Source organism: Borreliella yangtzensis, assembly GCF_014201775.1.
GTDB classification, from domain to species: domain Bacteria; phylum Spirochaetota; class Spirochaetia; order Borreliales; family Borreliaceae; genus Borreliella; species Borreliella yangtzensis.
In genome coordinates this window covers 347,227-404,897 of record NZ_JACHFG010000001.1, presented here as the reverse complement: position 1 = coordinate 404,897, position 57,671 = coordinate 347,227, and the positions used below count along the sequence as shown (strand labels likewise).

The 57,671-nt window shown below is 27.3% G+C and carries 55 protein-coding genes, 4 tRNA genes and 2 pseudogenes (2 of these 61 only partly in view); 29 read left to right on the top strand and 32 right to left on the bottom strand.

Annotated elements, in window-relative coordinates; genetic code table 11:
* From infB to HNP68_RS01930, 8 genes are all read right to left on the bottom strand, one after another.
* On the bottom strand, window positions 1-1,391 hold the 5' portion of the coding sequence (gene infB, locus HNP68_RS01965) for a translation initiation factor IF-2 (RefSeq protein WP_183219883.1). The gene continues 1,126 nt to the left of window position 1, outside the view; the window shows 1,391 of its 2,517 coding nt (coding positions 1-1,391); the start codon lies at window positions 1,389-1,391; its stop codon lies off the left edge, out of view.
* A 2-nt stretch (window positions 1,392-1,393) separates the two neighbouring features.
* On the bottom strand, window positions 1,394-2,842 hold the full coding sequence (gene nusA, locus HNP68_RS01960; protein ID WP_183219881.1) for a transcription termination factor NusA: 1,449 nt from the start codon (window positions 2,840-2,842) through the stop codon (window positions 1,394-1,396).
* Window positions 2,843-2,855: 13 nt separating this feature from the next.
* Complete coding sequence (rimP, locus tag HNP68_RS01955; protein ID WP_183219879.1) at window positions 2,856-3,293, bottom strand: ribosome maturation factor RimP; 438 nt, start codon at window positions 3,291-3,293, stop codon at window positions 2,856-2,858.
* Between the two features lie 101 nt (window positions 3,294-3,394).
* The gene (locus HNP68_RS01950; RefSeq protein WP_183219877.1) at window positions 3,395-4,009 is read right to left on the bottom strand and encodes a type I phosphoribosyltransferase; all 615 of its coding nucleotides are present in this window, start codon (window positions 4,007-4,009) and stop codon (window positions 3,395-3,397) included.
* A 1-nt stretch (window position 4,010) separates the two neighbouring features.
* Window positions 4,011-6,599 (bottom strand): DNA mismatch repair protein MutS, encoded by a 2,589-nt coding sequence (gene mutS / locus HNP68_RS01945; RefSeq protein WP_183219875.1) that lies wholly within the window; start codon window positions 6,597-6,599, stop codon window positions 4,011-4,013.
* A gap of 270 nt (window positions 6,600-6,869) precedes the next feature.
* Window positions 6,870-7,403 (bottom strand): OmpH family outer membrane protein, encoded by a 534-nt coding sequence (locus tag HNP68_RS01940; RefSeq protein ID WP_183219873.1) that lies wholly within the window; start codon window positions 7,401-7,403, stop codon window positions 6,870-6,872.
* 21 nt (window positions 7,404-7,424) lie between these two features.
* Window positions 7,425-9,890: an outer membrane protein assembly factor BamA gene (gene bamA, locus HNP68_RS01935; protein WP_183219871.1), complete on the bottom strand. Its 2,466-nt coding sequence runs from the start codon at window positions 9,888-9,890 to the stop codon at window positions 7,425-7,427.
* Window positions 9,891-9,907: 17 nt separating this feature from the next.
* Window positions 9,908-14,317, bottom strand: a complete 4,410-nt coding sequence (locus HNP68_RS01930; RefSeq protein WP_183219869.1) for a translocation/assembly module TamB domain-containing protein — start codon at window positions 14,315-14,317, stop codon at window positions 9,908-9,910.
* A gap of 78 nt (window positions 14,318-14,395) precedes the next feature.
* Between HNP68_RS01930 and tmk the strand changes: the two genes are divergently transcribed.
* Window positions 14,396-15,004: a dTMP kinase gene (gene tmk, locus HNP68_RS01925; protein WP_183219859.1), complete on the top strand. Its 609-nt coding sequence runs from the start codon at window positions 14,396-14,398 to the stop codon at window positions 15,002-15,004.
* A gap of 13 nt (window positions 15,005-15,017) precedes the next feature.
* A complete protein-coding gene (locus HNP68_RS01920) occupies window positions 15,018-15,647 on the top strand; it encodes a hypothetical protein (RefSeq protein ID WP_183219857.1) in 630 nt (209 codons plus the stop codon).
* On the opposite strand, the gene HNP68_RS01915 is transcribed toward HNP68_RS01920, so the two are convergent.
* From HNP68_RS01915 to HNP68_RS01835, 17 genes are all read right to left on the bottom strand, one after another.
* Window positions 15,644-16,747 carry a thymidine kinase gene (locus tag HNP68_RS01915; protein WP_183219855.1) on the bottom strand — a complete coding sequence of 368 codons (1,104 nt, stop codon included), beginning with the start codon at window positions 16,745-16,747 and terminating at the stop codon, window positions 15,644-15,646. The two genes, HNP68_RS01920 and HNP68_RS01915, sit on opposite strands and share 4 nt — an antisense overlap.
* Window positions 16,748-16,855: 108 nt before the next feature.
* Complete coding sequence (locus tag HNP68_RS01910) at window positions 16,856-18,337, bottom strand: hypothetical protein (protein ID WP_183219853.1); 1,482 nt, start codon at window positions 18,335-18,337, stop codon at window positions 16,856-16,858.
* Between the two features lie 11 nt (window positions 18,338-18,348).
* A complete protein-coding gene (gene ftsH / locus HNP68_RS01905) occupies window positions 18,349-20,268 on the bottom strand; it encodes an ATP-dependent zinc metalloprotease FtsH (protein WP_183219851.1) in 1,920 nt (639 codons plus the stop codon).
* A complete protein-coding gene (gene tilS, locus HNP68_RS01900) occupies window positions 20,265-21,587 on the bottom strand; it encodes a tRNA lysidine(34) synthetase TilS (RefSeq protein ID WP_183219849.1) in 1,323 nt (440 codons plus the stop codon). Before tilS ends, ftsH begins: the two co-directional genes overlap by 4 nt.
* Entirely contained in the window at window positions 21,587-22,153 is a 567-nt protein-coding gene (pth, locus tag HNP68_RS01895; RefSeq protein ID WP_183219847.1) for an aminoacyl-tRNA hydrolase, read from the bottom strand. The genes tilS and pth overlap by 1 nt, the downstream gene beginning before the upstream one ends.
* A gap of 4 nt (window positions 22,154-22,157) precedes the next feature.
* A complete protein-coding gene (locus tag HNP68_RS01890) occupies window positions 22,158-22,706 on the bottom strand; it encodes a 50S ribosomal protein L25/general stress protein Ctc (protein ID WP_183219845.1) in 549 nt (182 codons plus the stop codon).
* 23 nt (window positions 22,707-22,729) lie between these two features.
* A tRNA-Gln gene (locus HNP68_RS01885) sits at window positions 22,730-22,801 on the bottom strand.
* Window positions 22,802-22,862: 61 nt separating this feature from the next.
* The gene (gene spoVG / locus HNP68_RS01880; protein WP_091971594.1) at window positions 22,863-23,156 is read right to left on the bottom strand and encodes a DNA-binding protein SpoVG; all 294 of its coding nucleotides are present in this window, start codon (window positions 23,154-23,156) and stop codon (window positions 22,863-22,865) included.
* A 103-nt stretch (window positions 23,157-23,259) separates the two neighbouring features.
* Window positions 23,260-23,610: a ribosome silencing factor gene (gene rsfS / locus HNP68_RS01875; RefSeq protein WP_183219843.1), complete on the bottom strand. Its 351-nt coding sequence runs from the start codon at window positions 23,608-23,610 to the stop codon at window positions 23,260-23,262.
* A complete protein-coding gene (locus HNP68_RS01870; RefSeq protein ID WP_183219834.1) occupies window positions 23,585-24,769 on the bottom strand; it encodes an LCP family protein in 1,185 nt (394 codons plus the stop codon). Before HNP68_RS01870 ends, rsfS begins: the two co-directional genes overlap by 26 nt.
* The gene (nadD, locus tag HNP68_RS01865; protein ID WP_183219832.1) at window positions 24,766-25,347 is read right to left on the bottom strand and encodes a nicotinate (nicotinamide) nucleotide adenylyltransferase; all 582 of its coding nucleotides are present in this window, start codon (window positions 25,345-25,347) and stop codon (window positions 24,766-24,768) included. Before nadD ends, HNP68_RS01870 begins: the two co-directional genes overlap by 4 nt.
* Before the next feature lie 69 nt (window positions 25,348-25,416).
* A complete protein-coding gene (obgE, locus tag HNP68_RS01860) occupies window positions 25,417-26,403 on the bottom strand; it encodes a GTPase ObgE (RefSeq protein ID WP_183219830.1) in 987 nt (328 codons plus the stop codon).
* Window positions 26,404-26,446: 43 nt separating this feature from the next.
* Entirely contained in the window at window positions 26,447-26,692 is a 246-nt protein-coding gene (gene rpmA / locus HNP68_RS01855; RefSeq protein WP_183219820.1) for a 50S ribosomal protein L27, read from the bottom strand.
* Entirely contained in the window at window positions 26,692-27,012 is a 321-nt protein-coding gene (locus tag HNP68_RS01850) for a ribosomal-processing cysteine protease Prp (protein ID WP_183219818.1), read from the bottom strand. The genes rpmA and HNP68_RS01850 overlap by 1 nt, the downstream gene beginning before the upstream one ends.
* A gap of 5 nt (window positions 27,013-27,017) precedes the next feature.
* Window positions 27,018-27,332 carry a 50S ribosomal protein L21 gene (gene rplU, locus HNP68_RS01845; protein WP_183219816.1) on the bottom strand — a complete coding sequence of 105 codons (315 nt, stop codon included), beginning with the start codon at window positions 27,330-27,332 and terminating at the stop codon, window positions 27,018-27,020.
* Window positions 27,333-27,377: 45 nt separating this feature from the next.
* Window positions 27,378-27,920 (bottom strand): adenine phosphoribosyltransferase, encoded by a 543-nt coding sequence (locus tag HNP68_RS01840; protein WP_183219814.1) that lies wholly within the window; start codon window positions 27,918-27,920, stop codon window positions 27,378-27,380.
* A gap of 64 nt (window positions 27,921-27,984) precedes the next feature.
* On the bottom strand, window positions 27,985-28,545 hold the full coding sequence (locus tag HNP68_RS01835; protein ID WP_183219812.1) for a DUF2147 domain-containing protein: 561 nt from the start codon (window positions 28,543-28,545) through the stop codon (window positions 27,985-27,987).
* A gap of 244 nt (window positions 28,546-28,789) precedes the next feature.
* Here HNP68_RS01835 and flgF point away from each other — a divergent pair, with 244 nt between their 5' ends.
* The 14 genes and pseudogenes from flgF to HNP68_RS01765 all read left to right on the top strand — a co-directional run bounded on the left by flgF (window position 28,790) and on the right by HNP68_RS01765 (window position 41,070).
* Entirely contained in the window at window positions 28,790-29,638 is an 849-nt protein-coding gene (gene flgF / locus HNP68_RS01830) for a flagellar basal-body rod protein FlgF (protein ID WP_183219810.1), read from the top strand.
* Window positions 29,639-29,650: 12 nt separating this feature from the next.
* Window positions 29,651-30,448 carry a flagellar basal-body rod protein FlgG gene (flgG, locus tag HNP68_RS01825; RefSeq protein WP_183219808.1) on the top strand — a complete coding sequence of 266 codons (798 nt, stop codon included), beginning with the start codon at window positions 29,651-29,653 and terminating at the stop codon, window positions 30,446-30,448.
* Window positions 30,449-30,647: 199 nt separating this feature from the next.
* The gene (locus HNP68_RS01820) at window positions 30,648-31,082 is read left to right on the top strand and encodes a hypothetical protein (RefSeq protein WP_183219806.1); all 435 of its coding nucleotides are present in this window, start codon (window positions 30,648-30,650) and stop codon (window positions 31,080-31,082) included.
* Between the two features lie 113 nt (window positions 31,083-31,195).
* Window positions 31,196-31,791: pseudogene (locus HNP68_RS01815) on the top strand (flagellar basal body P-ring protein FlgI).
* Entirely contained in the window at window positions 31,781-32,101 is a 321-nt protein-coding gene (locus HNP68_RS01810; RefSeq protein WP_006068591.1) for a rod-binding protein, read from the top strand. Before HNP68_RS01815 ends, HNP68_RS01810 begins: the two are co-directional and overlap by 11 nt.
* A 149-nt stretch (window positions 32,102-32,250) precedes the next feature.
* The gene (gene rpoS / locus HNP68_RS01805) at window positions 32,251-33,051 is read left to right on the top strand and encodes an RNA polymerase sigma factor RpoS (RefSeq protein ID WP_183219804.1); all 801 of its coding nucleotides are present in this window, start codon (window positions 32,251-32,253) and stop codon (window positions 33,049-33,051) included.
* Between the two features lie 50 nt (window positions 33,052-33,101).
* Window positions 33,102-33,983, top strand: a complete 882-nt coding sequence (locus HNP68_RS01800) for a divergent polysaccharide deacetylase family protein (RefSeq protein WP_183219796.1) — start codon at window positions 33,102-33,104, stop codon at window positions 33,981-33,983.
* A pseudogene (tsaD, locus tag HNP68_RS01795) lies at window positions 33,980-35,021 on the top strand (tRNA (adenosine(37)-N6)-threonylcarbamoyltransferase complex transferase subunit TsaD). The gene HNP68_RS01800 and the pseudogene tsaD overlap by 4 nt, the downstream one beginning before the upstream one ends.
* On the top strand, window positions 34,996-35,796 hold the full coding sequence (locus HNP68_RS01790) for a PfkB family carbohydrate kinase (protein WP_183219791.1): 801 nt from the start codon (window positions 34,996-34,998) through the stop codon (window positions 35,794-35,796). The pseudogene tsaD and the gene HNP68_RS01790 overlap by 26 nt, the downstream one beginning before the upstream one ends.
* Window positions 35,797-35,930: 134 nt before the next feature.
* On the top strand, window positions 35,931-37,022 hold the full coding sequence (gene murG / locus HNP68_RS01785) for an undecaprenyldiphospho-muramoylpentapeptide beta-N-acetylglucosaminyltransferase (RefSeq protein WP_183219789.1): 1,092 nt from the start codon (window positions 35,931-35,933) through the stop codon (window positions 37,020-37,022).
* A complete protein-coding gene (locus HNP68_RS01780) occupies window positions 37,019-37,507 on the top strand; it encodes a CvpA family protein (protein WP_183219787.1) in 489 nt (162 codons plus the stop codon). The genes murG and HNP68_RS01780 overlap by 4 nt, the downstream gene beginning before the upstream one ends.
* 10 nt (window positions 37,508-37,517) lie before the next feature.
* Entirely contained in the window at window positions 37,518-38,564 is a 1,047-nt protein-coding gene (locus HNP68_RS01775) for a hypothetical protein (protein WP_183219785.1), read from the top strand.
* Window positions 38,561-39,709, top strand: coding sequence for a two-component system sensor histidine kinase NtrB (locus HNP68_RS01770; protein ID WP_183219782.1), 1,149 nt, complete (start codon window positions 38,561-38,563; stop codon window positions 39,707-39,709). The genes HNP68_RS01775 and HNP68_RS01770 overlap by 4 nt, the downstream gene beginning before the upstream one ends.
* A gap of 2 nt (window positions 39,710-39,711) precedes the next feature.
* Window positions 39,712-41,070 (top strand): sigma-54-dependent transcriptional regulator, encoded by a 1,359-nt coding sequence (locus tag HNP68_RS01765; RefSeq protein WP_183219780.1) that lies wholly within the window; start codon window positions 39,712-39,714, stop codon window positions 41,068-41,070.
* A 245-nt stretch (window positions 41,071-41,315) separates the two neighbouring features.
* Here the strand turns inward: HNP68_RS01765 and HNP68_RS01760 are convergent, their stop codons facing one another.
* On the bottom strand, window positions 41,316-42,203 hold the full coding sequence (locus HNP68_RS01760; RefSeq protein ID WP_183219778.1) for a LysM peptidoglycan-binding domain-containing M23 family metallopeptidase: 888 nt from the start codon (window positions 42,201-42,203) through the stop codon (window positions 41,316-41,318).
* 111 nt (window positions 42,204-42,314) lie between these two features.
* Between HNP68_RS01760 and HNP68_RS01755 the strand changes: the two genes are divergently transcribed.
* A complete protein-coding gene (locus HNP68_RS01755) occupies window positions 42,315-42,653 on the top strand; it encodes a nucleoside triphosphate pyrophosphohydrolase family protein (RefSeq protein WP_183219776.1) in 339 nt (112 codons plus the stop codon).
* Window positions 42,654-42,683: 30 nt separating this feature from the next.
* The gene (locus HNP68_RS01750; RefSeq protein ID WP_183219774.1) at window positions 42,684-43,541 is read left to right on the top strand and encodes an undecaprenyl phosphate translocase family protein; all 858 of its coding nucleotides are present in this window, start codon (window positions 42,684-42,686) and stop codon (window positions 43,539-43,541) included.
* A gap of 12 nt (window positions 43,542-43,553) precedes the next feature.
* On the opposite strand, the gene HNP68_RS01745 is transcribed toward HNP68_RS01750, so the two are convergent.
* The 3 genes from HNP68_RS01745 to HNP68_RS01735 all read right to left on the bottom strand — a co-directional run bounded on the left by HNP68_RS01745 (window position 43,554) and on the right by HNP68_RS01735 (window position 45,007).
* Window positions 43,554-43,637 (bottom strand) — tRNA-Leu (locus tag HNP68_RS01745).
* A 67-nt stretch (window positions 43,638-43,704) separates the two neighbouring features.
* The gene (locus tag HNP68_RS01740; protein ID WP_183220001.1) at window positions 43,705-44,364 is read right to left on the bottom strand and encodes a hypothetical protein; all 660 of its coding nucleotides are present in this window, start codon (window positions 44,362-44,364) and stop codon (window positions 43,705-43,707) included.
* Between the two features lie 46 nt (window positions 44,365-44,410).
* Complete coding sequence (locus tag HNP68_RS01735; RefSeq protein WP_183219771.1) at window positions 44,411-45,007, bottom strand: ATP-dependent Clp protease proteolytic subunit; 597 nt, start codon at window positions 45,005-45,007, stop codon at window positions 44,411-44,413.
* Between the two features lie 197 nt (window positions 45,008-45,204).
* Here HNP68_RS01735 and HNP68_RS01730 point away from each other — a divergent pair, with 197 nt between their 5' ends.
* The 6 genes from HNP68_RS01730 to HNP68_RS01705 all read left to right on the top strand — a co-directional run bounded on the left by HNP68_RS01730 (window position 45,205) and on the right by HNP68_RS01705 (window position 51,619).
* Window positions 45,205-46,272 (top strand): NAD(P)/FAD-dependent oxidoreductase, encoded by a 1,068-nt coding sequence (locus tag HNP68_RS01730; RefSeq protein WP_183219769.1) that lies wholly within the window; start codon window positions 45,205-45,207, stop codon window positions 46,270-46,272.
* Window positions 46,273-46,462: 190 nt separating this feature from the next.
* Complete coding sequence (locus HNP68_RS01725) at window positions 46,463-47,422, top strand: ribonuclease Z (RefSeq protein ID WP_183219767.1); 960 nt, start codon at window positions 46,463-46,465, stop codon at window positions 47,420-47,422.
* Between the two features lie 8 nt (window positions 47,423-47,430).
* A complete protein-coding gene (locus HNP68_RS01720) occupies window positions 47,431-48,360 on the top strand; it encodes an ABC transporter ATP-binding protein (RefSeq protein ID WP_183219765.1) in 930 nt (309 codons plus the stop codon).
* Window positions 48,357-49,091, top strand: a complete 735-nt coding sequence (locus HNP68_RS01715; protein WP_183219764.1) for an ABC transporter permease — start codon at window positions 48,357-48,359, stop codon at window positions 49,089-49,091. Before HNP68_RS01720 ends, HNP68_RS01715 begins: the two co-directional genes overlap by 4 nt.
* A 4-nt stretch (window positions 49,092-49,095) precedes the next feature.
* Window positions 49,096-50,604, top strand: a complete 1,509-nt coding sequence (locus HNP68_RS01710; RefSeq protein ID WP_183219762.1) for a GldG family protein — start codon at window positions 49,096-49,098, stop codon at window positions 50,602-50,604.
* 16 nt (window positions 50,605-50,620) lie between these two features.
* On the top strand, window positions 50,621-51,619 hold the full coding sequence (locus HNP68_RS01705) for a DUF4340 domain-containing protein (protein WP_183219760.1): 999 nt from the start codon (window positions 50,621-50,623) through the stop codon (window positions 51,617-51,619).
* 250 nt (window positions 51,620-51,869) lie between these two features.
* Here HNP68_RS01705 and HNP68_RS01700 read toward each other — a convergent pair whose 3' ends face one another.
* Window positions 51,870-53,015, bottom strand: coding sequence for a hypothetical protein (locus HNP68_RS01700; RefSeq protein WP_183219758.1), 1,146 nt, complete (start codon window positions 53,013-53,015; stop codon window positions 51,870-51,872).
* A 98-nt stretch (window positions 53,016-53,113) separates the two neighbouring features.
* Between HNP68_RS01700 and HNP68_RS01695 the strand changes: the two genes are divergently transcribed.
* Genes HNP68_RS01695 through HNP68_RS01685 form a run of 3 tightly spaced genes read left to right on the top strand, consistent with a single transcriptional unit; the run spans window position 53,114 to window position 55,419 of the window.
* Window positions 53,114-53,572, top strand: a complete 459-nt coding sequence (locus tag HNP68_RS01695; protein ID WP_183219756.1) for a septum formation initiator family protein — start codon at window positions 53,114-53,116, stop codon at window positions 53,570-53,572.
* Between the two features lie 6 nt (window positions 53,573-53,578).
* Window positions 53,579-54,559 (top strand): ABC transporter permease subunit, encoded by a 981-nt coding sequence (locus HNP68_RS01690; protein ID WP_183219754.1) that lies wholly within the window; start codon window positions 53,579-53,581, stop codon window positions 54,557-54,559.
* A complete protein-coding gene (locus tag HNP68_RS01685; RefSeq protein ID WP_183219751.1) occupies window positions 54,559-55,419 on the top strand; it encodes an ABC transporter permease subunit in 861 nt (286 codons plus the stop codon). Before HNP68_RS01690 ends, HNP68_RS01685 begins: the two co-directional genes overlap by 1 nt.
* Window positions 55,420-55,427: 8 nt before the next feature.
* Here the strand turns inward: HNP68_RS01685 and HNP68_RS01680 are convergent, their stop codons facing one another.
* Window positions 55,428-56,063: an endonuclease III domain-containing protein gene (locus tag HNP68_RS01680; RefSeq protein ID WP_183219749.1), complete on the bottom strand. Its 636-nt coding sequence runs from the start codon at window positions 56,061-56,063 to the stop codon at window positions 55,428-55,430.
* A gap of 103 nt (window positions 56,064-56,166) precedes the next feature.
* On the opposite strand from HNP68_RS01680, the gene HNP68_RS01675 reads away from it, so the two are divergent.
* Both HNP68_RS01675 and HNP68_RS01670 read left to right on the top strand, forming a co-directional pair.
* Window positions 56,167-56,240, top strand: a tRNA-Arg gene (locus HNP68_RS01675).
* Between the two features lie 6 nt (window positions 56,241-56,246).
* Window positions 56,247-56,319: transfer RNA gene (locus tag HNP68_RS01670), tRNA-Pro, on the top strand.
* Window positions 56,320-56,392: 73 nt separating this feature from the next.
* Here the strand turns inward: HNP68_RS01670 and HNP68_RS01665 are convergent.
* On the bottom strand, window positions 56,393-57,671 hold the 3' portion of the coding sequence (locus HNP68_RS01665; protein WP_183219747.1) for a P83/100 family protein. The gene runs 806 nt beyond the window's last position; 1,279 of the gene's 2,085 nt are visible here — the last part of the coding sequence; its start codon lies off the right edge, out of view; the stop codon is at window positions 56,393-56,395.

The following is a 57,671-nucleotide window of genomic DNA, read 5'->3' as shown; positions in this document are numbered from 1 at the left end:
TATTCTGAAAGCTGATGTTTAATTTTATCGGGATTTGAATCTGGTAAATCAATTTTATTTATAGCAACAATAATCGGAACATTTGCTTCTTTTGCATGATTAATAGCCTCAATAGTTTGCGGCATAACACCATCAATTGCTGACACAACAAGAACAACAATATCTGTAACTTGAGCTCCACGACTTCTCATCATAGTAAAAGCTTCATGGCCAGGAGTATCTAAAAATGTTATTTCTCGGTCATTATAAACAATAGTATAAGCCCCAATATGCTGAGTAATGCCACCGGACTCTGTTTGATTTATATCTATGTTTTGAAGCACAGAAAGTAGCCTGGTTTTACCATGATCAACATGACCCATTATTGTAATAACAGGGGGCTTTTCAATGCTTTTACTATGATCTTCTACTTCTTCTTCTATAACCGTTTCATCATAAATAGAAACAACATTAACCTTTGATCCATATTCTTCAACTAAAATAGTTGCCGTATCAGAATCTATCTTTTCATTAATAGTCACCATTACACCTAAAGCCATTAATTTAGCAATTAAATCGGAAGATTTTAAATTCATCTTTCTTGCAAGATCAGAAACAGTGATGCTACCCATAATGTCAATTGATTTTGGAATTGGGTTAGCTAAATTTTCTCTTTTCTTTTTTTGAAGTTGATCAAAAACCTTTTGTTCAATTGTTTTGCTCTCAGTTTCTGCTTTTTTTCTCTTATAACTTTTTTGACTTTCTTGTTGTTGTTTTTTCTTCTCACCAAGCTTACGATTTAACTCTTTGCTATTCTCAGAATCTGCTGAAGGAGCACTGCTAACAATAGAAGGAACCTTGGTTTTTATAAGTCTTCTAAAAGATACAGGGGTGGTATATTTACTTTGAGAGTTATTTTTGGCAACATATGCCTTCTTTGTTGAATCTTGATATTGCGAACCCAAATTGTCTCTGTTTTGAAAATGCCCACCAGTTCTGTTATCTCTATTTTGTGAATATCCACCAATTCTGCTACCTCTATTTTGTAAATATCCACCAGTTCTGTTATCTCTGTTTTGAAAATGCCCACCAGCTCTACTGTCTCTATTTTGTGAATATCCACCAGCTCTATTGTCTCTATTTTGTGAATATCCACCAGCTCTACTGTCTCTATTTTGTGAATATCCACCAGTCCTGTTATCTCTATTTTGCGAATACCCACCAGTTCTACTATCTCTGTTTTGTGAATATTCAGACTTGTTGCTGTGCTTATGTAAATCAATAGAATTATTTGAATTATTTTTACCGCCTGAATCGTTATGCGTTACAATCTTTACTACCTTCTTTCTTAACTTAATAATCTTAATTTTTTTACCATCGTCATTTTTAATATCATCAATATTTGTCGACAAACTTACTCCTCCTCAAACTCAAAACTAAGCCCTATTTTACAACCCGGACAGGAGGTCATATTTTCATTAATAACAACACCACATTCGGGACAAAGAAGTTCTTCATCTTCTTCAACCTTTCCTATAGACTCATCATTATCATTAGCAATTATTATCATTCCCTCTTTTAATATTTTGTTAATTTCTTCTTGTTTTTCATAACTTACCCCAAGATTAAAAAGCACTCCCTCATCTGCTTGTAAAAAATTGTTAATATCATTAAGCCCTTCTTTTGATAAATTAGAAATTACAGAAGAATCAAGTAATTTAAGATCACTTATTTTGCTAATCTCTTCAAATTGTTCCTCTTCAACAACATCTTGCATAACTTTATCAAACATTTCAAGAGTTTCTTGCTTAAACTCCGAATTAGCTTTCATTGCTGCAAATTGACTACTAGTTTTAACATCAATAGCCCAATCAAGAAGTCTATTAGCAAGTCTAACATTTTGACCCATTTTACCTATAGCAAGGGAAAGTTGATCATCGCTAACAACTACTAAAGCCTTATGCAAATCCTCGTCAAGAATATAAACATGCTCTATCTTTGAAGGGGTCAAAGAATCCTTTATGAATTCCTTAATATCTTTACTATAAGGGATAATATCGATTTTTTCTCCTTCAAGCTCCTTAATTATAGATTGAATTCTGACTCCTTTTTGCCCTATACAAGGCCCAACAGGATCAATTTCTTCTTTTTCAGAATAAACAGCAACTTTAATTCTGTAACCCGGATCACGAACTATTTTATGAATCTTAATAATACCTTCTTCAATTTCAGGAATTTCAAGTGCTAAAAGCTCTTCAATAAATTTTGGATGGGTTCTAGAAAGAATAACTTCAATACCATTTTTACCCTTTTTGACATTATAAACTAAAACTCTAATCTTATCATTAAGATTGTAAACTTCTCTTGGTGATTGATACTTCTTGGGAATTATACCATCCGTATTGCCAAGATTAACATAAAGATCCCCATTTCTATTTTGCTGAACATAGCCAATAACAACTTTATTTAACTTGCTTTTAAATTCTGATAAAATTTCATTATCCTCAATTCCTTGCAAATCATTTTTAGTTCTTTGCTTTGCAACCTGAATAGAAAGTCTATCAAAAACCTTGGGATTAATTTCAATATAAGCATAACCATCTTCTACAAAATTTTCTTTTGAGATATCTTTTTCTAATACTTCAAGCAAAGAATCTTTTACATCTTCCACAATTTTCTTTTTTGCATAAACTATCAAATCTCCCGTATCATCATCAAATTTAACAAAAGCATTCTCATTACTTCCAAAATACTTTTTATAAGCTATCAATACTGATTCTTTAATTGTTTTTCTAATAGAATCTATGCTCATACTGCGATCATTTGCAATGCTTACAATCATATGTCCCGTGCCCTTTATCATCCAAACTTCCTCCTTAAACTAATTTAGCCTTTTTAACATCACTATAAAAAACATTTAATTCTTTGCTATCTGTTTTAAAAATAAAACTTTTTGATTTAGATTTTAATATTAAACCTTCTTCAAATTCATTATCTAGCATCAACTTAATCTTTCTACCTTCAAAAATTTGAAACTCCCTGCCACTTTTTATTTTTCTATTTATTCCTGGAGTAGAAAGTTCTAAGGTAAAACTATATTTAAGATTTGCTTCCAAAATTAATAAAATTATTTTGTGCAAATCAGTAAGCAAATCAACGCCTAAAGAAAAACTTTTACTATAAAGAACTATTTGAATTTTTCCAATACTTTTGTTTTTAAAAATATTAATTTCTAATATTTCAATATTTGCACATTCTGTTAAATTTTTTATCAAATTATAAACTTCATTATTTTTGTCAAAACGCTCAATCAACTACATTCCTAAAAATAATAAGGTTCTTTTAAAAAGAACCTTATTAAATACATAACTAAACCTTAAATCAAGGTTAACACTTAGAAAAAATAATGTCAATATTAAACTAAATTATAAGATTTGGCCAATGAAAACCTCATCACCTTATAAGCTCCAAATTCTACAATAAGATTTTCACAAATACACATAGATGTTCCTGTAGTAACAATATCATCAAGCAAAACAATCTTTTTAAATTTAAAATTTTTGTACTTTGATTTTAATTTAATTTTATTTTCAAGATTTCTAAATCTGAGATTTCCTCTCACTAACTTTTGACTTTTCCCATACTTTCTTGAAAAAACATTTATATAATCAAAACCAAAACGGCTTAATAAAATTCCAATATATTCCATGTGATCAAAACCATAAAATAATTTTCTTTTAAAGCTACAAGGAACAGTTACTATTTGATCAAATTCAATATTGCTCAAAAATTTAGCAATTTCACTTGCTAAAAATCTACCAATTGATTTTTGACCATCTTTATAAGACAAAATTAAAGATTTATAATGTTCTTTATATTCAAAAAAATAAATCAAATTTTCATCAAATTGAATTTTAAAATTAAAAATCGATTTACATTGATCACAAAGAGCATTAGAAGATACATATCTTTTTCCACAAAAAACACAAAAAGGCAAAAATATACTTTTTAAAACATTTAAATAGCTCATACTAACTAGACTGAGAAACAACCTTTAAAATAATTTGGTTTAGCAGCTCAATTGATTGAAAAGGGGTAATATTATTAATATCTATATTAGAAATAAAATTTTTCAACTCTAAATACTCATTCAATTTAACATGAACATCAGTATCATTTTTCAAAACCTCTTTATCATATCCATCAGTAGAACCATAAGGAAGAAATTCTAAACAAGAACTATCCTTTCGAGCAAGCAAACTTTCTAAGATGATATTAGCCCTATTTACTACCCTTAAGGGAAGTCCCGCTATGCGAGCAACGTAAATTCCGTAAGAATTAAGAGATGGTTTTTCTTCAACTTCTCTTAAGAAGATAAGATCATTACCCTGCTTTTCAATTTTCATGGAAAGATTAATAAAAGCTTTATGATTAATAGCCGATAGTTCATGAAAATGCGTGGCAAACAAACTTCTAGCTTTAATATGCTCTAAAATGTATTCTATAATAGAATAAGCAATAGCAAGTCCATCATTTGTACTAGTACCTCTTCCAACTTCATCCATAATTATTAAACTCTTTTCTGTTGCATTTCTTAAAATATTAGCCGTTTCGTTCATTTCAACCAAAAAAGTGGATTCCCCTTTGGCAATATTGTCACTTGCTCCAATTCTACAAAAAATTTTATCTGTAATACCTATTATAGCCTTAGAAGCTGGCACAAAAGAGCCTATGTGTGCCATCAAAGTAATTAAAGCCACCTGGCGCAAATAAGTTGATTTACCCGCCATATTAGGACCAGTAATCAAACAAAAATGCCTTTCTTTATCAATTCTTACAAAATTTTCAGTAAAGATTTCGGTGTTTTTCACATAGTGTTCAACGACAGGATGACGAGACTTTTCAAGAAATATTTCTTTATCGCCTGTCAACACAGGTCTTTTATATTCATTTTTTTTTGCCAAATAACCAAAATTAACAACTAAATCAATATATGCAAAAAACTCTGAAACCTTTTTAAGAACTTTATTATGCTTAACAACATTTGATGCTATTTCATCAAAAATTTCCTGCTCAAAAGCAACTACATTGTCTTCAGCATTATTAATATCAACTTCAAGAGAAATAAGTTTTTCTGTTTTATATCTTTTTGCAGAATTTAAAGTTTGACTTTCTATAAAATGGGATGGCACTTGGGCATAATTACTCTTTGTAACTTCAAAAAATAGCCCTCTATTATTAGTTTTTCTAATCTTTAAATTATTGATCTTGCTAAACAACCTCTCCGATTCAAGATATTCATCAATATATTTATTTGCATTAATCTTCAAATCTTTCAAACTATCAAGCTTTAAATCATAACCTCTTTTAATAAGTTCATCAGATGAGCTTGAAATTGAACTATTTATCAAAAAATAAACTTTAGAGACACTCTCCTCTTCAAACTTATCAAAAATCCAATAATCAAAATTATGCTTATCAAATAATTTTTTTACCGAAAAAAATACAGAAAGGGCTTTTTCAATAAATAAAAAATCTTTTTTAATATATCTTTTCATCTGAATTCTAGATATTATTCTCTCAATATCCCATATATTAATAAAAGTTTCTCTTAAAGTCACAGTTAAGCCAATATTTTTGCAAAAAAATTCAACATGATCTAGCCTAGTATTAATTTCAGAAATATTTAAAATTGGATTTAAAATAAACTCCCGCAAAAGTCTTTTTCCCATTGCGGTTTTACAATCATTTAACACAGAAAATAGCGAATATTGAGAAGAAAAATCATTATTGTTTTTTACAAGTTCAAGATTAACTTGGGTTACATCATCAAGAAACATATACGAAGAATCATTATTAATATCTATTTTATCAATATTACTTAATAAATTTTTTAAATTATTTTTTATATGATTTATAATCAAAAAAATTGAAATGTAGTAAGGCTTTTCTTCATCAAATCCAAGAGAGCTCAATCCAAGTATGTTAAAATGCTCCTTTATCGTTTTTATTGCAACATCCTTATCAAGGTGCCAGTTGGGCACTTTGTTAATTAAAAATCGATTAAGATTAAGCTTATCTAAATACTCATAATAAAAATTTTCAGAAACTATAATCTCTTTAGGAGAGTATTTCTCAAGATCTCTTTTAAGTTTTTCAAAAAAGCTATCCTCATAAAACATTACTCCAAGACTAGAAGTAGACAAATCTATATAAGAAAACGAATAATAATTATTATAATCACTAATAGCAACTAAATAATTATTAACATCATCATTTAAAAAATCTTCATCAATAATAACACCCGGGGTTATTACCTCAACAACCTCTCTTTCTAAAGGCCCCCCAGAAGTAGAATTAGACGCTTGTTCACAAATTGCAACCTTTTTATCAAATAAAATTAATTTTCTTATATATTCTCTACTAGTATGGTAAGGCACTCCACACATTGGAACATTTTCTCTTTTTGTCAATGTCAAATTAAGAAGCTTACTTGCCTCAATTGCATCGTCAAAAAACATTTCATAAAAACTTCCTACTCTAAAAAAAATTATTGCATCTTTATATTTTTTTTTGATATCTAAGTACTGCCTCATCATTGGGGTAATATTTTTGTCCATATGATTCCTAAATAATATTGAATTATAATTGATATTATAAAACAAATATAATTCAATTTAAAAAAAGAATATAAAGCAAAAAAAGGCCTTAAAAACAATGTTTTATGAAATTAAAAACAATCTGGCTGTTAATAAGTCTGTTGTTTTAAATTAAATTAATTTAAAAACATCTACAAAAAATTTTCAATTTAAAAAAAATAAAAAAAATTTAAAATCTTTAATACTTAAAAAAATATTTAAAAATGAAAAATTTAAAAATAAGGAAAAATTTTAAGGATTTTTATTGTCCTTTTCCAAAAGATGCTTAACAACATTGTCTGTTATATCAACAGTGCTGTTATGATAAAGAATGTACGGATTATTTTTTTTCATAATCAAGGAAAACCCATTAATTTCTGCAACATATTGAATACCACGAAGTATTTTGCTTAAAGATTCACTATTATTATTTAAACTATTAATATTGGCCAATCTTTGCTGTTCTAAATTATTTTTTGCTAAACTAGACACCCTCTTTAATTCATCAACTTTCAAATTATATTGATTCCCATAAGATCTTGCATTATCTAAATCATTATCAGCAATTGACTTATCATACATTTGTTTTAAATTCTTAAGCTCTAAATTTAATGTATTTATTTGTTCTTGATATCGATTTTTTATTTGATCAAGATTAGCTTTCAATTGAGGATTTAAAACTTCAATAACAATTCTATCAAAATCAACAATGCCTATTTTAATAACATCTATTGAAAAAACATTAAAAGACAATAAAAAAAACAATGGTAAAATCAAAAAAAACACAAATTTCTCCATAGTACTATATTAATATCTCATCTCAATTCCTAAGAAAAATTTAAATCCAGAAAAATATTTGTAATAACTGTTAACTTTATCATTATCAAAATAAAAAGGATAAGCTATTACAAAAGACAGCGGCAACTGGGGTAAAAGGCTTCTAATTCCAGTTCCCCAGCTAAAAGCAAAACTACTAAAAGGTCTAAACAAAGAATTTTCTTGTCCTTCTAAAGAATAGGAGGCAAAATCTATAAAAAACACATCCCAAACTAAAATATTTTTTAATAAAGGAATAGATATTTGAACGGTATTTACAAAAGAACTATAAATATTTTTTAAAATTCCCCAACCTCTAGCTTGCATAAAATTTTCACTAAGAAATATGTGATGATGGGGTTGAATTTCAATTTCAAAACCATTACCAAGAGGAGGCAATATATTTGAATATACGCTCCTTAAGGTCAAAATAATATCAAAATAAGGAGTAAATACATCTTCATATCCTAAGAGAGAAAAATATCTCTCAAAGGTTGTAGCAGATTTAATGAAATGACTCTGCCCAAACAAAAATCCACCGAAAAAATCAAACTGCTGCTTAAGCAAAAATCCATTATTAGATAAAGAAGTAGAATTTCTTGTATCCCAAGCCGCACTCAAACTAAGAGAATTTTCAAATCTAAAAGTTTTGTAATTATCTCTTAAATAATAATTTGAAGGTCTATTAACCTCATTATCATAAAAAACATATTTTAAAGCGGTTTGTAAAGTACCAAGAAGAGTTTGCTTACCAAGATAATTAGAAAAAGTATACCCTGTAAATCCCCCAAAACTAAGTTTGAGTAAAGAATAATTCATCGCATTAAAATCAGAAAAGCTTTTAGCATCTCGATATTCTTCCCAACTTGTAAATGGATCGGGAACTTCCTTTTTGCCAGAAAAAATGGGCCCATTAATATCCTGATAAGCAGTATTAACAGAATGTGAAAAATCTATAAATCCACCTACGGTCCATCTTTTCTGAAAAAACCAATTATCCCTAAATGTCAAACTAAGACTTTGCTCTAAAAAAGATAAATTAAGTCTTGCAGCAAAATAATAACCTTCGCCCAAAAAATTAGAAAGCTCCCATTGCCCAAATACTGAAAACGGAAACGAAGAATTTGAACTGCCTCCAAAATTCATACCAAATCCGAAATTACTTGTTGCTCGTTCCTCAATGTTTAAATTTATTCTCATAAGTCCTTCCGTATTACTTGGAACAATATCGGGAACTACATTAGAAAAATAACCAAGCTGTTGTAAATTCACCATTCCCATCTTAAATTTATCCAAACTAAAAACATCTCCCTCTTGAAGGGGAATCTCTCTAAGTATCACATGAGAAGCAGTATTTTTATTTTTAGAAACAGTAATAGACTCAATATGAGCTTTATCCTTTTCTAAAATTTTAATTAAAAAATCAACAAACTCTCCCCTTATCTTTTGCGAAGGAATAACTTCTGTAAAAATATACCCCTCTTTAAAATAACTTTCCTTAATTTTGGTAAAGTCTTGCTCAAATTTAGAATTATTAAAAATATCACCTTCCTTAAAGGTAATAAAACTTTTTAATTCTTCCAAACTAAAAACTAAATTACCAAAAATTTCAAGCTTTCCAAATTTAAAAACATTACCTTCTGAAATAAAATATTTCAAAAAAACTTCCTTTTCTAATTTTTGGGAATCTTTAAGAGAATCTTTAATGTCAACAGTACTATTGATAATCTTAATATCAATATATCCATTATTTTTATAAAAAGACTCTAGTTGACGCTTATCCTTGTCAATATTACTTTTTAAATATTTACCATCTGAAAAAAGAGATACTACCCTTGATGCTAAAGATTTCCTCAAAGTACTACTTTTAAAGCTTAAATTTCCTTCAAAGTCAATACCTTTAATAACATATTTAGGTCCAGCTACTATATTAAAAATAATATCAACCAAATTTTTTTCTTCTTTAATTTCAAAATTTGCAGAAACATCAAGATATCCCATGTCTTTATACATATCTTCAAGTTTTTCAAGACCTTTATTAACCCTTGCAAGATTTAAAGGCTCATTAACCTTGATATTTACCTTTTCAACAAGTTCACTATTCCAAAAAACTCTACTGCTATCAGAAAAAACAACAGAATTAACTAAAGATTTTTCTTTTACAATAAATGTGATAAAAAGATCCTCACCATCTATTTTAAACATTGGTTTAATAAGCCCAAAAAAATAATCAAGGGAATAAAGATCAATTTGTAACTTATCAAAAATTTCATTAGAATACGCTATACCGATATAAGGCTTTAAAATATCAACAAAATCCAACTCTTTCTTATTTTTAAGCCCTTCAAAATTAATACCCCTTATTATTTTCCCTTTGTAATTTTCAACTTGACCAAAACTAAAAACAATAAAAACCATTAAAAAGCTTACAAAAAACAAACCTCTAATTGAACCCATCTTAACCTCTTAACAATTTAATATCTAAATTTCCAAGAAATACCTATATTATTTCCTATTCCATCTAAACCTTTTTTCATAAAATTGTAATCAAACTCATAATTAACCAAAAAAAATGGAGAATCAAACTCAATACCCAAATTAATAATAAAATTTAAATCTTTTGAAAAAGGAGTCATTTGCTCTTTCAAAAAACCAAAGCCCCCGCTAATAAAAACACCCTCTACAAGATATTTCCCTACTTTAACGCTTGTATTGTCAAGAACATCGACAAAAGTAGGATTTCCAATTTTAAAAAAATTACTATTAATAGAATTTTTTAATATATCTGTCTTTATACTCAACAAATCTAAGTTTAATACAGAACGCATATAATCTTCAATGGGTTGAATTAAAAAATCAAGAGCAATATCACTTACTATTCCAATTGCCATTTCAGCAGCATTGGTCCCTGCCGATCGCAATCCCCCCTCTTCTTCAGCCCCCCCCATTGTTGAACCCGATAGCAAATATTTAATCTCCTGTTCAGATCTAAAAGGATAAGACATAAACTCAATTTTCCACAAACTTAAAGGGCTATCAATACTTATTGTCACAAGCAGTTTATCATTTCTATCTTTAATAGTATTTGTAGCCTCTGCTTTTATCCACGGATCAAATTTAATTCTGCTCTCATTAAAGGATATATAAGAACCACTTTTAAAGACAAATTTTTTATTATTATAATTAACAAAACCATTTGCAATATTTAAATCCCCCTTAAGAATAAAATCATCTGTTTTTGTATCAGATTTTATTACAAGCTTATCCCCTCTTGAAATAGTAGCTTGTAAAAATGAAATATTACTATCTGGCCAATGAAAAGTAACCCCGCTATCAAAATTTATCTCGAGATGGGTCAAAATATCAAAATCTTGAACATTAACATCACTTGTTTGCACTCTTTTTGCTCGCTTAAAGGGATTTATTAATAAATCAACAATAGAACTTTCAAGAGAATAAACCCAGGCATTTGAAATATTTAAAATGCCTTCAAACATAATTTCATCAGCATTTCCTTCTATTGAGAAATTGCCTAAAGCATAACCTGTAAAGCTTAAAGCAATCTTGTCAAACTTAATAGGCGCCCCCGTTCTACCAGACACATTAATATCTATTTTGTAATAATCAATAATAGTATCACTTAAAAAATTCAAATTTAAACTAGTAGAAACAAAAGCCTTAGAGTATCGATCTAGGTTAAACTCATTACTAAAAATAATTTTATTATCTTTAATTTTAACTGGCATATCGAATACTTCTAAAGCTCTATCACCACCAAATTTTCTAGAAGCTCTTAAATATTCGGTACTCATTGACCCTTTTTTAATATTTAAACTTCCATTAATATTAGGATTATTTAAATCCCCATCAATATCAAATTCACCATTTAAAATAAGATCATAAAGAATTAAATGCTTATCAAGATTAAATAAAGAATGTGAATCTAAAAAATCTTTAGTGATTATTTTTGAATCAAATTTAATATCTCTAACATTCCCAAGAATTTTATTTTTTATTATTTTGCCTGATGAATTAAAACTAAGAGGCAAATAATCTTTTAAAATAAAGCTATATTCTCCACTACCATAATGGTATAAAACATTAATAAGATCATAATCAATTGAAGTCATATTAAATTTTTCAAAATCATTACTAAATTCAATAGTAAGATTAGATAAAAACTCATTTTTATATTTAATATCCCTAAATGAAAATTCACCCTCTGTTTTAGTTTTCAAAACCCCAAATTGCTCTTCATCCCTGCTTTCAAAGTTTCTAAAATTTGCATTAAGCTTATAAGAAAACAAGTCACTATTAAAAACCATATTAGATACACCTATAGAGCTGATTAAATCATATCTCAGACTACCAGTAAGAAACTCTTTTTTATTTCGCTTAGCTTTTATATCATATATGTTAAGTTTATTATCCAATAATCCTAAATTCAGAGAAAACTGCATGGGAATGCCAAATAAAGTTAATTTATCGGCTTCAAGATATCCACTCAAAGAATAATTTTTAAAATTATTCTTTTTAAAATTTAGCAAAAAATTACCATTAACCTTTCCTTCTAAAAGGGACAAAGAATTAAAATTGTAAAAATCTAAATCTTGAAATTTAAGCAAAAAATAACTTTCATGTTCATCGGAATTAATCCCTAAAAAATATCGTTCTGAATTTAAACTAGAAAATAGATTTAAACTTCCATTAACATTATCTTTTAAATTGAATTGTCCATATCCTTGCAAATTTGAAAGTTTGTTTATAAATTTAACATCAAAAATATGCAATTTACCATATTCATATAAACCTTTAAAATCAAAATTAAAATTATAAGAGGGTATTTTAGAAGCTTTTATTATATTAAATTTATCTATTTTAAATTTTAAGTCGTCATTAAGAATCAAATAGTTTCCATGAAAATTTATATTTATTAAAAGATCAAAAGCCTTATTATAAACCTTAAAACCATTAACATTAAGAGTATAAACTATTTTAGAATCGAAATAATTGAAATCTAATTTGATGCCAAGAGGAGATTCGGCAACAATAACCTTATTCTTAAGATTAACATTAAAATGCAAAGGATAATTTTTATCCAAATAAGAAAAATTAGTGCTAACATTAAACCCACTTTCAAATAGCTCAACAAACAAACTGGAATGCAAATTGTAATCATTGTACTGCAAATCAAAGTTGTTTGATTTGTAAAAATTCTTTTCCCCACTAGCATCAAACATGAATTTAAAATTATCTAACTTTGAAAATACTATGAAATTAAATTTTTTTAATCTATTTTTATGATAATCAAATTTATTAAAATTAAAATCAGAAACTAAATTTAAATATTTACCTGAAAATAAAGTTTGGGGGAAAAGATTTATTAAGTAATAACTAGGAATAACTTCTTTTAAAAAAAGCAAAGGAAACTCTTTAATACCTAAACTTAAAGAAAGTTCCTCATCATTAAGATCGCCTTTTAAAGAAATTTGAGAATTTTTATTTTCTAAGTAAATCAAATAGTCAACAAAAACTTTATCCTTTAAAAAATAAGTTTTTAAATTTAAATTTTGGAAACTAAGATTTCCAAGGCTAAAGTTATTAGATTTAACCGAAAAAATATTTTTATCTTTCTTAAAATCTAAATATCCATTTAGGTCGTTAAAATTTAAAATTTTTGCAGACTTAAAGTTAAGACGTCCTATTGGAAGTAAGTCCTTTAAAGAATAATAACCTTTATAGTTTACAACTCCCCTTTTAAGCTTTAAAAAAGCATTTTTAACGCTCACAATGTCATCATTCCCTTTGATTTCAAGTTGTAACCCTTGAATTTCTTTACCTATAGTATCTATATTTAAAGAAGAATCTATTATTCCTGCATATCTTAAATCTTTATCTTTAAAATCATAAGAAAATGCCAACTGACCATTTAAACTTATATCAAAATAATCTTTATAAACTTCAAAAGTTTTGTTTAACTTAATCCAATCTAAAAGATTGACATTGAAAAATAAAGCATCTAACCGGATAAAATCATTAGATTTGTCATAACTTAAATTAAAATCTAAATTCTCCCTTTGTAAATTAAAAATTTTTAAATTTCCTTTTGAATAATTTATTTGAAATCCTTGCTCAAGCAAAGAAAAATAGTTTGTTTTAAATTCAAAAAAACTAAAATTAACATAACCATCCTCAAAACCTTTTTTAAATTTCCCCTCGAAATAGAAAGTTGAATCTAAAATTCCATCATCAACTCTTTTAGACGGCAAATTAATTTTTAAATTTTTAACAGCACTAAAATCAACTACAGAACTAAATAAAAAATCTTCATCTAAGGTACTTAAGGAAAAATTTTTAACTTTAAAACTCAACCAACTATTATTCTGATTGAGCTTAATATTAACATTAATATTCTCTAAATTAATATTTAATCTATCAAGATAGTTTAAAATTTTATTTAAAATTACATTTTCATTGTTTAAATAGGCACTGTTAGAATTTAAATCATCGGATAAACTAAAATCATTTATATCAAAATTCAAATTACTCCCTTTAACATAAACATTTAAAATAATATTTTCATCACCTAAAATTAATTTAAATAAATTTAAATCTACTCTAACAACATCCATTAATATTTTATCTTTTCCATCCAAGCTTAGCTCTAAACCGTCTATTTTAATAGATGATAAAAAATATGGTGAAATTTTATCATATTTAATACTAAAGCCAAATTTTGATTCAAGATATTTTACAACAAAAAACTTTGCAGAATAAATTTGAACTTGAACAAATAGATTAATGGAACAAATTATTAAAATAAAAGCAACAAATGGTAAAATCAAGAATAAAAATGTCTTTTTTTTCAAAAACTCCAAATTCATACACTCATATATAATTTTATTATATAATAATTATCAATAACCTAATTACTGACTCTAAAAAAGGAATAAAAAATTTTTGTGATTAAAATATTAAAAAACTTTTATTGCATAGAAGGAATTGATGGAAGTGGAAAAACAAGCATCACCAACAAACTAAAAACTCTTTGCAACGATGAATCAAGATATTATTTCACAAAAGAACCATCAAGCGGAATAATTGGAGAAATAATAAAAGAACAATTAATGAATTTTAAAAATCCTTTACAAGAATCAACATTTGCATATCTTTATGCAGCAGATCGAAACGACCATTTATATAAAAAGGGGGGAATATTAGAAATTTTAAACACAAAATCCATAAAAATAATAACTGACCGCTATTTATTCTCATCAATTGCCTATCAAGGAAAATTGGGATATGAATTAAATAAAAATTTTCCATTACCTGAAAAAGTATTCTTTATTGAAACAGACCCAAACACAGCTTATGAAAGAATACAAAAATATAGAGCACAAAGTGATCTTTTTGAGCTTGAAAGATATAAAACTTTTGAACAAATTGCTCTTAAATATTTAAAAATATTTAAAAAACTAGAAAAAAAAATTAATGTAATTTACATTAACAATTCAATAAAAGGTGATTTAGATAAAAATGCAAAAAAAATTTTTAATCTAATAAAATTCTAATATAATTAATCATATGATCAATTATATTTTTAAAAGTGTTACTTTCCAAATCAATCTAATTTTACTTCTACTAGTAACAGCTGCAAAGATAAATGCATCATCTAAATTTTATTATGCAGAACAATGGTATGTGCTCTTTAATACCCAAATGAAAAAAAAACCTGAAAACTATAAAAAAAATATATTTTTTCTTCAAAAAGCATTAAAATATCCATTTGGAAATCCAAAATACTCATTAACTAAAATAGAAACAAAAGAACAGTGGGTAAAATATAAACTTCTTTTCAAAATGCACGTAAATCTGCTCCTAGTTAAGCAAAATTTATATTGGGGAGATTTATTTGACACAAGAAATTTATATTTTTTCAAAACTCCAGAAAAAAATGGAATTATTTTAAATCTAGAGAAATCAAAAAAATTATATAAAATGGCTATCAACTACTATGATGAAGCACTAAAATACCATAAAAAACTTGAAAATTACAAGTCTGTTAAACTGGTAAACGATGGAATAACAAACTGGGAAAACGAATATCATAAAATTTCTCTTAAAGAGTTCGATTACTACGACATTATTAAAAAAGAACTACTAAGGATTGACGAAACCAAAGAATTTTTTGAAAAAAGTTCGAACTATTATTAAAAAAATTCTTTGCCCTCTTTAGAAAAAAAAATTTTATTTATATAATCCTTATTTAAAGAAAACTTAAAAACAAGATCTTTAAAATTATCTTTACTCAAGATGCTATATTCTAAAAAAAGAGTTATTAAAGCTCTTTCCGCTAAAAAAGGTAATTCTAAAATATTTTTTAAAATTTCAGCTCTAAATTCACACGCTTTTTCATTATCTAAAGAATTTATAAAATTAGAATTTTCAACATCAGCATTTAAAGTTACAATTTCATTTTCAAGAAATTCTTTATCTCCTTGTGAATACAGTAAAGCAAATGGCTTTAAAAAAGAAAAAAAATACTCCTTGCCCACAAGATAATGATGCATTGAACATCTTGTAGCGTAATTTGGGTAAATAGCAGATTCAATTTCTTCATCACCACCAACAATAAGCAAAGGATCAAAATAGGGAGCTGGAATTTCTTTATTGTTGTAAAAATAATACCTATACGAAAAAAAAGATTCTTCCATGCAATCAATGTGCTCACAATAAGCTCCAAGCTTATAAATTTTATCTGAATATTCTACTAAAAGTTTAGCAGTATCATTAAAAGATTCTTTCCTAAAATTATAAAGCAATGTGGGCAATATAAATAAAATATTCTCATTTAACGAAATTTTATTTAAAACAAAAATTAAACGTTCATCATAAAAACATGCCTCATCAATAATAAAAGTCCCACAACTAGGGTTAGAAGCTATTAAGTTTTCAATATCAAAAGAACTGCTGGCAAAACCAATTTCATCAATTTTATCCTTTCCACCACCTCTGTACGGTATTACATTTTCTGGATGATTCTTAAATCTCCTTTTGTCAAGAAAATTTCTAATAAAAAAGACATTAACCCTATTCCTATTTCCTTTAATAATATTACCCAACACCTTTAAAGATTTTTTTCTTACAACAAGAGAATCTTTATAAATTTTTGCAGCATATTCTGTTTTTCCACTTCCCATAGGCCCAACTACAAGAATTAAATTTATTTTCACTTTAAAATCAAAATGACTAATAGACACAATGTTATTAAATTGCGTATCTTCTTTACTAGCAAAATCTAAACAAAAACCCAAAAATCCTCCCTGGGGTAAATTCAACTTCAATTATATAAACAAAGAGTATCAAGAAAATATTAACATTAAAAAACTAAAAATTAATAATCAAATCTTCTATTGAAGTTATCATTCAAAAGAATAATAACTTTCAAAATAATCATCATCCAACAAAATTTTCTTTATTTTTAATTTACCCTTCTCATAAATTTCAATATAATTAAATTTTTTAGAACCATTAACTTTTCTATAAATTGAAACTAAGCTTCCAAGCACATAATTTTTAATTTCTACTAAATTAGATCCAAAATATTTTTTCTTACTTATCAAACTTGACCTAATATCTAAAACAGAAATTTTTTCAAAAAATAAATCTAAAGCAGTGGGTAGAAAAAAATTTTTAATGTTAATCAAGAACAACTCCCTGATTCCAAGATTATTTAAATCGTAGCCTAAATTGTTAAAAAGATTAAACTTAAAAGAATGCAAAGCAAAAACATAAACATCTGTTTTATCAGAGTATTGAACCTCAATCATATCAACATAAGGGTAAGCAGAATAATTTATTTTATAACCAAGTAAACTATTCTCATAATAAACTGGAGACTTGCCTTTAAAATAAATTTTATTTAAAAACCTGTTATTTAAGCTAAATTTATCGCCAAAATCTACTATTCCTGAAAAAACACCTACTAAAACTCCATCTTTGAGTATGACAATATTATTTTTATTATCAATACAATAAATTCCCGACAAACTTTTATAATCTTCTAAAAATTTACTCTTCATGTCAGGATCCTCTAAAAGATCATAAAACATTTTATATTCACTTATTATCTTAGGAGGAAATTTTTTAAAAACCCTATAAGCTTCATCGGGTTCTAAAAGTTTATATTTTAAAAAATAAATACCATGAATTCCACTATATTCTTTAATTTTGCCCTTGAGAAAAGAAAACAAAGAAACAGAATTGTCATAATTAAAATCTGAGTTTCTCAATATATAATTAATATTTTCAGTTGTAAAGAAAAAATCTTCTTTTGCTTTAATAGTATTAAAAATGCTAAAAAAGAATCTATCTTCTTTTAAAAACCATTTAAAAAATAAAAAATCATTACCATACAAGGAAAAAGCTTTAAATAAAATTTTTTTAAAATCATCTCCAAAACTTTCAAGTCTTCCAGAAGCTTCAAGTCTCATACAAATTAAATCTTTATCTATTTGCAATTCTTCATTCAAGCTTCCATACAAAGTAATAATTTCTTTATACATATTCTTATTTTCATTTTGCCTTAAAAGCAATGCAAAATAATAAGCATATATTTCTTTAAGAGTTGTTGCTTTAAAGTTATTAATTTTAATTGCTTTTTTTAATAGATAAATTTTATCTATTAAAGCAATATCCTCTTTTAACGCAAGCTCATAAAGAGAGTCTGAAGCTAGCAAATTGAAATCAAGAGATCCATAAATTAAATCAATTCCTTTTTGAAAATTGGAAAAATTTTTAGATTCATTGAAAAGAATACTTGAAATATCTTCATCTTCTTTAACTGAAATTGCATCTAGATTTATAGAAATAAAAAGAATCAAAACCATCTTTAAATAAAACATAAAAACTTCCCCTAACCTTTTATATCTTCCTCCTTTACTTCTTTTGCAACAGAGTTTGCTGCAAATAAATCGTATTCATCTTTACTAGCTTCAAACCCCAAAAGCTCTCTCACTTCTTTATCTGTCAAAGTTTCTCTTAAAACAAGTTCTTTTGCAAGCTTAACAAGTTGATCTTTATGCTTTATAAGAATATCTGATGCCTCTTTTAAGCATTCTTCAAGTATTCTTTTTACTTCTCTATCAACTTTATCAGCAGTGTTCTCAGAATAAGCCTTAGCCTTTGAAAACTCTTTTGGAAGAAAAATGGGCGCTTCATCATCTACCAAAAATATTGGCCCAACTTCTTCCCCCATTCCCCACTCTGTAACCATTTTCTTAGCCAAACTAGTAGCTTGCATTAAATCATTTTGAACACCCGCTGTTGTAACACCCAAATTTATTTGCTCACTAGCATAACCACCATAACATATCTTTATTTTATCAAGAATTTGATGCTTGTTTATTGAAAGCCTATCTTCCCTTGGAAGCGAAAATGCGACACCAAGTGCCCTACCTCTTGGAATAATAGTAACCTTATGGAGTGGATCAGCATATTTAAGATAATAATGAAGCAAGGCATGACCTGCCTCATGATAAGCCGTCTCAAGCTTTTGTTTATCGGTAATAGTCATAGATTTTTTTGCAACCCCCATCAATATTTTATCTCTAGCTTCTTCCATATCCTTCATTAAAATTTCATCTTGATTATTTCTTGCAGCTATTAAGGCTCCCTCATTAATTAAATTTGCAAGATCAGCACCACTAGCTCCAGGAGTAGCTCTTGCTATTACCTGTAAATTAATATCTTTTGAAAGTTTTGTTTTTGCAGAATGAATATTTAATATTGCCTCTCTTTCCTTAATATCAGGCAAAGAAACTGTTACTTGCCTATCAAATCGTCCAGGCCTAAGCAAAGCAGAATCAAGAACATCTGGACGATTTGTGGCAGCCATAACAATTACATTAGTATACGTTCCAAATCCATCCATTTCAACTAACAGCTGATTAAGAGTTTGCTCTCTTTCATCATGACCGCCCCCAAGCCCTGCACCACGGCTTCGACCAACAGCATCAAGTTCATCAATAAAAATGATACATGGAGAATTTTTTCTAGCATTGTCAAATAAATCTCTAACACGACTTGCTCCAACTCCAACAAACATTTCGACAAAATCTGAACCTGACATGTGAAAAAAACTAACCCCAGCCTCTCCAGCAACAGCTTTGGCAAGCAAAGTCTTACCAGTACCCGGAGAACCAACCAAAAGCACCCCTTTAGGAATTTTTGCACCTATTTTTTCAAATTTTTTTGGGTTTTTAAGAAATTCAACAACTTCGTAAAGCTCTTGCTTAACCTCTTCTTGACCAGCCACATCTTTAAAGGTTATTTTGTTCTTTCCAGCTTCATACTTTTGAGCATTGCTTTTTCCAAATGTAAAAACTTTTCCACCGCCACCTTGAGTTTGACGAAATATAAAGAAAAAGAAAACAAAAAATAAAATCCATGGCAAAGTTTGTAATAAAACCCCAATCAAAGAAGCTTGGCTTTTACCTGAACTAAGTTCTACTTTTTTACTCTTTAATTCTGAAAGCAGATTTATATCAAGATAAGGGATACTGGTAGAAAAATAAGATTTTGTAAAATTAGAACCTTTGACAATAAATTGAATCAAATTTTTATCAATTATTACCACAGACTCAACCAAACCATTGTCTAAATAACTCTGAAAAGTACTATAAGGAACATTTTTATAGCTTTCTCCCCCCCTTATAAAATATGACATAAATATTGCTGAAATTAAAAAAATAACAACAAGCCCTAAAATCCAATTTTTATTCTTTTTTTTGTTATTAGACTTTCCATTATTATTCATATTATTATTGCCATTCATTCCTTTAAAAGCCCTCCAATCAAAGATATACTAATTTTTTTAAGAATTTTTTTCTCACTCCATACTAAGTTTAAAGTATTTAAATCAATAATTCCAATTAACCTATTATCTAGTGCTAATAAGATTAAATACATTGGATTACACCTTATAAACTTAGAAAAAAATTTTTTTGCTTTCAATCTATCCTTAAAAAATTTATATCTAAACTCATAAGAACAACATTTTAGCCTTGATATCGAAACTGCATTGCACTCTACACATTTTAGCAAAATCTTACCTAAAGATAAACTATGCCATTTGCCAACTTCTAAAATAAAATCAAAAGGTTTGTAAAATTTCTCATCCCTTTTAAAAATCAAATTAATTTTATTATGCCTTTTTTCTAAAAAAAATTCATTGGTTTTTAACAAAACATTGTTTTTCTTTTTATCAATCTCCACTTTAAACATTTCATTAAGAGATTTATAAGAAACTTTAGTTACAATTCCCTCTAAATTTAAAATTTTAAAAATCAATCTAAACACCAAATACTTGGGAAAATCTAAAAAAGTTTTCAAATCAAAAGAATAATAATATTTACCTTTATCAAAGGGAAAAAATTCATCTTTTTCAAAATAATCTGCAAATTCCTTTGAAAATTCAGATATTCTTTTAAGACATTTTTCATACCCTTTAAAAATCTTTTTTATATAAGGTAATAAATTATTTCTAACTCTATTTCTTAAATATAAATTTTGAGAATTTGTACTATCAACAAAAAAACTAACATTATTCAAAGCTAAAAAACTCTCAATTTCTAGCCTTGAAACCTCGAGTAAAGGTCTTATAATATTTCTATTAACATCGGGAATACCTGTAAGTCCATCCAGAAAAGATCCTTGAAAAAATCTCATAATGATTGTTTCAATTTGATCGTTCTCGTTATGAGCAAGTGCAATATAGCTTGCATCATTTTCTTTAAGCGCATTTTCTAAAGCATTATATCTAAACTTTCTTGCAAGCTCTTCAATAGATACTCCCAGCCTAACTGACTCACTTTTTATATCTATATCACATTTCTTAATTTTTAAATCAATATTGTAAAGATCACAAAACCCCTTTACATGCTCTATCTCTTTATTCTGCTCATTATCAGATCTAATAAAATGAGCAAAATAAAACGCAATAATATTATTATTTAAATAATATTTTAAATTCAATAATAAAGTTGTAGAATCGGCCCCTCCAGAAAAAGCAACAATAACCCGATTTTTACTTAAAAAATTTTTTTTATAAAATTTATCTATTTTAATTTGTATATTATCGTCTAAAAAATACATTAAAAATTACTAGAATTGATTTTTTGAACCTTATTTTTAAAATTTGCCTCAGTAATATCAAGTAACTCATCACTTAAAAAGTTATACAATTTTTCAAGTCTATCTATTTCATCCTTGCAAAATCTAGAAAGAACAAAACTCTTTATATCACACATAACATTACTTCCAACTCCAATATAAAGCCTATTGTAATCAGAGCTTCCAAGAACATTTGAAATTGATTTAATACCATTATGAGTAGAAACCCCACCTCGCTCTCTAAGCCTACATTTTCCCAAGGGAAGATCAATGTTGTCAAGAACTACCAATAAATTTTTTATACACATATAAAAATCTGAAAATATTGAAGGGAATATAGACCCGCTTAGGTTCATATAAGTCAATGGCTTAACCAAAATTACTCTTCTAGAAATCACCCTTAACTCTGCATATTCATACTTTTTTTTCCTCTTTAAAGAAAGGCCCTTCTTAGAAACAATTTTATCTAAAAGAGAAAAGCCAACATTATGTCTAGTTAAAGAAAATTCTAATCCAGGGTTTCCTAATCCAAGTATCAACAACCCCATAAAATCACTTTATAGTAACAACTTCCAAATTTTCGTCATTTTCTGCAAGTCTAACATTAGAAGGCAAAATAAGATCTTTAAGAAGAAAGCTATCTCCTTTATTAACGGGAGTCAAATCAAGCTCTATGAATTCAGGCAAGTCTAGAGGTAAAGACTTTACCTTAACTTGCTCTTTTAAAACAGTTAAAACTCCGCCTTCCTTAACTCCAACAGAAGCCCCAGTAAGCTTAATTGGAACATATCTTTCAAGTTCAACATGCCTGTCCACTTCATAAAAATCAATATGATAAATGAGCTTGCTGGCAATATTTTCTGCAACATCTTTAACAAAAACACATCTTTCAAGCTTACCATCGTTTAATATTAAGACAGTATTGTCTGTAAACTTTGCAAATTTCTTATTAAACTCACTATTCTTAATTTTTAAATGCGAAACATCATTACCCTGCCCATAAACAACAGCTGGAATTTCATATTTAGCTCTTATTCTGCGAGCACTAGAAGATCCAAAGTTTGACCTATATTCGCAACTTAAAACCCTGTTATTTTCCACCAAAAAACTCCTAATGTAAAATACTGGGACGGAAGGATTCGAACCCTCGAATGACTGGACCAAAACCAGTTGACTTACCGCTTGTCGACGTCCCAAATACCTTAATACTTACAATTGACAAGCATACAAAATACAACACGCTTTGTCAACAATTATCTAAAAATCTAATTCAAGCTCAAGATCAGCTGGATTTTCTCTTATATATTCCTTAAAAATAGAAGTTTGCAAAGTTTTTCTAAAGTCTTGACTAATAGGATGTACAATGTCTTTATACTCACCAACTCTAGTTCTTCTGTTAGGCATAGCAATAAATACTCCCTTTTGCCCTTTAATAACTCTAATATTGTGAAGAACTAAACAATTATCAAAAGTAACAGCAACATATGCTAACAATTTAGAACCAGAATTTTTACCTTCAACTTTCTTAATCCTTATGTCTGTAATATCCACTTATAAGCCTCCCGCAAAAAGTACATACCTTAAATCTAAAATATTTTCTATTTTTTGTAAACATATTTTTATGATATTTTTAGTTTTTTTAATTAAACAGTAATTAAGGATAAATAATAATCCCTTTGGACCATATTTTTTCAATCTCATAATATTCTCTAGATTTTTCGCTCATTAAATGAATAACCAGATTTCCACCTGAAATAATAGTCCAGTCATAAACCAATCCTTTTCCCTGAACATTAAGATTAATTTTTTTTTCTTTAAAAAATTTAACTATTTTATCAATATACAAAGCCTCCATTTGCTTAAATGATACAAAAGTAGCTATTATAAAAAAATCAGTCCAATTACAAATATTACTAACATTAATACCTATAACGTCAATCCCATTAAAATCGCTTATTATTTTACATAAAGCATTAATATCATTTACTTTTAACATATCTTCCATCAAAATCATCTCCTAAAACAACTATTACATCAGGATTAATATCGAGATTATCAAGCTCTAACAATCTTTTAGCTTGAACCTCAGAAATTGGCTTAATATTTGAAGCTTTGATTACCTCTCCAACTCTAACAGCCATTTCTAAATTATCTGAATTGTTTATAATCAAAGTATTTTTATAAGAATTTTTATCTGCATTACCAAATTTCAAAACTTTAAATTTTAAAGAATTAAAAATATTTGCTGTTTTTTTTGCAAGCCCAATAACTTTTGTTCCATTTAAAATAACAATCTTTACTATCTCTTGCAAGCCCTCATTAACTAACTCTTTATTCAATTTTTCCACCGATTCTTTTAAAATAGCGCCCCCATAATAAGGAAAAACCACCTTTATCAAATTATTATCATTATCTTTAAAAATCTCTTCTTGTCCTTTAATATTAATAGAAATAATTTTATCATTATTTATTTTATAATTTTTAACAATATACTTAAAAACAACTTCTGAAAGATTAGTGTCTAACATAGAATATATTTTAAAAAAATTGTCATTTTCGATACCAAAATCTGAAATTTGAAAAAGAAGTTTCTTAAAAAACTCTTTAAAAAACTCAACCCTCTCCTCAAAATGATTAACATCATTAAAATATCTCAAATAATCATACACTTTATCACCATCAAAATTAGAAGTACCAGAAGGTATTAAAATAGAATCTTCGAAATTATAAATTTTTACTGGATTTTTAACAAAAAGTCTGACCCCTCCCAAATAATCAATAAGTTTAACAAAATTTTCTTTTTGAAAACGAATATAATAATCTGGTTCATGGGACAATTGTGTATAAATTTTAGATAAAAATTTATTAAAAGAATTTTTTTTATAAAGATCTTTAAACCAAGATATATTACCTTTTAAATCTTCATATCCAGTATGGATTGGAATATCTAAAAGCCCAAGATTTCCTGTTTTTATATTAATAAAAATTTCTTGCATACTTACAAGACTTCTATTAGGATCTTCTACTATACACAAAAAACTAATATTGCTTTTTGTATTAAGCTCAAAGTAAATCAACTCTTTTTTCGAACTTTTCATAAAAAAAATTACTACACTTGCTATTATTAGAACAATTAGAACTAAAAAAATTAAATCTTTTCTCAAATATTTACCTTTTTAACATATAAATTATTATCTTTAATGTATTTTAACACACCAAAGGGTAGTAAATAATTAACAGGAAGTCCATTTGCAATTCTATTTCTAATTTCTGTTGAGGAAATTGATATTATTTTATTATTTATATAAGTATGCTTAAAGGAACTTTTCAGCCTCTTTTTGTAAATTCTGTGAGCAACAACAAGATCAACAGAGCTTACAATACTTTGGGGATCTTTCCATGAATCAAAATTCTTGAAAAGATCATCACCAATAACCAAAAAAAGCTTGGCGTTTTTATATTTTTTTTTTACACAAGAAATAGTATCAACGGTATAAGTTATACCACCATTTATTATGTCGCAATCATCTATAAACATTTTACTTTCATTCTCTAATGCAAGCCCAAGCATATCTATTCTATTTTTAATACTAATCTCATCCCCAATCAATTTATGGGCCGGATTACAAGTAGGAATAAATATTACTTTATCGATATTTAATAAATACTCGATCTCTTTAGCCAAAAAAATATGTCCAATATGAATTGGGTTATAGGTGCCACCTAATATTGCAATTTTCATTAATTATTTTTCTCCAAATCAAATAAATGTCTTAAAAACAAAAAAAGCTCGCAATAAAAAATTAATTTTTTAAAAAGTTTTAGCCAAAATAAACAATTCTTTAATAAGTTCATCAATTCCTCTATTTTCATAGATAGAGATGCCAACAATTTTTTCTTTTTTCAGGGTTTTTATCAAACTATCAAAATTTCTATCAGAATTATCCAAATCAAGTTTATTAGCAACAATAATTTTTTTTTTATTAAAAAGCTCATAGCTATAAGATTTTAATTCATTTAAAAGAATGTTATATGACTCTAAAAAATTTGCTTCAGAAATATCAATTACTAAAGCTAAAATTTTAGTTTTAGCAATATGTTTTAAAAACTTAGTTCCAAGTCCTACCCCAAAGCTAGCACCTTTAATTATTCCTGGGATATCCGCAATTATTAAATCATCCCAAGAATATCTAAGTATACCAAGATGAGGAATCTTTGTTGTAAAAGGATAATTCGCAACTCTAGATTTTGCTGAGGTTATTCTATTTAGCAGAGAAGATTTACCAGCATTAGGAAGCCCAACAAGTCCAATATCTGCCACCAAAAAAAGCTCAAGACGCACATCCAAGCTATTGCCTGATTCTCCAGGTTGAGCAAACCTTGGTGCCCTTCTAACCGAAGTTTTAAAATTCCAATTACCAAGACCACCTCTGCCACCTTTTAAGATAACAAACTCGTCAGTTAAATTTTTTAACTTATACAAAAGAGTTCCATCATTTCCATTATAAATGCCTGTATTTGGGGGAACAAAAAGAATCAAATCTTTACCATTAGCACCACTTCTCTTGAAGCCCATTCCAGATTTACCATTTTCGGCACAAAGCACATGACCATTTTTATAAAAAGACAAGGTGCAAAGATTTTCCCTCACCTTGAAAATTACACTCCCACCATTTCCGCCATTTCCACCATCTGGACCGCCTTTTGCATTAAACTTCTCGCGCAAAAAAGAAACACATCCGGGACCACCATCGCCCGAAACTACCGTTATATTAACAGAGTCCTTAAAGTTATACAAACTTTCTCCAATTTTTCAATTAAAACTAAAAAATGGTTACATATTAAACAATATTTACATATTTTCGTCCCCTTAAAGTTTTAAACTCTACCTTACCAGATGAAAGCGCAAATATTGTATAATCTCTGCCAAGGCCAACATTTTTACCCTTATGAAATTTTGTACCTCTTTGTCTAACAATTATTTCTCCAGCCTTAACAAACTGCCCACCACTTCTTTTAACTCCAAGACGCTTCGATATAGAATCTCGTCCATTTTTTGAGCTACCACCACTTTTACTTGTTGCCATTAATTTTCCTCCAAAACTAATTTAATATCATTAGGATACTCCAAGCATAAATCACTCATGCCTCTAATTAAAAACCTACTATAATAAAAAAGACTTTTTTTACTTAAATCCTTAAAAAAGGGTCTAAATTCTAAATAACCTTTCTTTGAATTTTTTACAACAAAAAATTCACCCTCAAAATCAAGAACACTAAAAAAGGTTCTCAAAATGAAAGAAAAAGAAGAGCAGACAACGTTAACATTGTTTTTGCTCATAGCATGACCATCAGCTAAAAGATAAATGATTACATCGTCTTTTACTTTTACTAAAACATTAATCAATAAACTTAAAAAACTATTTCATCAACTAAAATATAAGAATAGATTTGCCTGTGCCCAACTTTTCTCTCACTTGATTTTCTTCTTCTGTATCTGTAAGAAACAACCTTTTTATCTTTTTTATCTTCTTTATAGGTACATCTAATAAGAGAATTCATAACATAAGGCTTTCCTATTTTAATCTCTCCATCTTTATTAATAAGCAAAATATTATTAAATTCTAACTTCTTTTTTTCTTCAACAGGAGAAATTTTATCTATTTTTAAAAATTCACCCTCAACAGCCTTATATTGCTTACCATTTATTTCTACCAATGCATACATTACCTTACCTCAACTAAACATTGTAAATTTAATAAAAAAGAAAAGTCAAGCATTCGAGTAATTGTACCTTACAAGAGAATTAACTTCATAGCCTTTAAGAATGTGCCTACCATTAATATCGCAAAGCTCAATAAAGCAAAAAATATCCTTAACCCTGCCTCCGGCTCTCTCTAACAAAATTGCAGACGATTTTAAAGTCCCGCCGGTAGCTAATATATCATCTATTAAAAGAATATTGGAATACATCTTAATATCATCTTTGTGTACCTCTATTCTGCCAAAGCCATACTCAAGCTCATACTCTTCACTAAAAACCTCTCTGGGCAATTTACCTTCTTTTCGAATTAAAACAAGAGGAAGCTGCATTTTTAAAGATAAAGGAGCGCCTATCAAATATCCCCTAGATTCAACAACCGCGATGCAATCAATCTTCTTTAAATTATAAAAAGAATATACCTCATTTATTAATGAGGTATAAACTTGAGGCTTTAATAAAACACTAGTAATATCATAAAAAAGAACACCCTTTTTAGGGAAATCGGGTACTTTTGTAATAAATTGATCGTAATACTCTATTTTATTTTTCATAACTTACTCATCCCATCTAATGTTTATGTATTTCCTACTAAAACAGTAATACCAAAAGCCAAATTTATTTTTTTACAGGAGGAACTGGAACAAGATTATGTAAGTCTACTTTTGGTATTTCGTCAACTTTAGCTCTTGTCCAAATTTTACTTCTACCAAAAATCCAAACTTTCCCCTTGGTAATAAGATTTCCGGTTTTACTATCAACTCTCATTTCAGAATTATAAATTTTACCGTTTTTAGGATCTATTATTTTACCTCTATCCCACTTTTTAGAATCATAAGAATATTTAAGGCCCCACATAAAATCAAGTCCTTCTATTGCAAGATTTTCAAACCCAACAACAGTGTCTCCTGAAGGGTTTTCAGCATCATACTTTTTGCCATCTTTTATTATCATCAAAATTCGACCGTAAACTTCTCCATTATATTTATATATATAAATAATAGAATTTTTTATATTACTCACATCATCATAACCAACCCAATACCCTAAAACTTCATCTTCAAAACTAAAGTTTTCAGTCTTATTAATAATTCCATTCTTATTTGAATCTTCTGAATTTGCAGACAAAAATATCGCAAAACAAAAAAAAAGAAAAAACTTTGAAAAAATTTTATTCATCAATTCTCCTTAAAACTAATAATTCTAAATTATAGTTCTTTTTTTAAATTACTAATTTAAGATAAATAATTTAAAAATTAGCCATAAAAATCATTATACAACTTATTTCATAATTTAAATTATTAAGACAAAAACCTAAATAAAGAAATATAAAATTAAACAAAAAAACAATGGGTCAATTAATTGTTATATACGACAAATAATGCTAATATTAGTAAAGTTAATTGTCTTGAAGGATTTAACTGTGATAAGAGGAATTTATACAGCTGCCAGCGGAATGATGGCAGAAAGGCGCAAGCTTGATGTAGTTTCAAATAATTTAGCGAACATAGATCTTATTGGATACAAAAAAGATTTATCCATTCAGAAAGCATTTCCAGAAATGCTAATAAGAAGACTAAATGATGATGGTCTTTATAAATTTCCCAAAGGACATCTTGAAACAGCTCCTATTGTAGGCAAACTAGGAACAGGGGTTGAAGAAAATGAGATATATACACAATTTGAACAAGGCCCGTTAAAAACTACTGGAAATCCATTAGATTTAGCACTCACTGATCAAGGATTTTTTGTAATACAAACTTCGGATGGAGAAAGATATACACGAAATGGCTCTTTTACTATCGGAAAAGAAGGGATTCTTGTTACAAAAAGCGGATTTCCTGTTCTTGGAGAAAAAGGGTACATCTATTTGAAAAAAAATAATTTCAAAATAACATCCCAAGGACAAATTTTCCACAATTCAAACTTTGAATCAAATCCCAAAAGGCTTGTTAGTGAATATGAAAATTCTTGGGAAAATTATGCACTGCTTGATACCATCAGAATTGTAAATTTTGAAAATCCCAGATTTCTCAAAAAACAAGGAAATTCTTTATGGATTGATACAAAAACATCTGGCAAAGCGCAAGAAATTGACATATCATTAAGGCCTAAAATAGAAACAGAAGCACTCGAAGCCTCCAATGTTAATGCCGTTAAAGAAATGGTTTTAATGATTGAAATCAACAGAGCTTACGAAGCTAATCAAAAGACAATACAAACTGAAGATAGTCTATTAGGAAAATTAATAAATGAAATTGGAAAATATTAAGGAGCATATTTTATGATGAGAGCATTATGGACAGCAGCAAGCGGGATGACTGCGCAACAATACAATGTAGACACAATTGCTAACAATCTTTCAAATGTGAATACTACAGGATTTAAAAAGGTAAGATCAGAATTTGAAGATTTGATTTATCAAACTCAAGATAGAGCAGGAACTCCTGCAACTGAAAATACTTTAAGACCGATTGGAAATCAAGTTGGACATGGAACAAAAATTGCTGCTACTCATAGAATATTTGAACAAGGAAAAATGCAATCTACCAATTTACTCACTGATGTTGCCATTGAAGGAGACGGATTTTACAAAATTCTTCTACCTGATGGAACTTATGCATATACTAGGGATGGATCATTTAAAATCGATTCTAATCGAGAACTTGTAACAAGCCAAGGATACAAGGTTTTGCCTAATATATTCTTCCCAGAAGAATACATCCAAAACTCAATTACAATATCTGATCAAGGAATAGTGTCGGTAAAAATTGATAACAACAATGAACCAATAGAACTTGGGCAAATTGAAATATCAAGATTCGTTAATCCCGCAGGACTAAGCGCTATTGGAAGCAATTTATTTAAAGAAACAGCTGGATCAGGCCAAGAAATAGCGGGAATACCGGGAAGTGAAGGCATGGGGAGACTAAGACAAGGTATTCTTGAAATGTCAAATGTATCTATTGCAGAAGAAATGGTAACAATGATAGTAGCTCAAAGAGCTTATGAAATAAACTCAAAGGCTATTCAAACCTCTGACAATATGCTGGGAATAGCAAATAATTTAAAAAGGCAATAAAATAAAAAAAAATTTATTTATTTTTATTTTATTTTTCATAACAAACTCAATTATAAATGCTAACCATGATTTGTGCTTTACTATTACTCCTAGTAAGGCATATTTCTTTTCAAAGAAGTATTCAAAAATATGCAGCGACCATAGCTTATCAAAAATATATATCCCCCCGCATTTAACTAAAAAATCAATAATTTTTGAAATGATTTATTACATCACAAAAAATTTATCAAATGAAAATATCTACATACTTCAATTCAACTTTGATGAATCTGAAATAAACATAGACGACAAATTTTTCAAAAGAATAAAATTTAAAGTAAAAAACAACAACTCCTACAAGAATATTCCAATTCAAAAAACTCTAGTTTATTATGCAAAAAATTTTGAAAGTTACAAAAAACACAATTATATCAATATGTATATTGATATAATTGAACCCATTGTATTTGCAAAAGAAAATCTAAAAAAAAATGAAATCCTTAATGAACACAACATCTATTTTAAATACAAAATTAACACAACAAGGATAAATGATGTTTTAAGTCTAAATGAACTAAACAATAGTAAATATAAAGTCATACGCAACACAACCAAAAATGAAGAAATAAAATTAAATAAAATACAAAAAGAATAATGCTTTATTTTATCTTCTCTCAATCTAAAAATTATTAATTTTAATCTGTCTTAAATTACAATAATTGATATAAAATAATAGATATTAAAGAAATGAAAAAAATAGAGTAAAGAATGAAAAAACTAATGTTAATGTTAATTACATTTGCAACAAGTCTATTAGCCCAAACAAACAAAGTTTCAACAGAAGTAGAATCAAAACAATCATTTAGCAATCACCTACCTGAAAGCGTAAAATTAAAAGAAATTGCCAATATTTGCTCTACAAACACAAACTTTTTAACAGGCATTGGAAATTATACATTAATAAATAGAATTCATAAAATATTGTCCCATAAAAAAATCAACAACAAAATTAAATCAGATAACACAATAGAAATAGAAGCAAAAAACATGGGTCTATTAGAAGAGATTGAGAATATTCAAATAGAAACTAATCCTAAAATACTAATAGACAAAAAAAATGGTATTATTCTAGCAAGTGAAAATGCATCAATAGGAACGTTTACATTTTTTATTGAAAAAGACGATAAAAGTATTTTAAATAATAAAAAAACAACAATTCAAATAAACGCAATGAAATTAAACGAATTCGTATTGACAAATTCCAACAATTTTAGCCATAAAGAATTAATTCAAATAATTCAAGCTGCAAAAAAATCAATAAATTAAAAGGAGAACTTATCTTGGAGGATGTTAATGGAAACTAAAATTAATTTACAAAACCTAAAATTTAAAAATCAAATAAATAATTTTAAAAATCCCTTAGAAATGAAAAAATCCTTTCAAAAAAACGAAGAACTTCTAAAAGCTTCTTTAGAATTTGAAGCTATATTTATCAAGCAAATGCTTGAGAGCATGAAAAAAACTCTTAACAAAAATCAAAATTTACTAAGCGGAGGCCAAGTAGAAGAAATTTTTGAAGACATGCTGTACGAACAAAGAGCAAAACAAATAGCGCAATCTCAAAGCTTTGGAATTGCCAATTTGATTTACAATCAATTGCAAAAAACTAAATAATTTAAAAACCACTCCTCACCTCAAAATTATATCCAATTTAATTTAAAACTATTTTTAAACTAAATTGGCACAATTTTTGCATGAAAGTTAAGTAATTAATAAAAACTTAATCACAATATTCAAAAAAAGGGGAGAAAAAATATACTACTATGAATATATTTAGCAACGAGGATTTAAGCATATATTTAAAATCGGTAAGAGAACACAAGCTAATTACTCACGAAGAAGAGATTAAACTTGCAGGACAAATACAAAGAGGCAGCGCACAAGCAAAAAACAAAATGATAAACGCAAATTTGCGACTTGTTTTAAAAATAATAAAAAGATATGCTGGCAAAGGGTTAAAAATTGAAGACTTAATTCAAGAAGGCAACCTGGGATTAATAAGAGCTGCTGAAAAATATGATCCGAATAAAAACACCAAATTTTCAACTTATGCATCATTTTGGATCAAGCAATCACTACAAAGAGCACTAAACACTAAAACTAGATTGGTGAAAGTTCCATACAGAAAAGAAAATTTAATACTACAAATAAATAAATATTTAACAGAAGAAGAAAAATCACCCAAAAAAGAAGAAATAATGAAAAGATTCAACCTATCTCCTGCTCAGTATATAAAAATTATTCCTTATCTTGAAAAAGAATATTCTCTAGATAAAGAAATAGAAGGATCTGAAAATTCAACACTTTTGAACCTATATGAGGATAATTCTTTTAACCCTGAAATTACTCTTGAACAAGACTCAACTCTAAAACATTTAAATTATATACTTGAAACAAAATTAAATGAAAAAGAAAGATATATAATCAAAAAAAGATATAACCTAGACAATAGTCCCAAAAAAAGCACCTTAAAAGATATTTCAATAGAACTTGGAATATCCTCAGAAACTGTAAGACAAATAGAAAAAAGAGTTCTTAAAAAACTAAAAGAAGAGATAAATTAACATTGACATTCATGGCATGTTCTGATCTACTTGTAAATCAGTGGTCATGAATGTTTATATTTTATATTAAAAAAAATAAGTTTATTATTCTAATTTTTATTATAATTTTTATTGTCATTGCAGTAACTCAAAGATTTACAAACTTTTTCTATTTTAACAACAATTTAAAAGTTGCAAATGCACCACTTAAAGACAGGTTCCAAAAAATACAAAAAGATAATTTAATAACAAAAAATAACAAAGAAAATAAAAACCCCGAAATCAGGCCTAAATTTTACCTAATCATCGACGATGTGGGCTATGATGAACTCATGTTAGAACAATTTATAAAACTTAATCTTGAAATAAATTATGCTATTATTCCATTTTTACCAAAATCAACTATTTTATACAAAAAACTAAAAAATAATAACAAAACGATAATAATACATTTTCCAATGCAATCAAAACATAGAAATTCAATAGAAAAATTTCATATAAGCATAAAAGACAATAAGGAAGAAATACATAAAAAAATCGAAAAAACATTTAAAATGTATCCTGATGCAAAAATAATGAATAACCACATGGGTAGTTTAATAACTTCAAATAAAGATTTGATGAAAATTATTTTGCTAAAGCTCAAAGAGATTGAGAGATATTTTTTCGACAGCGTAACTATTGCAGGAAGCGTACCAGGAATGATAGGCAAAGAAATTGGGGTTAAAGTAGAAAAAAGAGACGTATTTCTTGATAGCAAAGACACAGAAAAGTCCGTACTTAAAGAGCTTGAAAAAGCAAAAACCATTGCAAGAAAACATGGGATAGTAAAAGTAATCGGACACATTTGGTCTAAAAACACACTAAAAGTCCTAAAAAAGGAAGAGTCTAATTTAAACCAAGAATTCGAATTTGACAACTTATTAAATCTTTACGAGGAACCAATCAGATGAAAGTGCTTGGAATAGAAACTTCTTGTGATGACTGCTGCATAGCTGTAGTAGAAAACGGCATTAATATTTTAAGCAATATAAAATTAAATCAAAAAGAACATGAAAAATATTGCGGCGTAGTACCTGAAATTGCCTCAAGACTTCATACTGAAGCTATTATGTCTGTTTGCATAAAAGCACTCAAAAAGGCAAATACTAAAATATCTGAAATTGACTTAATAGCTGTAACATCTAGACCTGGACTTATCGGATCTTTAATAGTTGGTTTAAACTTTGCCAAAGGTCTAGCAATTTCATTAAAAAAACCTATTATTTGCATTGACCACATCTTAGGCCATCTTTACGCTCCTTTAATGCACTCAAAAATAGAATATCCATTTATATCATTATTATTAAGCGGTGGGCATACATTGATTGCCAAACAAAAAAATTTTGATGATGTTGAAATACTTGGAAGAACTCTAGATGATTCTTGCGGAGAAGCCTTTGATAAAGTAGCAAAACATTATGATATGGGATTTCCTGGAGGTCCAAACATCGAACAAATGTCTAAAAATGGAGATGAAAACACATTTAAATTTCCAGTTACCACATTTAGAAAAAAAGAAAACTGGTATGATTTTTCATACTCTGGGCTAAAAACCGCTTGCATACACCAACTCGAAAAATTCAAAAACAAAGATAATCCAATAACAAAAAATAATATCGCCGCAAGCTTTCAAAAAGCTGCCTTTGAAAATTTAATCATTCCACTAAAAAGAGCAATAAAAGATACTCAAATTAACAAATTAGTAATAGCAGGCGGAGTTGCAAGCAATTTATACTTAAGAAAAAAAATAAATAAACTTAAAGTACAAACTTACTACCCTCCTCTTGATCTTTGCACGGACAATGGTGCAATGATTGCGGGACTTGGATTTAATATGTATCTAAAATACGGAGAAAGTCCAATTGGAATTGATGCAAATTCAAGAATAGAAAATTATAAAAACCAACATAAGGGGAAAAAATAATGAAAAGAATTTTAGCAATGCATGATATTTCAAGCATGGGAAGAACATCTCTTACAATATGTATACCAGTAATATCTTCATTTAATATGCAAGTATGTCCTTTTGTAACAGCAGTTCTTTCTGCTTCCACAGCTTATAAAAAATTTGAAATGGTGGATTTAACTGATCATTTGGAAAAATTTATCAAAATATGGAAAGAGCAAAATGAGCATTTTGACATACTCTATACGGGATTTCTAGGAAACGAAACGCAACAAATAACAATAGAAAAAATGATTAAATTGTTAAAATTTGAAAAAATTATAATTGATCCAGTATTTGCTGACAATGGAACAATTTATCCTACATTTGATAGTAAAATAATTAATGGATTTAGAAAAATAATAAAGTATGCAAACATAATAACACCCAATATAACAGAGCTTGAAATGTTAAGCAAAAGCTCACCACTTAACACCAAAGATGATATCATAAAGGCAATATTAAATCTTGATACAAAAGGAGTTGTGGTTGTTACAAGCGTAAAAAAAGGAGATCTTTTGGGAAACATTTGTTACAATCCTAAAAACAATGAATACTCAGAGTTTTTTTTAGAAAAATTAGAACAAAATTTCAGTGGAACAGGGGATTTATTTACCAGCTTGCTTATAGGATACCTAGAAAAGCTCGAAATAGAACAAGCTATAGAAAAAACAACAAAAACTATTCACTTAATAATAAAAAATTCAATTAAAGAAAATGCTTTAAAAAAAGAAGGGGTTCAGATTGAAAATTTCTTAAAAAATACATTTTGCATTTAAATTTCATTTAAAAGATCGAATCGATTTTTTAATACAAAGGCAATATTTGCATTGCATTATATTATATTATTAAAAAATGCACAAAAATTTATTACAAAGCAAATGCTTGATCGTTACTATGAGTAAACAAATATATGACAAATAAAAAAATAATGTTTTTTACCGGGGGGGGAACCGGGGGTCACGTATTTCCAGGAATATCTATAATACAAAAATTAAAAGAATTTGACCCGGAAATTGATTTTTTTTGGATAGGCAAAAAAAATTCTATAGAAGAAAAATTAATAAAAGAGCAAAATAATATTAAATTTATTTCGGTTCCATGCGGAAAACTTAGGCGCTATTTTTCTTTTCAAAACTTTACTGACTTTTTTAAAGTACTACTTGGAATAATAAAAAGTTTCTACATTTTAAAAAAATATAAACCTCAGATTATCTATGCAACTGGAGGATTTGTTTCAACTCCTACAATGATTGCATCTAGTTTGCTAAAAATAAAAAGAATAACCCATGAAATGGATCTAGATCCTGGACTTGCAACAAAAATTAACTCTAAATTTGCAAACAAAATATACATAAGCTTTAAAGAAAGTGAAAAATACTTTAAAAACCATAAAAACATTATCTACACGGGATCTCCTATAAGGAAAGAATTTTTAACTCCAAATCCTAAAATCATTAAACAATTAACTCAAAATACTAACAAACCAATTGTTAGTATACTCGGGGGCTCTCTTGGAGCTAATGCTTTAAATAGTCTCGCGCTCTGTATTAAAAAGGATATTGAACTCTACTTCATTCATCAATCGGGAAAAAATTTAAATGACCAGAGAGAAAAAAATTACTTAAGAAGACAATTTTTTAACGCAGAAGAAATGGCAAGCATAGTTAAATTTTCCAATATAATAATAAGCAGAGCTGGAGCTGGTGCAATAAAGGAATTTGCAAATGCTTGCACATGTGTAATTTTGATTCCATTTAAAAAAGGCTCTAGAGGAGATCAAATTAAAAATGCCAAATTATTAAAAAATCAAAATGCTTGCATTTATATAGATGAAGATGAAATTTTAAATACAAATATTTTGAAAATTATAAAAGATACTTTAAAAGATGAAGAAAAAATCAAATCCCTAAAAGCAAATATCAAAAAATTTAATAATAAGAATTCTTCAACTTTAATAGCCAAATTATTAATAAAAGAGATTAAGGAGACAAAATCTAAATGATAGCAAACGATCCTGTAAAAATAACCGGAATAGTAGACATATTAATAATAATAATTTTTACATCTTTGGGGTTTAGAGGATTTTTAAGAGGATTTATTAAAGAAATTGGCGGATTTGCTGAAGTTTTTGTTTTAATACTACTGCTTTATAAAAAAACTGAAGAATTTAGAAAACTGGTTGAACCTATTATTGAACTATCCTATATTCAAGCTCTACTTGTATTTTTTTTAATCATACATATAGGATTTTTAATCCTACAATCTTTACTAGAATCAATAATAAGCAAACTGCAATTATTATTCTTCAATAGAATTCTGGGTTTAGTACTTGGTCTACTTGAAGCCTTTGGAATAATTGCAATCGTGGTTTACATAATATACTCACAACAAATATTTAAGCCCGAATATTTCCTAAAAGAAAGCAAACTCCTTGATTATTTAAATCCCGGAATAAACTATCTCTTTAAAATCTCAAAAACAAAATAAGGAAACAACAATGACAATACTTCCACAGATCGCCAAAGAAATAATAAACGAATATGATCAAAAAATATTGCCAAATGCAATTCTTTTATTGGGAGAACAGTTTTCATCAAAAAAGGTCAGCGCAATTGAGCTTGCAAAAAAAATATTAAACGAAAACAAATTAACAAACCCTAATTTGCTCATTTTCTCAAATCTAGATACAATAGAAGCAAAAGCACATCTTTCTACAAATTCGTACAAAATAGCAAATAAATACTTAGAATACATTAAAACTGTAATTTTTACCAAATGTTATTTCAGTAACGAAAAAAATTTGAAAAAAATAGAGAAAAATATTAACTACATTAATTCTGTTTATTATAAAAAAGAATATAATATAAACATAATAAATGAGCTTATAAAAAATATAGAAAATATAAACAAAGAGCTAAATCATAGTATTACTGTTTCTGATGTAAAAAAAATTCAAACTTGGATTTTTTCTGAAAAAGAAAAATCCAAGGTAATTTACATAAACGAAATCGAAAATTTATCATTTAATGTACATAACTCATTTTTAAAAATATTAGAAGAGCCTCCTTCAAATATTTATTTTATTTTAGCAGCAAGAAATAAAAACAAAATACCAAAAACAATACTATCAAGACTTAGAGTATATAATTTCACAAAAACAGCAAGAATATCAGAAATTCAAAAATTCAAAGAAAGCTTTTTAATAGAAAAAGATATAACAATTGAGGAATATTTTGCTTCATTTTACAAAGAAGAAAGCAAAAAAATAAAAAAAGAATTGATAAAAATTTTAAATATAATAAAAGAAAAAAAATCCATATTTAATCTTGAAGAAGTCGATTTTATAAAAGACGATCAAAGCTTTAAAGTATTTTTAAACGAACTCGCAATTAATATTAGAAATGATTTTTTAGAAAATAAGATAAATATTAATCAATATATTAAATACACAAAACATTTGAAAAATATTTGCAAATATCGCCCTTATAATCAAAACAAAAAATTAATAATAGAAAACTTGATGCTAAATTACGAGGAGATATGAATAATTTTTTTAAAAAAGCTTTAACAAAGCTAAACAAATTATCTAATGAACAAAAAACTAAATTTATTGAACAAATTTACAAAAAAATAGAAATATATGACGGAATATTTGCATCAATTAATGAAGGAATCATTGTGCTTGACAAACAAAACAACATAGTCTATTCAAACAAGATTTTATACCAAATTTTAGCTTTAACATCCAAATCAAAAATAGAAATTCTTGATGATATTCAAATCCCAATCTTAATAAATTTAATAAAAGAACTAGTTAGAACAGAAGATAGAATAATAGGATTAGAAGTTCCAATCTCAAACAACATATACATTAAAATTTCATTTATGCCTTATGTTAAAGAGAAAAAACTTGAAGGTAATATTATTTTAATCGAAGACATTAAAGAGAAAAAGAAACAAGAGGAACTATTTAGAAGAGTTGAGGCTTTGGCCTCTTTTACAAGACATGCAAGAAATATTGCCCATGAAATCAAAAACCCTCTTGGGGCCATCGATATAAATTTACAACTGCTAAAAAAGGAAATTCAAAAACAAAAAATAAAAAATGGTAAAGCTGAAAATTATTTTAAAGTTATAAAAGAAGAAATAAACAGAGTAGATAAAATAGTTACAGAATTTTTATTAACCGTTAGACCAATAAAAATTAACTTACAAGAAAAAGACATTAAACAAGTAATAAACAGTGTCTGTGAATTGTTAAATCCTGGATTAGAAAACAAAAACATAAAACTATTGCTTAATTTAAACAAAACAAGCAATATTCTCATTGATGAAAAACTATTAAAACAAGTTATTATAAATATCGTTAAAAACGCAGAAGAAGCATTACTTGAAACAAAAAAAGAAATAAAAAAAATAGAAATTTGTCTTTTTGAAAAAGACAATAAAATACATATTAACATAAAAGATAATGGAAATGGAATAAAAGATGAAGTAAAAGAGGAAATATTTAAACCTCAATTTAGCACAAAAGAAAAAGGAAGTGGAATAGGTCTTACCATCTCTTATAAAATAATAAAAGAGCTTGGGGGTGAAATTTTTGTGGAAAGCAAGGAAAACAAAGGCACTATTTTTACAATTACACTTCCTAAACTAAATAATAAAAATATTTTAATTGAAGGGTATTGAAAATGAGCAAAATACTTGTAGCTGATGATGAAAAGAATATTAGAGAAGGAATTGCTACTTATCTTGAGGATGAAGGATATTTCGTTTTCACTGCTAGCGACGGAGAGGAAGCTCTTGAAACAATTGAAAATGAAAATCTTGATGTAATAATATCCGATTTGAGAATGCCCCAGATATCTGGAGAAAAATTGCTCAAAATAGTTAAAGAAAAAAACTTGAAAATACCTTTTATTATTTTAACAGCCCACGGAACAGTTGATTCTGCTGTAGATGCCATGAGAGAAGGTGCTTACGATTTTTTAACAAAACCCTTAGACCTTGAAAGACTTTTGCTAATAATAAAAAGATCGTTAAATAAAAAAGAAAATAACAAGAATGAAAATGTCGATTTAGAAAACATAATAATAAGAAAAGATTTAAAATACTATGAAAAAATCATGGGGAAATCTCTACTAATGCAAAAAATTTTTGAACTTGTAATACAAATAGCAAACTCAAATGCATCTGTTCTTATAACAGGAGAAAGCGGTGTTGGTAAAGAAATAATAGCAGATGCTATTTTTGATCTTTCTAATAGGAATGACAAACCATTTATAAAAGTAAACTGCGCTGCACTTTCTGAAAGCATCCTTGAAAGCGAACTTTTTGGCCATGAAAAAGGAGCATTCACCGGTGCAATTTCCCAAAAAAAGGGTAGATTTGAACTTGCAAACAAAGGTACAATTTTTCTTGATGAAATAGCAGAAATTTCTCCTGAAATTCAAGTTAAACTTTTAAGAGTACTACAAAACAAAACCTTTGAACGTGTTGGGGGTGAAACTACAATTAAAGTTGACATTAGACTCCTGGCTGCAACAAACAAAAACATTGAAGAGGAAATTAAAAAGGGAAAATTTAGAGAAGATTTATTTTATAGATTAAATATCATTAATATAAACATACCGCCCTTAAAAGAGAGAAAAGATGATATATCCTATTTAACAAACATACTAATAAAGGACGTTGCAAAAGAAAACAATAGAGAAGAAAAAATTCTTTCTAATGATGCAATGAAAGCTCTTTATTATTACGATTGGCCAGGCAATATTAGAGAATTAAAAAATGTACTTGAAAGCGCATTAATATTATCAAAAGGTAAAAAAATAACTAAAGAAGATTTACCGGCAAAAATCAAGAATAATGAAAATCTTACATTTAAAATAACACTGCCAATAGGAATTAGCCTAAAAGAAGCTGAAAAAGAAATAATAAAACAAACACTTTTTCATTCCAAAAACAATAAAAGCAAATGCGCCGAAATATTAAAAATAGGAAGAAAAACTTTACATAATAAAATAATCGAATATCACATTGATCAATAAAATTTACTTTAAATTATAAAATAATAATCAATATAAAACAGTAATATTTTCTTTAATTAAATGTATAGTTTTGAAACCAAAAAATTTTTTAATATCAATAATTATATTAAAATGAAACACTTTCTTTAAAAATCCCGAATTAAAAAGTGTAAAAATATTTTTATTAGATAAATAATTATACATTATTATTTATTAATAATCAATATAATTTAGTAATATTATATTTAGCTGTCTGTAATAAATCTTTATTTTAAAAACTTTAAAGGATTAATAGGAATGTTTTTTTTTAATATTTCAAAGTGTAAATGGGGCCCTGTTGAACGCCCCGTTTGCCCCACCCTTCCAAGAAATTCACCCGATTTAACTAAATCCCCTGTCTTTACAGAATATGAACTTAAATGCCCATAAAGAGATTTAATATTATTTTTGTGCCCAACTACAACAAAATTACCATAAAGATCGTTATATCCAACTTCAATAACTATTCCAGAAGAAGAGGAATACACTTCCGTATTCATTGGAGCTGCAAGATCTATTCCCGTATGAAAACTTTTATTGCCAGTAAAAGGATCATTTCTAAATCCAAAATCGGAACTAACAATAAATTTTTTTAAGGGAAAAATAAAATTGGAATTCAAAAAAAAAAGTAACTCTGTGCCTGAAAAAAGTCCAAAATCTGGATTCTTGACAAAATCAAAAAAATAAAACTCATAAACTCTGTCATTCCTTTTAATTTTTACTTTTTCTGCTTTAGTAAGATCTCTTGTTGCTAAAAGCAAATTATTAAACCTATAATCTTTACTATCAAAAACAAAAACTCCTTTTTTACTAGGAATAAGAATCTCTTGTCCAACACTAACAAAAGGAGAATCCAACAAATTAACAGTGGCAATTCCAGACTGCCATCCATTTATTTTATTAGCTATTTTAAAAAAAGTATCTCCTTTTTTAACTTTATATAAGTAAAAAAACAAAGGAATATGTTCTTTTTTATTATATTTTAGAACTTTAATTTTAAGATCAGAAAAAATAGGATCTTTTCTTGAAAAATTTTTTATTTCTGGATAAGAAAAAACACAAATTATTTTTAAAAAAAAGAAAACTGCTTTAAACAACAAAAAAATTTTACTCATACTACAAATTATTTCACGCTTAATTAATCAAAATATAATAAAAAACATAAAAATAATAAATCATGTTTGGACTTGTAAATAATAACAAACTGTAATAAACTGTCTTTCAGCATGGAGTTAAACGAATACCAAGAAAAAGCAAAAAAAACTGCTAAGTACAAAAATAAAAAAGAAGAATTAATTTTAACAACACTTGGTCTTGCTGGTGAAACTGGAGAAGTTGTTGAAAAAATAAAAAAATTAGGAAGAGACAAAAATTACATTATTGATGATAAGTATTTGATGTCAATTAAAAAAGAGCTTGGGGATGTTTTATGGTACTTGTCAACTTTAAGCAACAATTTAGGCATTACACTTGAAGATGTTGCCCTTACAAATCTAAAAAAAATAAAAATGCGACATGAAAATGGAACAATAAATGGTGAGGGTGATGACAGAGAAAACATCTAAATTGAAAATATATAAAGTCTAAAAATAAAAATGCTTAATGTTTATATCAAGGGAATTTTACTTGGAATTGCAAACATAATCCCAGGGGTCTCTGGGGCAACACTGGCCTTAATGCTAAAAATTTACTACAAAATAGTAAACTCTATCTCAGAAATCTTAAAATTTGCAGAAATTAAAAAAAATTTAATGTTTTTAACTATTTTGGCAACAGGAATGTTAACCTCAATATTATTAACTGCAAAAATATTTAAAGCTTATGTCTTTGACAATGGAATAATAGAAGCATTGCTAATAGTATTTTTCATAGGATTAACATTTGGGAATATGTTAACACTAAAACCAAAAATATCTATAAAAAAAATAAATAGTAATACAAACATATTAAAGCATTTGTTGTTTTTTATTGGGATGATCATCATTGTACTTTTCTTAATAATCAAAGAATCTAATATACAATTGCAAAGTACGATCCTTCAAGACAAAAGCTCAATAAAATATTACTTATTATTAATATCCTCTGGAATAATAAGTGGAGCATCAATGATCTTACCGGGAATCTCAGGATCTGCGATGCTTTTACTACTTGGCTTTTATAAAGAAATAATACTCATTATATCCGAATTTAACATTGCTCTTATTACAATCTTTGCGACATCTCTAACAATAGGAATAGTTACATCAATATTAATAATAAAGAAAATGATAGATAATCACTTAAACAATTTTATTTATTTATCAAAAGGCCTAATTTTTGGATCAATTCTACAAATGACATTAATCGTATTAAAATTAAATTTTAAAGCTGACTTTGCATCTTTTACATCTTTAGGAATAGCACTTATGCTAGGAATTCTTACAAACAAAACAATAGCCGAAAAATGCAAGTAAAACCCTTTGAAATACCGAAGACCGGACTTGAACCGGTACGGAGTTTCCTCCTCAGGATTTTAAGTCCTGTGTGTCTACCACTTCCACCACTTCGGCATAGAATAACATAATAAATAATAATATATTATGATGTCAAGTCAAACAAAAAAATAAATCTCAAAACTCAATTGATAACTATTTTTTGGGGAAAATTTTCAATAGAATAATTGTTGTGCAAACAATCTAAAATTGCAAACATAAATGAATGCAAAGAAACTCTAGCAAAAAAATTAGAAAAAACTCTAAAATTAATCTTATTCGCAAACATTGAAATATTGTTTGAATCATTTATTAAACTAAAAAATCCATTTTTGATTAATAAATCAAAAATGACAAATTCAGATTCATCTAAAATAAACATTAATTTATCAATTTGGACTTTTAAATATAAAATTTGCTCACTAATTTGCAAACTAACAGGATATTTAATAAAATCATTGCTTAAATTATAAATAACAATGCCATAATGCTTATCCTTAAATTTAAAATCAACAAGCAATCCTAATTTTAAATTATCATAATTTTGCATTACACTCAAAACTTTAATATTTATTTTGCACTTAGAAAGAATGCTAACAGAAAGTCCTTTCCCTTGATCAATGAAATAAGCATTCTTAAAAGTACCAAATAAAACTCTATTATTGATTAAATCAAGAACATTTTTATTCTCAAGGTTCTTAATAATTATCAAATCAAAACTTTGATCGATAATATTATAAGCAGAATCTAATAATTCTTGAAAAGAATTATCATTTAAATTAAGATCTGCAACTTTAAACTCCAAAACACTAAAATCTATATCTATAAAATTACAGGAAACAAATAAAACACTAAGCGGAAATAAACTCTTCAAGTTGGTACTTTGTTTCAACAACTTCAAATACAAGTCCATACTTTTTTGCAGCGCCACTGTCTAACCAAAAATCTCTATCAGTATCCTTTTCTATTTTAGAAATTTTTTGACCTGTTTCTTTTGAAATAATATTATTAAGTTCTTTTTTAACTTTATTTAACTCATTAGTATAAATCTCAATATCTGTAGCAACTCCTTTAAATCCACTCAAAGGTTGATGCAATAAATACCTCGCGAAAGGCAGCGAAAATCTATTTTCTAATTTTGCAGCCAAAAAAATTAAAGCAGCGGCACTAGCAACAAGTCCTACTCCAACTGTAAAAACTTTAGGCTTAACAAAACGAATCATATTAAAAATAGCAAATCCAGCATCAATATCGCCTCCTTCTGAATCAATATATACAAATATAGGTTTTTTAAAATCTAAAGTCTCTAATAATAATATTTTTTCCTGAAAAAGCCGAGAAACATCCTTAGTAATCTCACCAGCAATTACTATTGATCTACTCTTTAAAACTAATTTCAATGCCTGATCATGCAAAACACTAATATTATCATCTTCTTTACCGGTCATAAAACATCCCTTATACAAAAACATAATGTTACATTATAATTGAAAATAAAAGGTTTTTAAATGATAAGAAAATATAAAAACTAAACAATTGCACTTAATTTTTGAAAAGCAAAAACTAATAAATATTTAATTAAACTTCATTATAATCAAAAAATACTCTAAATTTATAAATAAATAAAATCAAAAAGGGGTTTAAAATGCATTATGAATTTGCAGTTATTGGAGGGGGGATAGCAGGAAGCACTGTTACTTACGAACTTCTTAAAAGAAATAAAAAAGTAATTCTTTTTGACGATGAAGATGCAAAAGCAACAATAGTAGCAGGTGGACTTATTAATCCTATTATGGGTAGAAAAATGAACATTGCGTGGAAAGAATCACATATTTTTGAATTTGCAAAAAAATATTATCAAGAAATTGAAAAAACCATTAAATCTAATTTTTTTATAGAAAAAAATATCTTTAGACCATTTACTACTGAAAATCAAAAAAATAACCTGATTGATAAAATTGAAAATGATAAAAACATGGCAAACTTTATTTTGAAAATAAAAGATGGCAAAATTTATAATTTTTCAAACGACTCTAACGGAGGAATGATAATAAAAGGCGCCAGAATTAATACAAAAATCTATATAGAAAATATTAAAAAATATTTAATCAAAAAAAAATCATACATAAAAAAAAATATCGATGAAAATAAAATTCAACTTGAAGAAAGTTTTTTCAAAATAGAAAATTTTAAATTTGAAAAATTAATATTTGCAAAAGGGTACAAAGAAAAACTTAAAGGATTTTTTTCTTACCTCCCATTTGAGCCTGCAAAAGGCGAAATCATAATATTAGAATGCAAGAAACTAAATTTTAAAGAAGTTTACAATAGACATGTATCTTTAATTCACCTAAAGGGGAATAAATTTTACCTTGGGAGTACTTACGAATGGAATATTTGGAATACACTTACAAATGAATGGGCAAAATTAGAATTATTGAAAAAATTTAAAAAAATAACAAATCTAAAATGTAAAGTCATTAGTCAAAAAGCACACATAAGGCCTTCAACTCTTGACAGAGAACCTTTCTTGGGAGAACACCCAAAGCATAAAAATATCTTCATATTAAATGGTTTTGGGACACGGGGTATATCTATGGCACCATACTTATCCAATTTATTAGTTGACAATATTGAAAAAATTGACAAAATTCCAAATCATTATAATATTAAAAGATATGCAAAATATTACAATAATGTGCAACATTCTTAAAATCAAAATTTTTAAATCAATGCTAACAAGCAATTTCACATCTTAATATTTCTAAATTCATGAAAAAATAATATAATGTTTAAGTTAGGCTAAAATAATTCTTATCCAAAGAGAAACTAAAAGTGAAGCAAAATTTAACAAAACAATTAAAATTAATTAACACTTTCAAAACAAACCGGGAGAATAATCTTTGGGATTCAATATTAACATTATAGGGACTGGAGGAACAAGGCCGCTCCACAATAGATATTTGTCATCCGTATTAATTGAATATAATGGAGACAATTTTTTATTCGATTGTGGAGAAGGAACTCAAATGTCTTTAAGAAAACAAAAAATATCTTGGCAAAAAATAAAAATGATTTGTATTACACACTTACATGCTGATCACATCACAGGACTGCTTGGAATAATAATGCTAATGTCGCAAAGCGGAGAAACAAGAAAAGAGCCATTAATAATTGCTGGACCTGTTGGAATAAAAAACTATGCAAAAGCTAATATAGAAATGCTTAAAATATATAAAAACTATGAAATAATTTATAAAGAAATAATCATAGATAAAACTGAAAAAATAATATATGAAGATAAAACAAAAAAAATTGAATACACGGAGCTAAAACATTCAATAGAGTGTGTTGGATATTTATTTATAGAAAAAGATAAGCCTGGGAAATTCAATACAAAAAAAGCAGAAGAGTTAAATATTCCTAAAGGGCCTATTAGAAAAACCCTACAAGATGGAAAAGAAATACTAATAAACGGAAAAATTATAAAACCATCAGAAATACTTGGAAAATCTAAAAAAGGATTAAAAGTTGCGTACATTACAGATACTGGTTATTTTAAAGAGCTAATACATAAAATCAAAAATTTTAACCTTGTAATAATTGAGAGTACATTTAAAAATGAGCTTAAAAAAGAAGCAGATAAAAAACTGCACTTAACAGCGGGTGGCGCTGCAAATATTGCAAAGCAAGCAAAAGTTTTACAAACAGGACTTATTCATTTTAGTGAAAGATATACATTAAGAAGAGATCTTGAAAACTTACTAAAGGAGGCAAAATTGGAATATCCAGATGGAGAAATTTTTTTAACAAAAGATGGAATGAGGCTTGAAGCAAGCAAAAATAACTTTATTATTAAATAGGAGGGTATATGATAAATGTAGAAAAAGTTAGCAAAACGTATGGTTCATTTACAGCGCTATTTAATGTTAGCTTTAAGGTTGAAGAAGGCGAAGTGCTTGGCATACTTGGCCCAAACGGAGCCGGAAAATCCACATTAATCAAAATCTTGACATCATTTCATTATCCAAGCAAAGGTAATGTAAAAATTTTTAAAAAAGACATTGTAGAGCATTCAAAAGAGATACTACAACAAGTAGGATATGTTCCTGAAAAATTAGCTCTTTACCCAGAACTTTCTGTTAAAGAATATTTAAAGTTTATATCAGAAATAAAAGGCGTCAAAAAATTAAAAAAAGAAATTGACAAGGCAATAAGCATATTCAAATTAAAAGAAGTTGAAGACAAGCTGATTTCTCAACTTTCAAAAGGATTTAAACAAAGAGTAGGAATAGCAGGTGCTTTAATAAACAATCCTAAACTTGTAATACTCGATGAGCCAACAAATGGCCTTGATCCAAATCAAATAATTGAATTTAAAGAATTCTTAAGAGAACTTGCAAAAGAAAGTACAATATTATTCTCTTCACACATACTAAGCGAAGTAGAATCTATTTGTAACAGAATAATTATTGTAAACAACGGAGTAATTGTTGCTGATGACACAAAAGAAAATATTATTAAAAATAAATTTAAGGAAATTGAAATAGAATTAATAGTTTCAAAAAACTCCGGAAATGAAAAAAATTTTTTCAATAACAAAAATGATATTTTTACATTAATACAACTTGAAGAACACGAGAAAGACTTAAACATTTCATTAAAACTATCTCAAGGAAAAACAGAAGAAGATCTTTTTAGCTACATAGTAAAAAATAACATAATTTTAAAAGCAATGATCCCAAAACATGAAAGCCTTGAAAAGATATTTAGCAAATTAACCAAGGAGAGAAAAAAATGAAAATAGATTTAAAGCAATCTTTATCGCTTTCTAAAAAAGAACTAAAAATATTATTTGGAACTCCAACTGCATACGTTGTGATGCTATTTTTTTTAATATTCATAAACTTTTCATTTATCTTTTTATCAGGATTTTTTATTAAAGATAATGCTTCTCTTACTTCTTATTTTTCTTCAATGCCTATTATTTTGATGCTAGTGCTGCCAGCACTTAGCATGGGAGTATTCTCAGAAGAACACAAAACAGGGAGTATTGAACTTCTTTACGCTCTACCAATAAGTCCTCAAGAAATAGTCTTGGGTAAATTTATTACTCTTAAAATTTTCACACTAATACTATTCGCACTTACTTTACCTCTTACAATAATGACAATTTTCATGGGCGAATTTGATCTTGGAATAATATTACTTCAATATGTAGGGATAATTCTTTATTCTCTCTCGGTTCTAAGCATGGGAACATTTATTTCGTCTATTACAAAAAGTCAAATAGTCTCTTACATTTTAACCGTATTTACACTGATATTAATACTATTTTCTGGAAAATTAGTTATGATCTTTGGAAAAGAAAATATAATAGGAGAAATGCTTAATTTTATTTCAATAACTAATCACTTTAGCTACTTTAATATGGGCATACTAAACTTATCAGACTTTATTTATTTTATTACATTCACAATCACATTTTTAATACTAACCACACACAGCATAGCGCTAAAAAAATGGAGATAAAATTATGAAAAATAAAGAAAATGAGGTTTTAAACCTAACTTTAAATCTTACAATAATCTTTTTGATTTTTTGCAATATATCTATTTTCATTTTTAAAATAGACTTTACAAAGCACAAAGCTTTTACAATATCTAAAGTTACAAAAAATTTGTTTTCAAGTGCAAATGAAACAATATATATAACATATTATAATTCAGGAAGCCTTGAAAACTATTTTGCCTTTCCAAATCAAATAAAAAATTTTTTAATAAGTTTTTCTGATGCTTCAAAAGGAAAAGTGATTTATAAAGAACTTGATGCCGATAAAATTTCAACACCCTTAGAGCACATCGGCATTCCTTCTCAGCAAATCGACTTAAGAGATATTAATCAACTTTCAATACTCAAAATATATTCAGGAATTGAAATTATTTACGAAGGAAAAAGAGAAGTAATACCGATCGTAACAGAAATTAGTAATTTAGAATATGACCTTGCAAATGGGCTTGACAAGCTAATAAACAATACAAAAAAAGTTTTAGGACTTGCCTTTGGGGACAGCACTTTAAAAGAAGCCCACAAAAACTTTTCCGAAATAATGCAAAAAGCATTTGGTATTGAAATAAAAGAAATAGATTTAAAAACTGAAAAATTAGAAGACATGAGAAAAGAAATAAATGGATTATTCATTATTGGTGCTAAAGAAATTGATAAAGAGATTGTAGAAAAAATTGACGATTTTATTGTTAACGATGGAAAAATATTTGTTGCAACAAGTGCAATTGACTACAACCCTCAAAATCCATATGGCATAACTCCTATTAAATCTAAACTATTTGATCTATTTGAAAGTTATGGTATAAAATACCACGATAATATTATTCTTGATAAAAGAGCGCCCACGATCTTTTTAGGTGGCAATTTCCAAACTTACTATCCATGGATCTTAATAGACAAAAGCAATATTATCAAAAAAGACATACCATTACTAAAAAATTTTTATACTGCTACAATTCCCTGGAGTAGCTCATTAGAACTTGTCAAAAAAGATGAAGAAGAAGTAAAATTTTTACCTCTATTTGCAAGTTCTAAACAATCATGGCAAGTTAAAGAACCTAACCTTTCAAACGTATCTTTGAATGCATTTGAAGTCCCAAATAAATTTGATGAAAATAAGCTCAAAATATTAGGATATGCAATTGAAGGAAAAATTAAAAGTCTCTATAAAGAACAATATTCCAAAAATTCTAAAATAATCTTAACAGGATCAAGCATGATATTTAGTGATTATATGTACAACGGTTCTCCATCAAACTTTGAACTATCTGGGAGAATTTCGGATTATTTAATGCAAAAGGAAGAATTTTTTAATATTAAGTCCAGAGAAGTACGAGCTAAATTAAAATTTCCAAGCTCCTCAAACGAAATGGTCAATGCAAAGTTTTCATTAATAATTGTTAATTTAATTATTCTTCCAATAATAATATTAATATTTGGACTTGCTAGATTTACTAGAAAAAGAAAAGCAAATTAAGGATAAAGGGGTGTTTATGATAAAATCAAAACTATTCTCAATCAATAAAGAAAAAATAAAAATCTTGATAATAATAGTGCTGACATCTACATTTTTATTAGGAATAATTTTTTCAAATGAAAATAAAGTAGCAAGAATTCTGGAAGAAAAATTTTTCGATTTTGACTTAAATTTAATTTCTAAAATTGAAACAGAACTTGAAGGGACACTAACAAAACTTGGTAAAGATTGGATGTTGACATATAACAAGCAAAATATTCCTGTTGACAATAAAAAAGTTAATTCCCTAATCAAAGCATTAAACGAACTTCAAAAAAACAAACTTGTAAGCAGAGATCAAAAAAAACATAAAGAACTAGGCATTGGAGAAAATCCAAGCTTTAAATTATTTGACAATAATAACAAACTGTTAACAGAAATTTTTGTTGGAAAATCCGGAGAAGGTGATTCAAGATTGGCATACATCAAAGGTAGTGACGCAAACGTTTACTTAACAAAAAATATTTTCCTATCATATAAGGGTAATTCTTATAATACATTTTCAGATACTACGTTATTTCAAGAAAAAAACACAAAATTAGAAAATTTATCATTGAAAATAATAAGAAAATTAAACAAAGATAATGAAAATAATATAAATAATAACTATGAGGTTACCACTAAAGATGGCCTTTATTTTTTAAATAACCAAAAAATGCCAAAGGAGAGACCTTTAAATATTATTGCTGAATTTAGAGCTGATGGACTTGAAATTGATAAATCAAAAATAGATGACTATAAACTTCAATACAAAATTGAAGTTAAATGGAGCAATAAAAGCGTTAACAATATTGAAGTTTACCTTAATAAAAACGAAGAAAATGACAAAGACATATTAATCAAAAAAGATAAAGATGAATATTACTACACGACTAGCAAATGGACTTTTTTTGATGTATTTAACTTAGAAAAAAAATTAATAGAAAAAGATAATATTTCTAGCAATGATAATCAAGTAGATCACCATGAACATTAAAAAAATACAGATTAATCTTGATGTGTATTGTAAATAAAAAGCAAAACATATAAAAACAAATGTAACAAAATTAAACATGACGAAGGCAACATTTTATCAAAAGATAAGGTGTTGCTTCACTTTACTCAAGTTATCTATTTAAATTGAAAATTATCTAGTTCAAATAAAAAAATCGTCTACTCAGCTATCAAAAATTAACTTAAAATTCTTATAAGAGAAAAATAAAATAGAATTTAAACGAATAGATTCTTTAATTTTTAGTAAGCAAAAATTTAACTTTTTTTAAAACTTCATACTCTTGTTTAACTTTAAAAATATTTCTATTAGGATTTAACTCAAGCTCACTTTCTATCCTATCAATGAAATTTATTAACACGGCTTTTTCATCGCTATTTAGCGCAACATTGCTTAAAGACTCTTCGACATTAAATTTGCTCACAACCTTTTCAACATCATTAAAATTAAACTGAGAAAAAGAAGGATCCTCAGTTATATTTTGGGAACTGGGCTTTTCACAATTAGAAATACCATTGCTTTGTCCTTGATCTGCTTTATTTCCCAAATTATCATTCAAATTTTTTTCTTCATCATTAGATAAAGCGCCTTCGGTAATTTGAGAATCTAAGTCCTCTTTTAAAATATTTTCAAAATCATCAAATTCTTTAAACTCAAGACGTTCATCAGAATCCTCAGGAATTGTATCATCACTGCCCCCCCCATGCTTGACATTTCCATCTTCATCAATTAAATCTAAATGTTGTTTGTTATCTACAAAACTATCTAATTTTTCATTATGATCGTTACTATTATTTAACTCTATATTTTCTACAGAAACATTATCATTAACAACATCAATACTTTCTTTTTTAATAAAATTATTAGAAAAATTATCAGTCACATGTAAACTGCTGGTCAAATTTAAATCTTTATCTGTTTTATCTGTATTTAGTTTAACGTCGTGTTGAACATCTTCGCTTTCTTTTGGAACATAATTGATGCCTTCAAGCAGTGCATCTAATTCTTCTTGACCAATATAAATATTAGGCAAATTGTCTTCTTTTTTAGAAAATGAATCGTCAATATCAGATGGTTTTTTTTCAAAATCTTTCGAATCGGAAGTAATAAAATCTCTTTGAGCAAGCTTAAGCCCACCATCAAGCATTTCTTTCTCAACCCTCTCAACACGAAGCTCAACATCCTTTAAGCAATTAATCAACTCACCATGTCTTTCTTTTAATATGTTATCAAGCTTTAACAGTTTTTCATCTAAAAAATTTTTAAGATTATCTGAGGAAGTAGAAACAATATCAACAGACTCATTTCTTAAAAATACTTTTTCCATATCAAAATCAACTTCCTTGGGACCTTCTTTGATAAAAAAAATACTCTTCTTCACGCCAACTTTGCTCTCCAAAACTATTCAATATAACTACAATCTAAATCAACTTTAACTACTTGTAAATATAGTATATTAAGAATATAATTACAAGTTGTATGACTATTTATAAAAAAATTGCAATGTCTTTTTACTCGGGAATACTAAGCTACTTCATAATGGCGCCCATATTTGGAGAAAGAGGATTTGTTAATTATCAAAAATTGGACAATAACTTAAAATTAATAAAAAATCACATCGAAAAGCTAAAAGAAATCCAAAAAAATTTAAAAGCAAGATATATTAACTTGCAAGTATCTAAATCCGAAATTTTAAAAGAAGCCAACAAATTGGGCTACTATCCAAAAAACTCAACAGTAATAAAAACCAATAATAATAAAGCTCAATATAAGCAGGGTAAAATATTAACCCTGCATAAACCATTTACTAAAAATCAAAATTTTTACCTCATATCAATAGCAATAGGTTTAATTTATTATTTTTTATCAAGTTGTATTATTCAAACCAAAAAAATCACAAAAAGCAATAAACTTGCTTCCAATAACTCTAAGGATTAATCTTTATTGAAAATATTTATTTTAAAAAATATAATATATTTATTAATCAATTTAATTTGTGCATCATTTTTTTGCGTATCATTAGTAAATTTTTTTTCAGATGAATACCAATATACCCCTTTTGTTAAAACAAATATCCTAAAAAAATACTTACAATACATTGGAATATACAAAAGTATAGAAAGATATACACTAATACACAACTTTAACTCTAAATCAAAATTAAAAAAAAATTGCTTTTTAAAGCATGTAGCCGGCAATTCATATATAATATACGAAACAAAAAATGTAGGAATACTGTGGGGCGATTATCGATATTCTCTATTGAGTAAAGGAACACCAACCACTAAAATAATCTTTCAAAAATTATTCAATACTTTAAAAATCTCAATTCCAGGCGCCCTACTCTCTTATATTGCAGCAATAGCCCTTATTGTAATTTGGAAAATTTACATAAAAAACAACCTAATAAACAATTTTCTAGAATATTTAATGCTGTTACTCCACTCAATGCCCAGAAATTTAACAGTATTTTTAATACTGTCCTTAATATATTACTTTAACTTAAATCCAAAAAATTTAATAATAGGCGGATTTGCATGGTTTTTTTCATTTTTCATATTTAATTCTGTAATTTTCAAACAATCTCTTGAAAAAACTTTATCAGAATTTTACATAAACGCTGCAAAATCAAGAGGAATAAATAAATTACAAATAATCTTAAAACATGCATTAATTCCATCAATAACGCCATTACTCACAAACATGAGACCTATTATCACAACTGCTTTGTTTGGAGCATCAATGATTGAATCAATGTTTGAAATTGATGGAATTGGAGCCTTATATTTAAATGCTTTAAAATTCAACGATTATGCTATTTCTACAGATTTAATTTTTATTGGGGTTTTCATTATACTTATTCCCAATATAATAACAGATATATTAATTTACAAAATCAACCCATATAAGGACACGCTAAATTAATGAAACCAAGCACAATAACAAAAAAAATTTATATCGCACTCTTTAGTATATTTACTGTGTTGTTAATAATCACTCCAGCGCTCATTAATGAAAATTCAAAAATTGCAATCTACAAAAAAGATCCAAATAAAGTCTACTTAAAATCTACCAAAAACATGCCTATGCCACCCACAAAAGACAATCCACTAGGAATCGATAAAAAAGGTAGAGATATTATGGCAAGACTAGTAATTGCAACTAGAAATTCTATTCTACTTTCACTAAGCTACGCAACAATTTCTGCAGTAATTGGAATCTTCATTGGAACAATAATTGGCATGTTTAGTTTTGAAATTTGCATGCTAATTTCAAAACTAATCGAAGCATTACAAACACTACCTTTTTTTTATGTTGTGTCTCTAATCTTTTACTACTTTTTAAAACAAAAAACTTACAATATGCTTCAAACAGCAGCACTATTGGCATTGATTCATGGATGGATTAGATTTGCTTTTATTGCAAGAAACAATACATTAATAATAAAAAATTTAGATTATGTTAAAGCTAGCGAATCTATAGGAGCAAGCAAAATTAGAATAATATTGCGTCACATTTTTCCAGAAGTATTCTCATCAATATCATCCATAATCCCATTACAAATGGCAAGAAGTCTTACTACTTTTGAAGTAGTAAGCTTTTTACAAAAACAAGACAAAAGTCTATATCCCAGTCTAGGAGAACTGCTAAACTATATGGAAATGGGTAATAAATATCTATGGATATGGATTAATCCTCTACTCATATTAATAGGTATAAACATAATACTGGCAATAATAAATTTAAAGCTGAGAAAAAAAATGAAACATTTAATATCATCTTAACTAACAAATTAACAAACTCTTGGAGCAAATTTTTCCAAAAAACAATTAACACAACTTACATTTCTAGAAGTGCAAATTTCTCTTCCGTGCTTATTGATAGCCATAGAAAATCTATACTGCTTACAAGGTTCTATTCTTCTTTTTAGATCCAGTTCGATCTTAATAGGAGAATTTTCCAAAGAAAGAGCATGCCTTGTAACAACTCTACTAAAATGGGTATCTACAATAATTGCAGGTTTATTGTAAATAGTTCCGAGAATAACATTTGCTGTCTTTCGACCTACTCCGGGTAGTTTAACAAGATCTAAAATATTATTTGGAATAACACCATTAAATTTTTCCAAAATATCAATAGAACAATTTACAATATTTTTAGCTTTCATTGAATAAAAACCGGTCTTATAAATTAATTTTTCAACATCTCTTACATTTGCTCTTGCTAAACTTTCAAAATTTCTATATCTTTCAAAAAGATATGGAGAAATTTTATTTACCAAATTATCTGTTGTTCTTGCACTTAAAATTACCATTATTAAAAGTTCATAATTATTTTTATAATTTAAAAAAGGCTTAACCTCAGGGTATCTAAACAAAGTTTCATTAACAATCAAATCAAGATTAATCATAAAAAAATTATAAAACATTATAAACACAAAACAAAAATAAAAAATATACACAACAAAGGTGTTTAGACTTTATTGACAAGGATTTTGCAAAATGATATACTCATCATTAGCATTTCAAAATGCACCAATAGCTCAATTGGATAGAGCAACAGACTTCTAATCTGTAGGTTTTAGGTTCAAGTCCTAATTGGTGCGCTTCTTCGGGATGTGGCCTAGTGGCTAAGGCACCTGCTTTGGGAGCAGGGGATCGTGAGTTCGAATCCCACCATCCCGAGAATATTTAAAAAAAGCTAAAAACAAAGTTTTTAGCTTTTTAATATTGATACAATTTTAATCAAACTACGAAATTATTCAGATTTTTTTAAAGTATTTAAATCTAAAGTAATTAGTCTTTTAAACTCATCTTGCAAATACACAAAATTTTCTCTCACAGAAAAACTAGTAAAAGGCAAAACTTTATTCTCCGAAAGAACAAATTCATCTAAATTTTTAGGAGAAAATTTAGCCAATCTCCAAACATTATCACTGTCTTTAACAACTACTAAAATCATTTTAGAGTCAACATAAAGAGATGAATTCTTATTAATCTCAAAATTAGACTCTGATATCACTTTTAAATTCTCAAGTTTATTAAGTATTTGAAGCTTAGCTTTTCCCGAATCCATTTTAATAACAACCAAATCTTTTTCACGCTCATAAATCCCATAACGATGAATGCCTTGCTGAGTACTTTCTTTAAGTCTAACACCAGTATTTAAATCAATCAGCTGGAGCGTGCCTAAATTTGTAATCGGATCAATAACCTCTAAAAATATGGGATTACTGGAATCCATAGGTATAGCAGTTAAATCTTCTTTTTCATTTAAAGAATCGGGGTGACTTTTAGCTTGAGGCTTAGCTTTTTGCAAATTAATATCTTTGTTATCTACACCGCCCTCTTTTGAATCAAAATCATTGTAAGAAGGCTTATCTATAGAGGACGATTCATCAACCTCATTGTTGTTAAATTTAGAAATTTTATCTACTTTCTCAACTTCAAAAACAGGTTGTAATGTTTTTTCACTATCTAATCTTTTATTCTCAGATAGTTTTTGATCTTCCGGCATAATTCGGTCTTCATCATTATTCAAATCGCCCAAACTTGCTTGAGATTTCTCTTTAATTATTTCTTCTTCCTTCCCCTTTTCTTTACTAGAAGATTTAGAATTTAACCCTCTATTAGAATCTATTGCTTTATGATCTTCACTTTTTAAAAGTTTTTCATCATTTTTTTTAATTTCAATTTGCTTTTCAATTTCTTTTTTTTGATTTTCATCACTAGCTTCTTTAAGCTGCTCTTGTAAATCTTCTAAACTCTCTTTTATCTGTAGCTGCTTATCAACTTTAGGAGAACTTATATCACCAGGTTTTGGCAAATTCTTTTCCTTATTAACCTCGTTAATATCCTCTTGAAGCTTTTCTCTAACAGTATCTCTTTGAATATCTAAATTATCTTCAGCAAAATCTAATTTTTGTTGAGCTTTCTCAAGATTAATTACCTTTTCATCTAACTCTTCTTTCTGTTTCTTCTTAGCATCTACCTGACTTTCAATTTCTTTTCTATGTTCTTCGTCTGTAGCCTTTTCA

Bases quoted from the DNA above. Each gene is read 5' to 3' on its own strand.
- pth (WP_183219847.1), bottom strand. From the start codon at position 22,153: ATGGGGTTGTTGATACTTGGATTAGGAAACCCTGGATTAGAATTTTCT.
- HNP68_RS01760 (WP_183219778.1), bottom strand. From the start codon at position 42,203: ATGAGTAAAATTTTTTTGTTGTTTAAAGCAGTTTTCTTTTTTTTAAAA.
- tilS (WP_183219849.1), bottom strand. From the start codon at position 21,587: ATGTATTTTTTAGACGATAATATACAAATTAAAATAGATAAATTTTAT.
- rsfS (WP_183219843.1), bottom strand. From the start codon at position 23,610: ATGGAAGATATGTTAAAAGTAAATGATATTAATGCTTTATGTAAAATA.
- HNP68_RS01800 (WP_183219796.1), top strand. From the start codon at position 33,102: ATGTTTATATTTTATATTAAAAAAAATAAGTTTATTATTCTAATTTTT.
- HNP68_RS01720 (WP_183219765.1), top strand. From the start codon at position 47,431: ATGATAAATGTAGAAAAAGTTAGCAAAACGTATGGTTCATTTACAGCG.
- HNP68_RS01750 (WP_183219774.1), top strand. From the start codon at position 42,684: ATGCTTAATGTTTATATCAAGGGAATTTTACTTGGAATTGCAAACATA.
- rplU (WP_183219816.1), bottom strand. From the start codon at position 27,332: ATGTATGCATTGGTAGAAATAAATGGTAAGCAATATAAGGCTGTTGAG.
- HNP68_RS01685 (WP_183219751.1), top strand. From the start codon at position 54,559: ATGAAACCAAGCACAATAACAAAAAAAATTTATATCGCACTCTTTAGT.
- ftsH (WP_183219851.1), bottom strand. From the start codon at position 20,268: ATGAATGGCAATAATAATATGAATAATAATGGAAAGTCTAATAACAAA.
- HNP68_RS01920 (WP_183219857.1), top strand. From the start codon at position 15,018: ATGATCAATTATATTTTTAAAAGTGTTACTTTCCAAATCAATCTAATT.
- HNP68_RS01790 (WP_183219791.1), top strand. From the start codon at position 34,996: ATGAAAAGAATTTTAGCAATGCATGATATTTCAAGCATGGGAAGAACA.
- flgG (WP_183219808.1), top strand. From the start codon at position 29,651: ATGATGAGAGCATTATGGACAGCAGCAAGCGGGATGACTGCGCAACAA.
- HNP68_RS01910 (WP_183219853.1), bottom strand. From the start codon at position 18,337: ATGTTTTATTTAAAGATGGTTTTGATTCTTTTTATTTCTATAAATCTA.
- HNP68_RS01780 (WP_183219787.1), top strand. From the start codon at position 37,019: ATGATAGCAAACGATCCTGTAAAAATAACCGGAATAGTAGACATATTA.
- HNP68_RS01705 (WP_183219760.1), top strand. From the start codon at position 50,621: ATGATAAAATCAAAACTATTCTCAATCAATAAAGAAAAAATAAAAATC.
- HNP68_RS01755 (WP_183219776.1), top strand. From the start codon at position 42,315: ATGGAGTTAAACGAATACCAAGAAAAAGCAAAAAAAACTGCTAAGTAC.
- HNP68_RS01810 (WP_006068591.1), top strand. From the start codon at position 31,781: ATGGAAACTAAAATTAATTTACAAAACCTAAAATTTAAAAATCAAATA.
- nusA (WP_183219881.1), bottom strand. From the start codon at position 2,842: ATGATAAAGGGCACGGGACATATGATTGTAAGCATTGCAAATGATCGC.
- HNP68_RS01835 (WP_183219812.1), bottom strand. From the start codon at position 28,545: ATGAATAAAATTTTTTCAAAGTTTTTTCTTTTTTTTTGTTTTGCGATA.
- HNP68_RS01730 (WP_183219769.1), top strand. From the start codon at position 45,205: ATGCATTATGAATTTGCAGTTATTGGAGGGGGGATAGCAGGAAGCACT.
- HNP68_RS01735 (WP_183219771.1), bottom strand. From the start codon at position 45,007: ATGACCGGTAAAGAAGATGATAATATTAGTGTTTTGCATGATCAGGCA.
- HNP68_RS01715 (WP_183219764.1), top strand. From the start codon at position 48,357: ATGAAAATAGATTTAAAGCAATCTTTATCGCTTTCTAAAAAAGAACTA.
- HNP68_RS01775 (WP_183219785.1), top strand. From the start codon at position 37,518: ATGACAATACTTCCACAGATCGCCAAAGAAATAATAAACGAATATGAT.
- HNP68_RS01765 (WP_183219780.1), top strand. From the start codon at position 39,712: ATGAGCAAAATACTTGTAGCTGATGATGAAAAGAATATTAGAGAAGGA.
- HNP68_RS01710 (WP_183219762.1), top strand. From the start codon at position 49,096: ATGAAAAATAAAGAAAATGAGGTTTTAAACCTAACTTTAAATCTTACA.
- HNP68_RS01680 (WP_183219749.1), bottom strand. From the start codon at position 56,063: ATGTTTTATAATTTTTTTATGATTAATCTTGATTTGATTGTTAATGAA.
- rpmA (WP_183219820.1), bottom strand. From the start codon at position 26,692: ATGGCAACAAGTAAAAGTGGTGGTAGCTCAAAAAATGGACGAGATTCT.
- bamA (WP_183219871.1), bottom strand. From the start codon at position 9,890: ATGGGTTCAATTAGAGGTTTGTTTTTTGTAAGCTTTTTAATGGTTTTT.
- HNP68_RS01930 (WP_183219869.1), bottom strand. From the start codon at position 14,317: ATGAATTTGGAGTTTTTGAAAAAAAAGACATTTTTATTCTTGATTTTA.
- HNP68_RS01820 (WP_183219806.1), top strand. From the start codon at position 30,648: ATGATTTATTACATCACAAAAAATTTATCAAATGAAAATATCTACATA.
- murG (WP_183219789.1), top strand. From the start codon at position 35,931: ATGACAAATAAAAAAATAATGTTTTTTACCGGGGGGGGAACCGGGGGT.
- nadD (WP_183219832.1), bottom strand. From the start codon at position 25,347: ATGAAAATTGCAATATTAGGTGGCACCTATAACCCAATTCATATTGGA.
- rpoS (WP_183219804.1), top strand. From the start codon at position 32,251: ATGAATATATTTAGCAACGAGGATTTAAGCATATATTTAAAATCGGTA.
- mutS (WP_183219875.1), bottom strand. From the start codon at position 6,599: ATGGACAAAAATATTACCCCAATGATGAGGCAGTACTTAGATATCAAA.
- HNP68_RS01840 (WP_183219814.1), bottom strand. From the start codon at position 27,920: ATGAAAAATAAAATAGAGTATTACGATCAATTTATTACAAAAGTACCC.
- HNP68_RS01770 (WP_183219782.1), top strand. From the start codon at position 38,561: ATGAATAATTTTTTTAAAAAAGCTTTAACAAAGCTAAACAAATTATCT.
- HNP68_RS01695 (WP_183219756.1), top strand. From the start codon at position 53,114: ATGACTATTTATAAAAAAATTGCAATGTCTTTTTACTCGGGAATACTA.
- HNP68_RS01950 (WP_183219877.1), bottom strand. From the start codon at position 4,009: ATGAGCTATTTAAATGTTTTAAAAAGTATATTTTTGCCTTTTTGTGTT.